Origin of the sequence: Ruminococcus turbiniformis (assembly GCF_020687545.1) — a bacterium.
Taxonomy (GTDB): domain Bacteria; phylum Bacillota; class Clostridia; order Lachnospirales; family Lachnospiraceae; genus Mediterraneibacter; species Mediterraneibacter turbiniformis.
This window is the reverse complement of record NZ_JAJEQX010000028.1, coordinates 1-55463: the sequence shown is the minus strand read 5'-3', so window position 1 is coordinate 55463 and position 55463 is coordinate 1. Positions and strand designations below refer to the sequence as shown.

Here is a 55463-nt window from a genome sequence, read left to right as displayed (position 1 = left end):
AGAGGGCAACGAAGCACTACATTGTTGTCATTCAGCCTATCGAAAAGCCTTAATAAGGGTGGCCGTTGTGCTCCGCCGAGTGGCCGCTGGCAAACGCACCAGTGGCCGCTGCTCGGCGCAAATTGCAGCGTAATGATTATATGGAATATGAAATAAGATCCAAAGCCTTCATCATTGAAAGTAATCGAATTCTTCGAGAAGTAACCATAGTTCGTAAGAACTCAGATTTTTATATTGTTCGGTTTGACAACAATGGCAGTATCCAGTTACGCAAAAGCCGGATCTTCCCTACCAGGGAAGCTGCAAAACAGCATCTTTCAAAGAATAATTGCACATCTCAGACATCTGGGAGTCAATCACCATATCAGCCTTGGCATTAAAAGGTGAAACATTTTGATATTGGTGATTGACAACTCCCGGTATTTTTTGTATACTCATGTTAGCATAAAAGCGAACAAGCATAAATGCTAACATAAGAACGAAGAAGAGTAAAAATAAGACTACAAGAACGAAAGAGATGAAAAGGTGAACGATTATGACGTATGCGAATTTTGGAGATTTTATAAGCAGGAAGAGGATCGAGAAAAAGATAACCATCAGAAAAATGGCGGATATGCTCGGAGTCTCTGCACCGTTTCTTACGGATGTTGAAAAAGATAGGCGAAATCCTTTCGACATTGAGAAGCTGAATCAACTCGCTCATATTCTGGAACTGACAAAAGAAGAAAAAAATGAGATGCTTAATCTAGCTGGAAAGAAGAGAAAAGCTGTTGCCCCAGATTTGCCGGAATATATTATGCAACGAGATTATGTGAGCGCGGCACTGCGTACAGCCAGGGATTTGGACGCTGGCGAAGAGGAATGGAAGCATTTTGTTGAAGAACTGAAGAAGCGAAAGGGGTAAGTGCCTATCTATGTATGTAGCAGAAATTGTTCGAAAGAGATCAGGGGTTCCGGTATTAAGCCGGAAGGAGATCGATATTATTGGAGAAAATTTAGTATCAGATTTTAACCCGGACGCCATGCAAACACCGCAAGAGATAGATATAGATCTTTTTGTCCAGGATTATCTGGGGGCAGATCAGGATTTCCAATATTTATCTCATTGCGGTGTCTATCTGGGAATGACGGTGTTTAATAATACGGACAAAGTTCCTGTATATGATCCTATTCAAAATCGGGCTGAGTATATTAGTGCCAGGGCCAATACGATTATTATTGACCGGACTCTTTTAGAAGAAAATCAGGAACATAGGTATCGTTTTACAATGGGACATGAAGCAAGCCATGTTTTTTTACATACCCCATACTTTGCTTATGACCCTAATCAGATAACTTTAATGGATCTGTTGAGTGAAAGAAAAGAAGCTGCAATGATACAGTGCAGGGTTGATACGAAAAAGATGAATTGTGAACAGCAGGCGGTCTGGACAGACAAAGAGTGGATGGAGTGGCAGGCCAATGCATTATCTTCCGCAATTTTAATGCCTAAGGCAATGGTCCATAAACTTGTGAGGGCTCTCCGGCAAAAGCCAGGATTTTCTCAGAAAAAAGAAATTCAAAGATGCTATATTGAAGCGGATACAGTTTCACAAATTTTTAACGTGTCCTTTCAGGCAGCTACGATCCGGTTAAAAGAGTTGGGGATTATTCGGCAAGAAATTTGTATGACACAGCAAGTCCTTTGTTTTATGAGGGAGTAGTTCACCTATAAGGATATGGCGGGTTTCTTAAGAAGCCCGCAAAATTTTTAGTCTTTATGTTCGCTAGTTAGCGAACAAGTAAATGAAGAAGGGGGATTGATACAGTGGAAGAATTTCAAATGGATATCCATTTAAGCTGTCCGTGGTGTGGTGGTAGCGAAATATTGGTAGATCACCGTACCAAGGCTACGATTTCTGTTCAGTGTGCAAAATGCAGAAAGATTTACAAAGCCTATCTGGACTTATTAAAAACAGAAAAATCTAAAGCCCAGAAACGTATGGGATGAAGAAGATAGAAAAGCTGACTGACCGTAGGGACAATTCAATAGTCACCAATAAGGGTCGGAGCTGACTGTAAATGTTTACAGTTATGCTCTGATCCTTTTTTTATTTCTATCAGCTACTTTTTACACTTTTTTATATGTAAACGGAGAATAAACGAGTAGATAAAATTTTTGCGAAAAAGTTTTTTAAAGCGGTCAAAAGGTGTCCGGTTTAACCAATAAATTAAAGCCACGGAGCAAGGGAAAGGAGGTGTGACACGATGAGACCCAATGAACGAAGGACGGCGATCTTCGATGCACTGTGCATCAGACGCCAGGATACAGTAGAAAATCTGGCGTCTGAGTTTGGCGTGAGTGAGAAAACCATCCGGCGTGATATTGAGGAACTATCGTGTTCATACCCAATTGAGACAGTTCGTGGCAGATATGGTGGCGGTGTGAAGGTGGCAGATTGGTACCATCAAAACCGGAAAACGCTCTCACCGGAACAGGCAGAACTTCTAAAAAGGCTGGCCCCCTCTTTGGAAGGAAATGACCTTGCTGTTATGAACAGTATCATTTCCCAATTTTCTCCCTATTAAATCCAGATTACGGGAACACCCCCGAATGATTATGAAAGGTACAGGTGAATGACGATGAAGAAAGTTTTTATTTGTTCGCCCTATCGTGGTGATGTTGAGAGGAATGTAGCGCTTGCGAAAGCTCATGCTCGGTTTGCGGCTCGTTGCGGATATTGCCCTGTGGTTCCGCATCTGATGTATCCGCAGTTTCTGAAGGATTCTGATCCGGATGAGCGGATTCTCGGTATTACGCTCGGTGTAGAACTGATGAAGATCTGCGATGAGGTGTGGATTTTTGGAAGCACAATCAGTAATGGTATGGCGTTTGAATTGGAGCATGCCAGCAAGCTGGGAATTCCGGTACGCCTCTACTCTGATGATGGCAGCCGGATTTATCCGGAAACCATGATGATTGATGACCGCATCACGGATGCGTTCCGTCAGGCAGTATACAAACTGAGATTTGCTTAAGAAAGGATGTCACATATGAATGAAATTTATAAGACTCTCGCTGAAGGGTATGAAAAGCTGGCCGCTGGTTACCGTGCTTTGGCAAAAGATCAGAAGGATGAAAAAGTAGAGATGGCTGTTCCAGCTGAACCAGAGAAGAAAGAAATTTCCATTGAGGAAGTACGGGCAGTTCTGGCAGCCAAGACACAGGCCGGAAAGCGCCGGGAAGTGAAAGAGCTGCTTTTAAAATACGATTCCGGGAAACTCTCTGGCGTGAAGCCGGAAAACTATGCAGCCCTTATGGCTGATGCGGAGGCGCTCTGATGGGCGCTCATGCAAGGTTCTCTCCATCGGCGGCAAACCGCCTCATCCATTGCCCACCCTCTCTGGTGCTGGGCGAGGTATTTCAGGATGAGGAGAGTCCTTATGCGGCAGAAGGTTCCGCTGGCCATGCACTGGCAGAACATCTGATCAAAAAGCATCTGAAGCAGCAAACTCGCCGTCCGGTCTCTGATTACTATTCCGATGACCTGTTGGAAGCGGTAGATGATTATGTCAGTTTCGTAGTCGGTGAGATCGAATCTGCCCGGAAGGAATGCCCTGATCCGATTTTCTCTGTAGAACAGAGGGTGGACGTTTCTGATTATGTGCCGGATTGCTTTGGCACAGCGGATATGGTGATCGTGACGGACAAGCTGGTACACATCATTGATCTGAAGCTGGGAAAAGGCGTTCCGGTGTATGCGGAGAAAAATCCACAGCTGATGATCTATGGGCTTGGCATTCTCGATATGGCCGAGATGCTCTTCCCGGTAGAAACTGTCCGTCTGACCATTTTTCAGCCGAGACTTTCTAATTCCAGTACATGGGAGATTGCTCCAGAGGATCTGAAAGCGTGGGGAGATGAGGTGCTGCGACCTGCTGGGGAACTGGCCCTGAAAGGTGAGGGAGACCTTAATGCCGGAAACTGGTGTCGGTTCTGCAAAGCAAGATTTATCTGCAGACAAAGAGCCAAGGAAAATCTGAAGCTGGCGCAAATGGAGTTTAAGGAGCCTGCGCTTCTTACAGACAATGAGATTTCTGAAGTGCTGAAGCAAGCGGACGAACTTTCCAAATGGGCGGCTGATGTATACGCCTACGCACAAGATCAGGCCATCGTCCATCATAAGCAGTGGAACGGCTTCAAGCTGGTGATGGGCAAGAGTAACCGGAAATACACCTCGGAAGAAGAGGTCGCTGCAGCAGCAAAAGCCGCAGGCTATACCGATATTTATAAACACACCCTGCTTGGCATCACTGACATGGAGCGCCTGATGGGCAAAAAGGAGTTTGCCCGTATCCTCGGCGCTTTGGTGTATAAGCCCGCTGGGAAGATAACGCTTGTACCAGAGTCGGACAAGCGGGAAGCCATTCAAACATCAACCGCAGAAGCGGATTTTCAGAAGGAGGACTAACCTATGTCTAAAAATATGAACCCTACAAAAGTAATCGTACCCTGCCGTTTTTCCTATCTGCACTGTTGGGAGCCGGATTCCGTCAATGGCGGCGATCCCAAGTATAGTGTCTCGGCTATTATTCCGAAGAGCGACACGAAAACCATCAACGCTATCAAAGCTGCCGTAGAGCAGGCCAAGAAGGACTCCATTTCCAAATGGGGTGGGAAGATCCCGACCAATCTGAAGCTGCCTCTTCGGGATGGTGATATCGATCGGCCGGATGATGAAGCTTATGCGAACAGCTATTTCTTCAATGCGAACAGCCGTCAGGCCCCTCAGGTGGTGGATTCCCATGTACAGCCGATTCTGGATCAGAGCGAAGTGTATTCCGGCTGTTATGGAAAGATCAGTGTGACCTTCTACGGATATAACTCCAACGGGAACCGTGGGATCGCAGCTGGACTCGGCAATATCCAGAAACTTCGTGATGGGGAGAGCCTTGGTGGACGCACCACAGCAGCAGAAGATTTTGAAACGGAAGAAGACGAGGATTTCCTTTCTTGATTATATTGGCGGGTGGTTTTCCACCCGTCTCTACATAAAAATATCCATTTGTTTGAAACAATTTTGCAAATAAAGGAGGGAAACTTTATGCCTATCCTGTCAATAGATATTGAAACTTATTCGGACGTGGATCTGACCAAATGCGGCGTGTATGCCTATTCGGACAGTCCTAACTTTGAAATTTTACTCTTTGCCTATGCATTTGATGAGAAGCCGACTCAGATTGTGGATCTTGCCTGTGGAGAACAGCTTCCAGAGAGGGTACTGGCTGCTTTGGAAGATCCGGCAGTTACAAAAGCAGCGTTTAATGCTCAGTTTGAGCGTACCTGTATCTCTAAGTATCTGGGACGGAAACTCTCCCCGGAAGGATGGCAGTGTACGGCAGTCCAGTCTGCCATGCTGGCCCTTCCCCTGTCCTTGGATAATGTGGGGGAGGTGCTGAATATACAAAGGAAAAAACTGAAGGAAGGTGCCGACCTTGTCCGGTTTTTCTCCATGCCCTGCAAGCCCACGAAGGCCAACGGCGGCCGGATACGGAACCGGCCGGAGGATGCGCCGGAGAAATGGGAACGGTTCAAAACTTACTGTATCCGGGATGTGGATGCGGAGCGAGAGATCCGGCAGAAACTGTGGAAATTTCCCATCCCAGAATCGGAAATGGAGTTGTACCGGATGGATCAGGAAATCAATGACCGTGGGATTCTGGTGGATCAGCAGCTGGTGGAGAATGCAGTTCTCTGTGATAACCAGTACCGCCAGATGGTCACGGCCAGAGCCTATGAACTGACCGGGCTTTCTAATCCCAACTCTCCGGCGCAGATTAAGGGCTGGCTTGCGGAGCATGGCGTGGAAGCGGAGAAGCTGGATAAAAAGACGGTCAAAGGGCTGATTTCGGAAACGGATGGAGAAGTATTGGAAGTATTAAAACTCCGGCTTTTGATGGCAAAGACCAGTGTGAAAAAATATGAAGCCATTGAGCGCTCCGTCTGCTCGGACGGCCGGGTGCATGGCCTGCTCCAATTTTATGGAGCGAACCGCACGGGGCGCTGGGCCGGACGCTTGGTGCAGGTACAAAACCTCCCCCAGAACCACATCCCGGATCTGGAGCTTGCCCGTACCCTTGTGAAAGAACAGCGCTTTGAAGATCTGGATCTGCTATACGATTCCACCCCGGAGGTGCTGTCGGAACTGATCCGGACAGCCTTTGTGCCAAAGCCCGGATGCCGGTTTATCGTAGCAGACTTTTCCGCAATCGAGGCAAGGGTGCTGGCATGGTTCGCCGGGGAGCAGTGGCGTCTGGATACTTTCGCAGAGGGAGGAGATATTTATTGCGCTTCCGCATCGAAGATGTTCGGTGTCCCGGTGGTGAAGCATGGTGTGAACGGGCATCTGCGGCAAAAGGGGAAAATCGCAGAGCTGGCACTTGGATATGGTGGTGCTGTGGGTGCGCTCACCTCAATGGGCGCTCTGGATATGGGCATTCAGGAGGAAGAACTGCAGCCGCTTGTGAGCCAGTGGAGAAACTCCAATCCTCATATCACAAAGTTCTGGTGGGAGGTGGACGCAGCGGCAGTAAAGGCCGTGAAGGAGCGGACGGAGGTGGTGCTAGGAAACCTGTGCTTTACTTACCGATCCGGCATCTTGTTTGTTACCCTCCCCTCTGGCCGGAAGCTGTCCTACATCAAGCCCCGGATGACTCAGAACCGGTTCGGCCGGGAGAGCCTTTCTTACGAAGGTGTCGGGGAAAGCAAAAAGTGGATGCGGATTGAAACCTACGGCCCGAAGCTGGTGGAGAACATCGTGCAGGCTACGGCCCGCGATCTTTTGGCTCAGGCCATGCTCCGGCTCAGGAATGAAGGATTTGAAATCGTGATGCATATCCACGATGAGGCTGTATTGGAAGTTCCGGACGGTGTGTCGGATGTAGACGAAATCTGTCGTATCATGTCGGAAGCGCCGGACTGGGCTGCTGGCCTGCCTCTTCGTGCGGATGGGTATGCGTGTGCGTTTTATAAAAAAAATTAGAGGAGGATGCGCTATGGGGATCAGTTATAAGAATGGATCAGGATGTCCCGATCCGACAGCCTATTATGCCGTACAGCATATGGAATCGGAAGAAAAGAGACTATACATCCGGTATCCGACCGGACAGATGGTTTTGGAAATCGAGCGGTTCTTCCCTTGTACGGTTGTGAAGGCAAGGAAATTATCTCCGTTGATCCGGCGGTATTGTGAGAAGGCTGAGAAGGAAAAGCTGCGGCAATTTCTGGTTAAACAGGAGATCAATTATCATACCCGGATAAAGGCACTTCAGAACCGGGAGAAAAAGTCTGAAGACGAATCGGAAAAGCAGGAACTGCAGCGCTGTATCCGGGTGTGTGAAAGGATGCTGCAGAGGATACGGAGAAACATAGAAATCTTTATAGAGGAGGGAACCGTATGATCCGACTGAGTATTGGTAACTCCAGAATGGAGAAACACTGGAACCTTGTGGAAATGGAACTGTCCGAGTTTAGAGACCGGATCTCCCACACCCGGCGGACAGCAGAGACAGTGGAACAGTACCGGAAGCTGGGGAAAGCGAAGCAGGATGAGATTAAGGATGTGGGTGGTTTTGTCCTCGGCACATTAAAGGGTGGCCGCCGGAAGAAGGACTGTGTCCTTACCCGTTCTGGTCTGTCGTTGGATATGGACTATGCGACAGAAGATATCATCGATCAAATCGAGATGTTCTTTTCCTTTCAGTGTTATGTGTATTCCACTCATAAGCATACACCGGAAAAGCCGAGGCTCCGTCTCATCATCCCTTTGTCCCGTGAGGTGACACCGGATGAGTACTGTGCCGTCTCCAGAAAAGTTGCAGAAGAGATCGGGATTGAACTTTTCGATGATACCACCTATGAGCCAAGCAGGCTGATGTATTGGCCGTCCACTTCTTCTGATGGAGAATTCGTGTTCCGGGAGATCACAGGCGACCTGCTCGATCCGGATACGGTTCTGGCTAAATATACGGACTGGCATAATACAGCGGAATGGCCGGTGTCCAAACGGCAGCAGACGATTGTACGCCGGGACATGAAAAAGCAGGCTGATCCGTTGGAAAAACCGGGAGTGGTAGGTGCATTCTGCCGTGCTTACAGCATTACGGAAGCAATTGACACCTTTCTGACGGATGTGTATAAACACAGCACCATGCCCGGCCGCTACGATTATATCCCGGCCGACTCACAGGCCGGTGTCGTGATCTATGAAGACCGTTTCGCATACAGCCACCATGCCACTGATCCGGCCTGTGGGAAACTGATGAATGCGTTTGATGTTGTCCGCATCCATAAATTTGGGGCTTTGGATGCAAAGACAAGTGAGGATACCGATCCGGCAAAGCTGCCATCCTTTAAGGCCATGCAGGAATTTGCCATCCAAGATCGGCGGGTAAAAGAGCAGCTGGCCAAGGAGCGGGCGGAGGCAGCACAGGAGGAGTTTACGGAGGAAGACGGCGAAAGCTGGCAGACCCTTCTGGAACTGGACAAGCAGGGAAAAGTGAAGGATACCCTGACGAACATTGCACTCATCCTTCGGTATGACCCGCAGCTGAAAAATATCGTATTCAATGAGTTTAAGTGCATGGTGGATGTGATCGGCCCTCTGCCGTGGCGGCAGGTGAAACCCGGCTGGGGTGATACAGATATTTCCTGTGCCAAGCTGTATTTTGAACGGGTTTATGGGATCTGGTCACCGACCAAGTTCAAGGACGCCCTGTTGGCGGTGGTATCTGCGGAGCGGCTCTATCACCCCATTAAAAAATATTTTTCTACTTTGCAGTGGGACGGGACGGAGCGTTTGGATACCCTCCTGATCGACTATCTGGGTGCAGAAGATACACCCTACGTCCGTGCGGTTACCCGGAAAACCTTTACCGCTGCGGTAGCCAGAGTGTATGAACCTGGGATTAAGTTCGACTCCATCCTTGTGCTGAACGGCCCGCAGGGAATCGGAAAGTCTACCCTGTTTGCTCTGCTGGGAAAAGAATGGTATTCAGACAGCCTCTCCATTTCCGATATGAAAGACAAGACCGCCGCTGAGAAGCTGCAGGGATATTGGATTCTGGAACTGGGAGAGCTGGCCGGGATCAAAAAGGTGGATGTGGAGACCGTGAAATCTTTTGTTACCAGAACGGATGATAAGTTCCGGCAGTCCTATGGCGTGGCTGTGGAGAGTCATCCCAGATCCTGCATCATTGTGGGAAGTACCAACTCCGAGGGAGGCTTTCTGCGGGACATTACCGGGAACCGGCGCTTCTGGCCGGTACATGTTTCCGGGCATGGCCGGTTCCACCCGTGGGAACTGCAGGAGGTGGATCAGGTCTGGGCAGAGGCATTGGAGCGTTATCACAATGGAGAGGAATTGTATCTGAAAGGCCGGGTGGCGGCAGATGCTTATGTCATGCAGCAGGATGCGATGGAGTCCGATGACCGGGAAGGCGTGATCGCAGAGTATCTGGAGACGCTGCTCCCTGCGAACTGGGATCGGATGGATCTATACCAGCGGAGAAGTTTCCTTGGCGGCAGCGAGTTCGACGGTGCGCCCACGGCGGGAACCGTGCGCCGGGAGAAGGTCTGCATCATGGAAATCTGGTGTGAGTGCTTTGGAAAGGAGCGCCAGAACCTGAAACGGACGGATTCCTATGAGGTGGAATCCATCCTGATGAAGATTGGTGGCTGGGAGCCGATACAGGGACTCAAAAGCGGAAAAACCCGTTTTCCCCTTTATGGCCCACAGAAGACATTCGTGCGATGCAAGGAACAGCCGGATTAAGTTGGGAACGTTCCGTTGTATCTTTGGAGACTCAGGGAACACAGGTCTGGAACAGGCAAAACCCCTTTGAAATCAAGCGGTTGGCGATAGCCTGTTCCTATGTTCCTAAGAAAAACCATATTGAGGATAAAAGATAGAAAAATATATAGAAATAGGCACACGTATATACGTGTACGCGCGTATAGGATTTTTGGTACTGGGAACAGCACTAAGGAACAGGAGGTTTTTTCGTGAGGGAAAGTGTCGTAGAAAAGAAGTTCGCTGCGGAGGTAAAAAAGCGTGGTGGGCTGGCTGTCAAATTCGTCTCCCCCGGATTCAATGGGGTGCCTGACCGCTTGGTTCTCTTCCCCGGTGGAAGATTGGCCTTTGTGGAATTGAAGGCTCCGGGAAAAACCATGCGGCCGCTGCAGCAGTACCGGGCAAGGCAGCTGACCGCACTGGGCTTTCGTGTTTATACCGTGGATCATACAGAAATGATTGGAGGAATTTTGGATGAAATACAGACCACATAACTATCAGCAGTATGCAGCAGATTTTATTTTGGATCATCCGGTCTGCTGTTTGATGCTAGATATGGGACTTGGGAAAACCGTAATCACACTTTCTGCTTTGTGGGAACTGGCACTTGACCGTTTCGATATTGGGAAGATTTTAGTGATCGCTCCGAAGCGTGTAGCCACGGATACATGGCCAAAGGAATTACAGAAATGGGAGCATCTGACAGGACTGACCGCTTCACTGGTGACTGGAAGCCAGAAACAACGGGAAGACGCTCTCGCCCGTCCGGCCTTTTTATACATTATCAACCGGGAGAATGTCAGCTGGCTGGTGCAGAACCATCGGTGGGATTTTGATACAGTGGTCATTGATGAACTTTCTAGTTTCAAATCGAATAAGGCTGAACGGTTTAAAGCCATGAAAAAGGTGCGGCCACTGGTGAACCGGGTAATCGGGCTGACCGGTACACCGGCCCCCAACTCCCTTCTGGATCTTTGGCCCCAGATGTATCTTCTGGATATGGGGCAGCGTCTGGGACGATTTATCACCGGGTACCGGGAACGGTTCTTCAAACCGGACAAACGGAACCGGGAAATAATCTATAGTTACAAACCCCGTGAGGGAGCGGAAAAAGCAATCTACTCTCTGATCTCGGATATCTGTATTTCCATGAAAGCTGTAGACTATCTGGATATGCCGGAATGTATCTACAATCGAGTGGAGGTGGAGATGAACCGGAAAGAGAGAAAAATCTATGATGATTTCTGCCGGGACATGGTGGTACAGATCGGAGAGGAAGAACTGGATGCGGTCAGTGCTGGCGCTCTGTCCAATAAACTTTTGCAGATGGCTAACGGTGCTGTGTATAACAGTGACCGGAAAGTCATCCCGATCCATGACCGGAAGCTGGATGCTCTGGAGGATCTGGTGGAAGCAGCCAATGGAAAACCGCTTCTGGTGGCTTACTGGTACAAACATGATCTTTCTCGTATCCGGGAGAGGTTCCCACAGGCTCGGTGCATCGATACTTCCAAAGATATCACGGATTGGAATGCTGGAAAGATCCCGCTGGCTCTGATTCATCCTGCTTCTGCCGGACATGGACTAAACTTACAGGAGGGCGGCTGCACCATCGTCTGGTTTGGCCTGACATGGTCATTGGAACTGTACCAGCAGCTGAATGCCAGACTCTGGAGACAAGGACAGAAACACACGGTGGTGATCCATCATATCATCACCAAGGATACCCATGACGAAGATGTGATGAAGGCTCTGGAGAATAAGGATATGCGGCAGTCCAGTCTGATAGAAGCTGTCCGAGCAAGGATTGGAGGGTAAGCGATGAGTGAAAGGATCGAGAAAATCATAAAAGAATATCACCGGATGAAAAAGGAGAGGAACTGTCTGGAGCATCAGATCCGGAATTTTAAGGGGATTTCTGAGAAAGAGATGATTGACTCCATGAACTTCCACTCTCCGGAAGGTGAACGGGTGCAGACCAGCAACATTTCCAACAAGCCTGCATCTATTGCGCTGAATTACCACGAACGGATGGAGCGGATCAATCAGGAGTGGTATGAGCATCTGGAAAAGCAGTATCTGATGCTGGATGAGGAGATCCGTTTCTTTGAGGCAGCTTTGTCTTCTTTAAGTGGCTATCTGCCGGAGTTTATGACCGATATGGTAATCAACGGCTGTACTTGGGACTATCTGTGTCAGCATTACCATATCTCCCGGACAATGGTGGCCAAGAACCGGAGGAAAGCGATCCGGGAACTGGAGGAACTGTATGAGCAGCGGGATGCTGAGATGGTGTCCTACATGCTGAGTTAAGGAGGCGGATGATATGGAATGCAGACGAGGCGATATTTATTTTGTGGACTTCGGCAGAGATACAGAGAGTAGCCTACAGTGCGGCATCCGTCCGGCTCTGGTGGTCAGCAATAACCGGGCAAATGAGAATTCCCCGGTGATCACAGTAATCCCGCTGACGGCTCGAACATATAAAAGGCCCCATTTCCCAACCCATGTGTTGATCCCGAAGACTTCTGGTACTGGGCTTGCCAGAAACAGCATGGCTCTGGCCGAGCAGGTCAGTACCATTGACAAGTCCTGCCTTATGGAGAAAAAAGGTGCTGTCACAGATATGGGAATTATGGCTGCTGTTACAAAGGCGCTGCAGATACAGATTGGAGCTGTAGAAAGGTACAATTGACAGTTTACATTTAATATACCCAAAACTATAATAATATTCGTGGATTTGACATCTGAGAAAGAAGGAATTATTGATGAAATTCAAACAATTTGTAAACAGCAGAAAATTTTCATGGACAATTGTAGGAATGGGAGTGCTTTTAAGTATCGTGATTTTTGGGTTCTTACCTACATTGATACCAATGCATTTTAATTCTAGTGGTGCAATTGACGATTATTCGAATAGAATTCAGATTTTTTTATTTCCTCTAATACAGTTTGTAATAATGTTTCTTACGGGCAGAAAAAAGATAAAATACGTTCTTATGCATTCGAAAATGCCTTTAATGGAGCCACAATATAATTGGATCGTTAGCGGACTTTGCTTTTTTATATTTTTGGTAGAATTAAGAATTATCTATATCGCATTGGCATAAAATAGAAATCATTTTGTAACAAACCATTTAGTAGAGGGGTAAGTTATGCAAAACTGGTTTACTAAAGGTGTACTGTTTTATCCGATCAACTGTGCTATGATTATAATTGCCAAAATAAGACGGGGCTTGGAGTGAAAACTTCAGGCCCTTTTTTCGTGGCCGGGCGGGGCTTTATCCTTTCACCCGTCTGTACATAGAAGGGAGTGGAAGCGTATGGATACAGAGAAGATGCGGGCAGCATTGTCATACCTGAAGGAGAAGAAGCCGGAGCTGACCGTGCAGCAGTACCGCACGATCAAGGGGCAGATTCTGGCCGGGGATGAGGCCGGTGCGATCCGTGGCATTGACCGGGTGGTGGAACGGAACAGGAGAGGACGTGGGTATCATGCCACGTAGGCCAAATACCCCGTGTAAGCATCCGGGCTGTGGCAGGCTGGTTCCCTACGGCATCATGTACTGTGAGGAACACAAGCCTCTGCACCAACACGACAGGAAGACCACCAGTGAGAAAGGATACGGGAGTCGTTGGCAGAAGGCGAGGGCTGTGTACCTGCAGTCCCATCCCCTTTGTGCTCGTTGCCTTGCCAAAGGACGTTATGTGAAGGCAACGGTTGTGGATCATATCATCCCCCACCGAGGGGATCGGAAATTGTTCTGGGATCGGGACAATTGGCAGGCTCTTTGTAAATCCTGCCACGATTCTAAAACGATGACAGAGGACAGATATGAGGAATTCCGCTATCCGGAGGGGCGGTCAAAATCTCTGTGACTTTGCTGCCAAAAGACCGGCGCCCCCTCAAACGTGAATTTCTGCGAAATTAAAGAGGGGGGATACCTGCCGGGGCGAAGAAAATACGAAAAATTTTTGACAGGCGGCGAGAAAAGATGCGGATTTCCTGCATCTGAGCTGCTTGCCAAACAGAATATCATTTGCCAAAAAGTTAAATTTTAGGCTGGGAAACTTATCCGCAAAGGTGGGTTTTCCAGCTTTTTCTTTTGAAACCATTTAGCGAAAGGATGTGAAGCAATGACCGATTTTCAGGCAAAACAGATACGGGAATTACGGCTTCGGGGCGCTGGATATAAATCCATTGCTTCCGCTGTCGGACTTTCCAGAGATACTGTCCGGAATTATTGTAAGAGTCACGGACTGGACGGATACGCCTCTGCCCTTGTTTTGAATATGAAAGAACAGATGGAAAGCGGAACGGCGTGTCTTTGCTGCGGCAAAGAACTGATCCAGCCTTCCACCGGAAGGAAACGGAAGTTCTGCTCAGACAAATGCAGGCGGGAATGGTGGTCAGCCCATCCGGAAGCTATCAAGCGGAAAGAGACCGCTTTTTATGAAGCAACCTGCGCTTATTGTGAGAAAACATTCCGGTCATATGGAAATAAGAACCGCCGGTACTGCTCCCATGAATGTTATGTGAGGGATCGGTTCTGGAGGAAAGAAGAAGGACGGGAGCCTTATGTCGGCCCCGATGATCGTAAGGAGGTACAGGCATGAGTGCGATGGAATGGAAAACCTTGCCCGTGGACGCTTTGCGTCCGGCGGCATACAATCCCCGTAAAAAACTGAAAGCCGGGGATAAGGAATATGAGAAGATTAAAAACTCTATTTTGGAATTTGGCTATGTGGAGCCGATCATTGTCAATTATGATATGACCGTGATCGGCGGACACCAGCGTCTGACGGTGCTGAAAGACTTGGGATATACAGAAGTCCAGTGCGTTGTGGTTCATATTGAAGATGAGCATAAGGTAAAAGCGTTGAATATCGCCCTGAATAAGATTACGGGTGCTTGGAATGAGGAACTGCTGGCAGACTTGCTGGTGGATCTGCAAAGCGTGGACTTCAATACTGACCTGACGGGCTTTGAGGCTCCGGAGATCGAGCAGCTGTTTTCTAAAGTTCATAACAAGGACATTAAGGAAGATGACTTCGATGTAGAAGAAGAATTAAAAAATCCGCCGATCTCTCGGAAAGGTGATATCTGGTTCCTAGGCAGGCACCGTGTGATCTGTGGAGATTCTACGCTTCCAGAGACATACACGAAACTCATGGAAGGGCGGAGAGCCAATCTGGTTCTTACCGATCCGCCCTACAATGTAAATGTAGAAGAAACCGCTGGAAAGATCCAGAATGACAACATGCCGGATGAGGATTTCTATAAATTCCTGTTTGCAGCATTTGTAAATATGGAACAGAACATGGAAAATGATGCATCCATCTATATGTTCCATGCGGATTCCAAAGGACTGATCTTCCGGCAAGCGTTCCATGATGCCGGATTTTATCTGTCCGGCTGCTGTATCTGGAAGAAGAATGCTCTGGTATTGGGACGTTCCCCATACCAGTGGCAGCACGAGCCGTGCCTGTTTGGCTGGAAGGTCGGTGGGAAGCATCAGTGGTACTCCGACCGGAAGCAGACCACCATCTGGGAATATGACCGTCCGAAGTCCAGCAAGGAGCATCCGACCATGAAGCCAGTGGCACTGATGGCTTATCCGATCCAGAATTCCTGTATGAGCAATTGCATCGTTTTAGATCCATTTCTGGGATCTGGCTCTACCCTGATCGCCTGCGAAGAAACTGGGAGGATATGCTATGGGGTAGAGCTGGATGAAAAGTTTTGTGATGTGATTGTGAAGAGATATGTAGAGAAAACAGAGTCTGGTGATCAGGTATCTGTTCTCCGAGATGGTGAGAAGATCCCCTATTCACAGCTTTCTAAAGACGAGGAAGAAATCCCTCTGTTTTAATATCTTCGTAAAATGGAAAATAGGACTTGCTATTTTTGCCTTTTAGAGTGATTAATGTACTACCAAAACGAAGGAGGCAAAATCAATGAGGATTGAAACCAAAACAGACAACCGGAGAAAGATGGTGCAGGACATCGCAGAATTTACAGGAGAAGAACTGCACTATGTGGGGCCTCCCACCTTTTCCTACACAGTGGGCCGCCTTACCATTGACCGGGACGGCGTGATCACAAGCGAGACAGAGGAAGGAGAAGATTTTCTGACACAGTTTTTGCAGGAGAAAGGCTATCTGGAAGACCCTGTGGATGAAGTGAAAATTGAGATCCCGGCAGATACCGGAGAGGGGAAATTTTTGCAAAACTTACTTTTTATGATCCATGCACGGGCTTATTTGCTCAACCGGATCACAAGGTATGAGACCTTTGCGGTTAGCGATTCCCTGTTGGAAAAGCTGGAGCAGCTTTCGGAGGAGAATGCCGGGGAGAATTTACAGACCATTCTGTCAACGGATACGGCGGCCCTGAAGGGGCTTTCGGTGGAAGAAGGCAAAGTGATCTTTACTTTCCCCCTTTCGCCTGACAGTGCGAAAAATAAAGCATATTCCGAATTGGCGGCAAAGATTGTCACAAAAGCGAAGGAAGCCAAGAGAGTCAGCGCCACTCCGGTGGTGGAAGAGAATGAAAAATATTATCTTCGTATCTGGCTGGTACAGCTTGGCCTGGCTGGTACGGCGAATAAGGAGTCAAGGAAGGCTCTGCTGGCTGGTTTGAAAGGACACACGGCTTTCCGGACAAAAGAGGAGGCGGAAAAATTCAGCATTATCCAGAAGGAAAGGCGTGCCGCTGTGAAAGCAGCGCAAATGAACAATCAGGAAAGTGAAACGCTCGGAGGGAATGCATGATGGAAGATACCTTATCGAAAACGGCACAGGCAAAAAAACTTCTGCTTGAATTTTGGAGTGATTTTCAACCGCATTCCGTCCATGAGTTCCGGGATTATTTGAAGAAAAATAATATTACAATAGTTGACCGTACTCATATCAGCAGCGCTGTTTATACGGCAACCCAGCAAGACATCTTGGTACGTGTGGATCGGGGAAACTACCAGGCGGGAATAAACTTTCATGAAGATATAGAAATTCCTATGAAAAAGATGGCTGGTATCCAGTCTGTTCTCCTGCAGACAAAACGTGTGTTGTCCATTCCTATCAATATTGTGGAGCTTACCCCTAAAGAACGGGAACTGATACCAAGGCTACAGAAGTTATATCAGGAATGCGAAAGAATGTTGGAGGAACTGGAGAAAGATGAAGACGAAAATGAAGTTTCCAAAGGAAGAGATTGTTGATTGCATCCGTAAGCAACTGTAAAAACACACAAATTTTTTCGCTGAAGATTGTGCAATATATGCCTCAGAATTGACTTGCTATTATCGGCCTTCAGAGCGAATATGTGTACTACCAAAAGGGAAAACACACAAAACGAAATGGAGGATTTTATAATGAATGAGAAAGTTGCAAGACAGATTGAGGAAATGAAGAAACAGACCATCGGAGTTGAGGTGGAAATGAACAACATTACCAGAGAGAAAGCTGCAAGAGTGGCAGCCAGATACTTTGGAACCCATCGTTATGAGAACACTGCAAGCCGCAACGGATACAGCACATGGTCAGCATGGGATGCACAGGGCCGGGAATGGAAATTTCAGAAGGACGTCAGCATTGCAGGACTGGATAGCGAAAAATGCGAAATGGTTACTCCGATTTTGACCTACTCGGATATAGAAACTTTACAGGAACTGATCCGGCAGCTGCGCCACGCAGGAGCAAAGAGCGATGCCACCAGAGGATGCGGTGTTCACATCCATATCGGAGCCAAAGGCCATACACCGCAGACGCTCCGCAACCTGGCAAACATCATGGCCAGCCACGAAAGCCTGATTGCAGATGCTTTGAATCTTGATCATGGCAGGATGAGACGCTACTGCCGGACGGTTGATCCACGGTTTCTGGAACAGGTCAACCGCAGAAAGCCAACTACGATGACACAGCTTGCCGATATTTGGTACAGTAGCCACGATGCAAACTGCAGCAGGAGCCACCACTACAATGACAGCCGTTACCATATGCTAAACTACCATGCAACATTTACAAAAGGGACGGTCGAATTCCGGCTTTTCCAGTTCGATGAGCCCACAGGAGAACGCAGGGGCGGGCTTCACGCAGGACAGCTTAAGAGTTACATTCAGCTTTGCCTTGCACTGAGCCAGATGGCTAAGACTTTAAAAACAGCCAGCCCGAAACCACAGCAGAATGAAAATCCAAAATACGCCATGCGGACTTGGCTCCTCCGGCTGGGATTTATCGGGGATGAATTCAAAACTGCCAGGGAAATCCTGACGAAGAGACTGGCAGGAGATACAGCCTTTAGACACGGACGGGAAGCTGCTTGAAGGAATTAGCCTCCTGCCACCTTATGAACCGCTTCGGCGGTCTTAAGGTGGTAGAAGGGTAATCCCTTCGGAAAGGATGGATACTAAAATGAAAAAAAGATACTACATTGCTTATGGCAGCAACTTAAACATCCGGCAGATGAGGATGCGCTGCCCTTCTGCACGGATCATCGGGACTTCTGAGATCCCGGATTATGAATTGATTTTTAAAGGAAGTAAGACCGGATCTTATCTGACGATTGAGCCAAAGAAAGGCAGCTGGGTTCCGGTTGCAGCGTGGGAAGTAAGTGCCGAGGATGAGCAGGCGCTGGATCGCTATGAGGGATTTCCTACTTTTTATTACAAGAAAGAAATGCTCCTTCCGATCAAGGGAATCCGAAGCGGAAAAATCCGGCCGCGGAATACATTCGTGTACATCATGCATGAGGATAGAGTATTAGGCGTGCCGAGTAATTTTTATATGCAAACATGCTTAAGTGGCTATAAAAGTTTTGGGTTTGATCCTAAATTTTTGCATGAGGCCTATGACAGGAGCAGGGAGGTGGAAAGATGATCGGTTCAAAAAGATGGGCAAAGCAAAGCTGGCGCAGAGGCAGGGGGCCTTACAGTTTAAGGGGAGAATTAAAGTTTTCAATAAAAAAGAATAAGAGATATTTCAATCGGCAGGTTTGCCGTTGTACTACAGATCTGCCAAATGGAAATACATATCGGAAACTGGCAGGAGAAAAAGTGTGGGATTATGTAGTGTGATATAAGGAGTTCGTCATGAAAGAAATAAGTATTACCCAGATTAAAATCTGCCCACGATGCGGACAGGCATACTACGAGGCTCCTGCTCTTTCCAGAATAGATAATCAAACGCCGATCTGTCCGGATTGTGGAACAAGAGAAGCGTTGGAAAGTATGGATGTTGATCAGGAGGAGCAGGAAGTAATTCTTGCGATTATCCATCGCCAAAGAAGAAATTTATGATAAGAAATTTTTTATAAAAAATTATGGAGTACGGAAGCCGAGAGGCTTCTGTCTCTTGTTATATATTTTGATGAGGTCGCTACATGGCGGCTTTTTTTATTGCCTATCGGACCAGAGAGGAGGTGGGAGCGATGGCGCAGAGAGGCAGGAAACCGAAGCCGACTGCACTAAAGATGCTGGAGGGGAATCCGGGCGGTCGGCCTTTAAATACAAAAGAACCAAGGCCAGAGAAGAAGGCTCCACGCTGCCCTTCCTGGCTGGAAGATGAGGCAAAAAAAGAGTGGAAGCGTATGGCGAAAGTGTTGGAACAGATGGGACTTCTGACAGAAATGGACATGGCGGCCTTTGCCGGATACTGTCAGGCATATGCCCGTTGGAAGGAAGCGGAGGAATTCCTGACGCAGCACGGCTCTATGGTGCGGACGCCAAATGGCTATCTGCAGCAGGTGCCGCAGGTATCCATCGCCCAGACCAATATGAAGATTATGCTGAAATTTTGTGAGCAGTTCGGTCTGACGCCATCGGCCCGGAGCAGGATCGTTGGCGGAGAGAACAGCGATGAGGAAGATGAAATGGAGAAATTGCTGGAAGGAGGCGGATGTTGATGGATTTTCAATACACACCTTCTCCCTTCATGCTCCCAACTTCCCATTACGATGCGAAGCGGGCGGATCATGCGGTTGCTTTTATCCAGAACCTGAAACACACAAAAGGAAAATGGGATGGGAAACCATTTCTTCTGCTCCCATGGCAGGAGCAGATTGTCCGGGATCTTTTTGGAATCGTAAAAGCCGATGGAAAGCGTCAATTCCGGAGTGCCTATATAGAGATACCAAAGAAGAACGGGAAGTCAGAACTGGCAGCGGCCATCGCACTGTATCTTCTCTATGGGGATGGGGAGGCAAGTGCGGAGGTATATGGCTGCGCCAATGACCGGAGTCAGGCATCTATCGTTTTTGATGTGGCTAAAAGAATGGTAGAGAAATGCCCGGCACTGTTAAAACGGTCAAAGATTGCTGCCGCTACAAAGCGGATCGTCAACTACCGGAATGCCGGGTTTTATCAGGTGCTTTCCGCTGAAACAGGAACAAAACATGGCCTGAATATTTCCGGGCTGGTTTTTGATGAGATCCATGCCCAGCCGAACCGGAAACTCTATGACGTCATGACCAAAGGTTCAGGTGATGCCCGTGAGCAGCCACTGTTTTTTATCATTACTACGGCTGGTACGGATAAGGAGAGCATCTGCTATGAACTGCATACCAAGGCGCTGGATATCATGAATGGCCGGAAATCGGATCCTTCTTTTTACCCGGTGATCTACGGCCTGAGTGATGAGGATGACTGGAACGATGAGAAAAACTGGTATAAAGCGAATCCGTCTCTGGGATACACCATCAGTATCGACCGTGTCCGGGACGCCTACCGGGAGGCTTTGGATAATCCGGCAGAGGAGAATGTATTTAAACAGCTGCGCCTGAATATCTGGACAAACTCAGCGGTGGCGTGGATACCGGAGCATATTTATGACAGGGGAAATCAGAAGATTGATTATACTTCCCTTCTGGGCCGGGACTGCTATGCCGGACTTGACCTTTCTTCTACCTCAGATATTACAGCGTTGGTGCTAGTGTTTCCTCCGAGGACGGATGGGGAGAAATACATCGTTCTCCCTTTTTTCTGGCTGCCGGAGGAAACACTGGAACTTCGCTGCCGTAGGGATCATGTTCTTTACGATGTATGGGAGCGGCAAGGTTATATCCTTACTACAGAAGGAAATGTGATTCATTACGGTTTTATTGAGCGGTTCATCGAGCAGCTGGGAGAAAAGTATCACATCATTGAAATTGCTTATGACCGCTGGAATGCCACACAGATGGTGCAGAATTTAGAGGATATGGGCTTTACCATGGTTCCCTTTGGACAGGGATTTAAAGATATGTCCCCACCATCGAAAGAACTGTACAAGCTGCTGATGGAAGGAAATATCATCCACGGCGGTAATCCGGTTCTCAAATGGATGGCCCAGAATGTGGTGATGCGGCAGGATCCTGCGGGCAATATTAAGCCGGATAAAGAAAAATCTGTGGAAAAAATCGATGGGATTGTGGCGTTAATTATGGGGCTGGATCGCTGTATTCGTAGTTCGCCGCCAAGCAGCGTTTATGATACAAGAGGCATTCTCTTTATTTAGAAAGGGGTATGAGTGTTATGGGAATCTTATCAAGCTTATTCCGGTCAAGGGATAAGCCATCTGACCGGACATCCGGCAGCAGTTATAGTTTCTTTATGGGAGGAAGTACCTCCGGAAAGCGGGTGAATGAGCGGACGGCCATGCAGATGACAGCGGTGTATTCCTGTGTAAGGATCCTGTCGGAGGCAGTGGCCAGCCTGCCCCTGCAGTTTTACCGGTATACGGATGACGGCGGGAAAGAGAAGGCGGTAAACCATCCCCTCTATTTCCTGCTTCATGACGAGCCGAACCCGGAGATGACTTCTTTCGTATTCCGGGAGACGCTGATGACGCACCTGCTTTTGTGGGGCAATGCTTATGCCCAGATCATCCGGAACGGGAGGGGCGAGGTGATCGCCCTGTACCCGCTGATGGCAGACCGGATGTATGTGGATCGGGATGAGAAAGGGCAGCTGTATTATGAGTACACGTTGAGTTCTGATGACGCGCCGACCATGAAAGGTTCTGTTGTGCGGCTTTCTCCTTACGAGGTGCTGCATATTCCGGGGCTGGGGTTTGACGGGCTTGTGGGATATTCGCCTATCGCTATGGCAAAGAATGCGATTGGCATGGCCATGGCCTGTGAGGAATATGGGGCGAAATTTTTTGCCAATGGCGCAGCACCGTCTGGGGTGTTGGAACATCCTGGAACCATTAAGGATCCAAGCCGGGTGCGGGAAAGCTGGCAGAGGACATTTGGGGGCTCCGGTAACGCCAATAAGGTGGCGGTACTGGAAGAAGGAATGAAATATACCCCGATTTCCATTTCGCCGGAGCAGGCACAGTTTTTGGAAACAAGAAAGTTTCAGATGGATGAAATTGCCCGGATCTTCCGGGTGCCGCCTCACATGATTGGGGATCTGGAAAAATCCTCATTTAATAATATCGAGCAGCAGTCTATGGAATTTGTGAAATATACACTGGATCCCTGGGTGTCCCGATGGGAACAGTCCATGGTGCGCTCTTTACTGTCCAGGGAGGAGAAAAAGCAGTATTTCATCAAGTTCAACGTGGACGGCCTGCTTCGCGGGGACTACCAGAGCCGGATGAATGGATATGCCACGGCAAGACAGAATGGATGGATGAGTGCCAATGACATCCGGGAATTGGAAAATCTGGACCGGATTCCGGCGGAGCAAGGAGGAGATTTGTATTTGATTAATGGAAATATGACAAAGTTGGAGGATGCTGGATTGTTTGGGACATCCCGGCAGGAGGCTGCCATAGGGGGAGACGATTTCGCAGCAATGCGGAAAGGAGAAGAAATCCGATGAAAAAATTTTGGAACTGGAAAAGTAGGAAGATCCGGGATCAGGATTCCGGCGAAGAAAGGGTTGAGAGAGTGCTGTTCCTGAATGGGACGATTGCGGAGGAGAGCTGGTATGACGATGAAGTCACACCGGCTCTTTTTAAAGAGGAATTAATGGCAGGAAATGGAGATATTACGGTCTGGATCAACAGCCCCGGTGGTGACTGTGTGGCCGCAGCGCAGATCTATAACATGCTGATGGATTATCCCGGAAATGTGACCGTTAAAATCGATGGGATCGCGGCCAGTGCCGCTTCGGTGATCGCCATGGCAGGCACAAAGGTGCTGATCTCGCCGGTAGGCATGCTGATGATCCATAACCCGGCAACGATCGCCTGGGGGGATTCCGGAGAAATGCAGAAGGCCATTGAGATGCTGGAAAGCGTGAAGAATTCCATCATCAACGCCTATGAGATCAAGACCGGCCTGTCCCGGACAAAGTTATCCCACATGATGGACGCGGAAACCTGGATGGATGCCGGGAAAGCAGTGGAACTGGGGTTTGCCGATGGGATTCTTGCCAGGGCAGAACTGACGGAGGATGTGGAACCGATGGCAATGTCCATGCTGTATTCCAAAGCCGCTGTAGTCAATTCCCTGATGGACAAGATCGCGGCGAAATGCATGACAAAACTGAAAACCGAACCTGCAGGCCGCAGCGTAGACAGTCTCTACGAGCGGCTTAATTTATTGAAAAATTAGGAGGACATGACGATGACGATTTTAGAATTGAGAGAAAAGAGGGCGAAGGCATGGGAGGCAGCGAAGGCTTTCCTGGATTCCCACAGGAATGAAAAAGGTGTGCTGTCTGCTGAGGATGACGCTGCCTACACCCGTATGGAACAGGAAATTACGGATCTGGGGAAAGAAATCGCCAGGCTGGAGCGGCAGGAAGCCTTTGAACGGGAACTGTCCCAGCCGGTGAATCAGCCCCTGACCGGACGTCCGGCATCCGGCGGCGCGGGAAAGGAAAAGACCGGGCGTGCTTCGGAGGAGTATAAGGCCAACTTCTGGAATGCCATGCGTTCAAAAGTGCCGCTTCCCAGTGTGGTCAACGCTCTGGAGGAAGGGACGGATTCCGAGGGTGGTAACCTGGTGCCGGATGAGTATGAGCGTACCCTGGTGGAAGCTCTGGAAGAGGAAAACGTGTTCCGCCAGCTGGCAAACGTGATCCGCACTTCCAGCGGGGATCGGAAGATCCCGGTGGTGGCAACAAAGGGAACAGCGTCCTGGATCGATGAGGAAGGGGCCTATACGGAGAGCGATGATTCCTTCGGCCAGGTATCCATCGGAGCTTATAAGGTGGGTACCATGATTAAGGTGTCCGAGGAACTTCTCAATGACAGCGTCTTTGACCTGGAATCTTATATCGCAAAGGAATTTGCCCGCCGGATCGGGGCGAAAGAGGAAGAAGCGTTTTTTACCGGAGACGGTTCCGGGAAGCCTTTGGGTGTCCTTGCGGCTACCGGTGGTGCAGAGACCGGGGTGACCGCTGCATCTTCCACGGCGGCGACAGCAGATGAACTGATGGATCTGTTCTATTCCCTGAAATCTCCGTACCGGAAGAAGGCAGTGTGGGTGCTGAACGATTCTACGATCAAGGCCGTTCGGAAACTGAAGGATTCTACCGGACAGTATCTGTGGCAGCCTTCCCTTGTGGCCGGTACGCCGGATACCCTCCTTGGCAGGCCGGTGAAGACCTCCGCCTACATGCCGGTGATTGCGGCGGGGGCAAAGACCATTGCCTTCGGTGATTTCAGCTATTACTGGATCGCAGACCGGCAGGGGCGTTCCTTTAAGCGGCTGAATGAACTGTATGCCGCCAACGGCCAGGTGGGATTCCTTGGTTCTCAGAGGGTGGACGGCAAGCTGGTGCTTTCCGAGGCAGTGAAGGTACTGGCGCAGAAGGCCAGCGCCTGATGGATTGATGTGAGAAAAAGGCGGTGCCTTTAGTTACAGAGGCACTGCCGATAGTGAAGGAGGGCAATGGGATGCTGGTGACACTGGAAGAAATGAAGAATTACCTCCGGGTGGATGATGATGAAGACGATGGGCTGATCATCACGCTTTTGGCGTCAGCGGAGCGGATGTGCATGGATATCCTGCGCATAGACGAGGAAAGCGGTCTGCAGGAAGTGGAAAATGGAAAACCGGCAGTGATGTATACCGTGGCTTATCTGTATGAACACCGGGAGGAAGCTGACCACCATGCCCTGACCCTGACGCTGCGCTCCCTGCTCTTTGGAGGCCGGAAGGAGGAGTTCTGATGGAGATTTCCCTTCTGAATGTAAAAGTGACCTTCCAGAAAAACTCCGTAGTTGCGGACGATATCGGAAACCGCAGGAATGTCTGGGAGGATTATTATACCTGCCACGCCACAGTCAGTGGTGAGGGCGGGAATGAAAAGGCCGCCGCCGGATTGACGGTTGTGGATTCTGACATTGCGTTTACCATCCGCTTTTGCAAACGGGCGGCGGAGGTGACGGCGGACGGTTTCCGTATCCTGTTTGGCGGGGAGATCTACAACATCGTGGCCGTGGATCACATGAACTATAGAAAGAAAGCGCTGAAGTTCCGGTGTGAGAAAGCGAGGCGGTAAACATGGGACAAAATGTACAGATCGTGGAGCTGGCAGACGCTATTATGGAGACTTTGGAGGAATATGCGGATCTGGCTGCAGATAATGTGAAACAGGCAGTAAAAGACGCCGGGGAGACAGTAAAGAAAGAGATTCGTGCCAATGCCCCGAAGGATACCGGGGATTATGCGAAAAGCTGGGCGGTGAAGAAATCGAAAGAGACTTCCAACAGTATAACGATGACGGTGTATTCCCGGAATCGTTACTACCTGGCCCATTTGCTGGAATTTGGCCATGCCAAACGAAATGGAGGCCGGGTCGCTGGAAAGAGCCATATTGCTCCGGCAGAAGAAAAGGGAATCCAGCAGTTGGAGGAAGAGATTGAAAGGAGTCTTAGGGATGGATAGGTTGCTATCAATTTTAAACAATATAGGAGTTCCTTATGCTTATGATCACTTTGCAGAAGGGGAAGCGCCGGATCCGCCTTTCCTCTGTTATCTGCTTCCGGGGAGCGATAACTTTTCCGCAGACGGGAAGGTATATCACAAGTTTACGGAAGTCCGGCTGGAACTATATACGGATTTTAAAGACCCTGAAGCGGAGCAGAACGTGGAAGATGTTCTGGACGCAGCGGGGATTTTTTATAACAAGTCGGAAACCTGGATTGACAGCGAGAAGCTGTATGAAGTTCTGTACGCTTTTGAAATGCCGACAGAGGGAGATAGTGCTGGGAAAACCGGGAATGAAATGAAGGAGGCTGGAAATGTCTACGAAGAAAAATAAAGTCAAATTTAATATTTGCAACGTGCATTACGCACTGATTACGGTGGACGATGACGGAGAGGTGACCTTTGGGACGCCGGTGGCTATGCCGGGCGCAGTATCCCTGTCCCTGGAGCCAAACGGCGAGCCGTCCAACTTTTATGCGGATGGGTATGCCTATTATACGATCTCCAATAACATGGGTTATGAGGGGGATCTGGAACTGGCCATGGTGCCGGAGAGTTTCCGGACAGATGTGCTGAAAGAATCCCTGGATGACAACAGTGTGCTGGTGGAGAGCGCCAATGTGGAGACGGCGAACTTTGCCCTGCTCTTTGAGTTTGACGGGGATGTGAAGAAGATCCGCCATGTGCTGTATAACTGTTCGGCGGCCAGGCCAAACATCGAGTCCACAACCAATGAGGAGGAGATTGAGGTACAGACGGAAACGCTGGCTATCACGGCAGCGCCTCTGGCTAATGGGTACGTGAAGGCCCGTACCGGGGACAGCACCACGGATACGGTTTATACGGGTTGGTATACAGCGGTGTATCTGCCGGAGGTGACGCCGGATACCTCCGGGACGCAGCAGTCCGGCCAGCAGGGGACAGATGATGAGACAGGAGGGCAGACCTTATGAGCATGAAACAGAATATCACGATTGACGGGCAAGAGGTCCCTTTTAAGGCCTCTGCCGCTATCCCTCGGATCTACCGGATGCGGTTCCACCGGGATATTTATAAAGACCTGCGGGATCTGGAAAAAGGGATCGATAAGAATGACCCGGAGAATTCCAACCTGGATCTGTTCTCTTTGGAAATGTTTGAGAACATTGCCTATGTGATGGCGAAGCACGCCGACCCGTCCATCCCGGATACACCGGAGGAATGGCTGGATGGGTTCAACACCTTTTCCATCTATCAGGTACTGCCCCAGATCATTGAACTGTGGGGGCTGAACACCCAGACGGATGTGCAGGCTAAAAAAAACTTCGCCCGACTGACCGGGAAATGACAACGCCTCTGTTCCTCCTGCGGTGCGTGCAGCTGGGACTGTCCATCAGGGATCTGGATCTTCTGACTATCGGGATGGTGAATGATATGTATGTAGAAAGCCGGAACGATGAGCATAAATATGCGGTGGTTGCCACGCAGGAGGATTTTGACAGGTTTTGAGTGCTTTTACTGGATCGTGAGGCCGTTTTAAATGCGGTAGCGGGTAATATCTTTCCAGTTTGCAGGGAATCCCATTATATCCAAAAGGGAAGATTCGCTGATCTGCCCGCTGTTTTTTATGTACTTATTGATAATACTGATTAATGCGTGTTTAAATTCCAGAAAGTCCTGTTTGGGGAGCAGGTAACGGAAAGCGATGACCAGACCGAACAGATCCCGTTTTCCGGAAAGATACTGATTCCCTTTTTTTGGTATATTCAGTTTCTGATGAAGAATTGTATCTGGAAAATCAATCTGGGTCCGGAAAGAATAAAGCCGCTCGTTATGTGCGCATACGTTCCGGAACAGGGTAAGGATTTTCAGGTAACGTTCCAGGTTCTTTTCATTTACGCCTGGAAAATCTTTGCTGATACCGCTTTGCAGTTGGAAGGGGAGCAAGGCGTAAAACCTGGAAATCTGTCCGTAAGTCAGGGTGTTGGTCAGCACCCATAGAGGAACGTTATGGTAAACCTTCCGTTGGTGGACAACATAATTATGTTCCGTATTTTTATTTGCCTGGTAGGATAAGATCTGGACCAGGCGGGTGATATCAGCAGCATTCTTTTTTGTATGATTATAATTCCCAGGAGTGAGGTATGCGGTCTGCTGTTCGCCATGGAGACTGCAAAAATGGTAGGAAACAAGCTGCCGGATTTTACATTCTATTTCACACAAATATTTGAAAACAAGTTCACGCAGGGAAAGATCAAACTGGTACAGGGCATAGATATCCTCAAAAGAAGTATTGTTCTGGTAAATACGGGTCATGGGATTGATGAACGGTGTTTTGTATCCTCCGATCAAGGAAAAATATCCGATATTTTTTAGGATTTCTTTTGCAGCTGCCCGGTCATGAATTTGAAGTTTTTTTTCGTTCTGCAGTTTATCAAGCTGCTGGTCGTATGTAAGAAACGGTTTTGACAAAGATTTCCCCTCTTCCTGTTATCAGAATAAAAAAAGGAGGGCCCGCAGGTCCTCCCCCGGTCTCAGTCCTCACGAGTATCTGAAACCTGATCACTAAGACAGAGTCTAGCACGGATCCACTCAAAAGTCAATGGCTTTTAGCAAATCCGGCGGCTTTGTCCTTTGATTATTGTATTCGAAGACAAAAGAAAATATGCAAAGATTCCGCCCGGAGTGATCCGGGTATTTTCTATATTCATTTTCAGGAGGTGGATGACACATGGCAAGCCGGATCAAGGGTATTACAGTGGAGATCGGCGGCGATACCAGCGGACTGGAAAAGTCGCTGAGTGCAGTGAACAATTCCATAAAGAAGACCCAGAGCCAGCTTCGGGATGTGAATAATCTTCTGAAACTGGATCCGTCCAATACTATCCTTTTGGCGCAGAAGCAGGAACTTCTGCAGTCGGCCATCGGGGATACGGAAAAGAAGCTGGAAGCCCTAGAACAGGCCCAGGAAGATGTGACGAAAGCCTTTGAACGTGGTGATCTGGGGAAAGACCAGTACATGGCTTTCCAGCGGGAGGTGGAGGAAACTAGAGGTGCGCTGAACCGATATAAGGCGGATCTGTCTGGTTTGCAGTCGGAGCAGGAGCGGCTGGCTTCTAATACGGAGCGGTTGAATAAGCTGTTTGCGGCTACGGGTTCCAGTGTGGAAGATTATGCCGATGTGCTGGGGAGCCGCCTGTTGACAGCAATCCGGAACGGGACAGCTTCTTCCGATCAGCTGAAAACAGCTGTGGAGAAGATCGGGAAGGCGGTCACTGGCGGGAAGGCAGACATTAAGCAGCTGACAGACGCCCTGGATACGGTAGATGACGGGCAGGCTGTCCGAAACCTGATTAACGATCTGAAGGATGTGGGGGACGCAGCCCAGGGCGCTGCGGATGACATCGGGGAGATTGCCCAGGCCACCAAGGGTGCGGCCCTGATGGAGGCTGCTGACCAGCTGTCTGTGGTCGGGGATAAGATCCAGGATGTGGGCGATAAGGCGGTATCCGCTTATGCGGAGACAGAGACTGCTGTCTCTAAGGTGAACGCTTACTTTGGGGAGACCGGAGAGGCGGCGGAAGCTAGCGCTGAAATTGTGAAAAACGTATACGGCTCCGGTGTAGGCCAGAGCATGGATGCGGTGGCGGAAGCGGTCATTATGGTCAAGAAGAACCTGGGTGATCTGGGAGATACCGACCTGACAAACCTGACGAAACAAGCGCTGACTTTAGAAGAACTGTACGGGATTGACATGAATGAGACCCTCCGGGGTGTCAATTCCCTGATGAAGCAGTATGGCCTGACCGCCCAGGAGGCCATGGATTATATTGTCCGGGGTACCCAGAACGGCCTGGATAAGACCAATGAACTGGGGGATAACTTGTCTGAATATGCCGGGAAATTTGAGCAGGCAGGGTATTCGGCTTCCGAGTATTTCCAGCTTCTGCAGAATGGCCTGCAGGGCGGTGCTTACAACCTGGACAAGGTTAATGACGCGATCAATGAGGTGACCACCCGTCTGGCGGATGGAACCATCGGGGATTCCATTGACCTGTATTCCCAGAAGACCCAATCTTTATTCCTTGCATGGCAGAACGGGGAGGCCACCCAGAAGCAGGTAATCGATTCCATTGTGGCAGATATCGGAAACTGCACCAGCCAGCAGGAAGCCCTGAACATGGCGGCCAAGGCATTTGGAACTATGGCGGAGGATGGAAACCTGAAATTTATTACTTCCCTGACCTCTGTGGGAGAGACTTATGATAACGTAGCCGGATCCGCAGAAAATCTGTTCAGCCAGACACAGACGCCCATGCAGGAGATGGAAGCTAATACAAGAAAGCTGCAGCAGGCGCTGGTGCCTCTGGGAGAAAAGATTGTGGAGCTGGCCAACGTGGTGCTGCCGCCATTGGTGGCCATTATTACGGCAGTGAGCGAGGTATTCGGCATGCTGCCGGAACCTGCGCAGAATTTTGTGGTAATCCTTGGGGCTTTGCTGGTGGCGTTTACTGCATTGACGCCAGTAATCGCGGCTTTGGCGGTGTCCTTCGGGGCGCTGAACATCTCCCTGCTTCCCGTGATCGGCATTATTGCCGGAGTGGCGGCGGCCATTGCCGGGATCATCGCTATCGTCAAAAACTGGGGAGCGATTACGGAATGGTTCGGGAACCTGTGGCAAACAGTATCCCAAAAACTGATGGAATTATGGAACGGGCTGGTGGTCTTTTTTACGGAGACCATCCCGGCAGCGTTCCAGACCTTCATCAGCTTTTTTTCTGCCATCCCGGACTGGTGGAGCGGCTTGTGGTCACAGGTATCCTCCTTTTTTTCAGATACCTGGAATACGATTTTGCAAAACCCGGTTGTCCAGTTGATAGTGGATACGGTTACCTCTTTGTGGGAAAACGCGAAAAATACCCTGCAAGGGATCTGGTCAGGGATCTGCGACATTGCCGCCGGTGCCTGGAAGCTGCTAAAAAATGTGATTCTTGCACCGGTACTTCTGCTGATCGACCTGGTGACAGGGAATTTCTCACAGCTTGCGTCTGATGCGGTCAATATCTGGAATAATATCAGAAATGCCGCCTCCCAGATCTGGTCAGGAATCCGGCAGGTGGTGACTTCTGCTGCTTCAGGACTGAAGCAGGGCGTGGAGACGGTGCTTTCGGCTCTGTCCCAGTTCGCCTCTCAGATCTGGTCCGCCATGAAGCAGACAGCGTCTTCTGTCTGGAATAGCATTAAGACCACGGTGGTGAATATCGCATCCACGCTGCGTGAAGCGGCAGTATCCGCCTTCCAGCGGATGGTTTCCGGGATCGGCTCTGCCCTTTCCGGGCTGTATTCCGTGGTTTCCAATGGATTTTCTTCCGCCATCCGGTTTATCACCGGACTGCCGGGGCAGGCATTCCAGTGGGGAAAAGATTTCATCCAGGGGCTGATCAACGGGATTTCCAGCATGATCCAGAGTGTGATCAATACTGTTTCCGGTCTGGCTGACCGGATCCGTTCTTTCCTGCATTTCTCGGCTCCGGATGAGGGGCCGCTGGCGGATTATGAAACCTGGATGCCGGACTTTATGAAGGGGCTGGCGAGCGGCATTGAGAAGAACCGGAACCTGGTGGAGAAAGCTGTCCGGGATGTGGCTTCGGAGATGGTGATCTCACCGAAAGTGAATGGGATGGAGTATGGCTATACCGATGGCGCTTTATCCGGTGGGAATATGTCCGACCTGATCTCCGGGATCTCTTCCGCAGTATCGGAAGCCCTGGCGGGATTTTCCGGTCCGCAGGGGAATATTGTGATCCCGGTGTATGTAGGCGGGACGCTTCTGGATGAACTGGTAGTGACGGCACAGGCAAGACAGAATTTGCGGTCGGGAGGGAGGTAAGTTATGGCATTTATACAGTATCTGACCTTTGACGGGACTGCTCTCCCCCTGCCGGATTCCTATGAGGTGCAGATGGATGATGTGGAGGCGGATTCCGGCGGGGAGACGGAGGCGGGGACGATGCAGCGGGATGTGGTGCGCGCAGGCGTGGTGAGCATCCCGGTGACGTTCTTGGTATCGGCAAAGTGGCTGAAGATCCTGACGGAGTTTAAGCAGCAGGAAAAGATTACAGTAGGATATTTCGATACGGAGACGCTGGCGGTAAAAACGGCGGAGATGTATGTGGAAGGATATAAGGCGGCCTTGGTGAAGGATACTTCTCGGAAAGGGCTGTGGACGGTGAGTTTTACGCTGAGAGAATTTTGACAAGGTATCCTTTTTTTGATAGAATTATAATGTATTCAAAAAAAATAAATCGAAGTCAAACATCCCCTTATACAAACGAAATTAAGAAATTCTCCTAGCGTATGCTTTAACAATAAAGTTGAATTGAATATAAAATATATTTTGTATTTCCACTAATATTAAGGAGTAATATTATGACATCTTATCCCGCAGGCGGAATGGTTCCCAATCATCCCCAGAATTCTGAATTTTATAGTCATTCACAAGCTAAGGTTCTGGCCGAGACTTATTACAAATTAGGACATGATTTGTATACAACAATACTTCCTTTGTTAAATGCACCTGAGTGTAGAAATGAAGATATATGGAAATTATGGCCTGCCTTTGTTAATTTATCATTTTCTTGTGAAATAATTTTGAAACTTTTCTATGAAAATGATAATGGTAAGATGGCTCGTGGTCATAGATTATACAATGATTTGTTTATTAAGCTTTCAGATGATTCAAAAAAAATTATATCTGATATAACAATTAATGCTATGATAATAAATGGTTCTAAAAATTATACGTATATTGATTTTTGTGACGATATAATTAAAAGTGAAAATACATTTGCCTATGAAAGATATGTATTTGAAGTAGTTCCAGGGAGAAGTCATAGTTTGCAATGTGGATTTTTACTTTCATTTGCCAGATCTTTAAATATATTATCTAAAGGATTGGTATAATGATTAGAAATAAGGAAAAATACCATTTTATCTCTGAACAATTTATTAATCAAAAAGCATCAGTCAGAAATGATTGGTGCTTTTTTGATGCTTGGAAACGGAAGGAGGGGTGTCCGATGTACCCGGTAAGCGAGGCGTTCCTGCAGGCGGTGCAGGGGAACACCCGGAAATATTACTGGACGGGGAAGATCACCACAGCAGGCGGCGTGGAGTATCCCTTTGACCAGGAGGATATTGTAAAAGGCAGCGGCTATATCACAGCCCAGTGCTGCGGTAATTCGGAGATCGAACTTGGGGCAGTGTATGCGGCGGAGATGGGGATCAGCCTGTTTCTGGATATTGACCGGTATACGCTGGAGGATGCGGAGGTGGAACTGTCCTATCATCTCCGGCTTGCCAGCGGCGCTTATGAGACTGTCCCCATGGGCATCTTTGAAGTGAGTGAAGCCAACCGGTCAGTCCATGTGCTGGAACTGAAGGCTTATGACCGGATGCTCCGCTTTGACCGGGCTTTCAATGGTTTTGAAACCATTGGTACCGCTTACGGGATGATGGCGCTGTGCAGTACCGCCTGCGGGGTGGAACTGGCGCAGACCCAGGCGGAGATTGAGGCGCTCCCGAATGGATCAGAGCTGCTCTCCATTTACCCGGAAAATGACATTGAGACATACCGGGATGTGCTGTATTTTACTGCTCAGGTGCTGGGAGGGTTCTTCTGCATCAACCGGGCCGGGAAACTGGAATTCCGGCAGTACGGGGAGACGCCGGTGATGGAGATTTTGCAGAAGCATCGGTTTTCCAGCAGCTTTTCTGATTTTGTGACCCGGTACACAGCGGTCAGTTCCACCAACCTGCGGACGCAGACTTCCGAGTATTACGCTTTGGAAGAAGATGACGGACTGACTATGAACCTGGGAGTCAATCCCCTCCTGCAGTTCGGACTGGAAGAGACCAGGGCGGAGCTGTGCAGGAATATTTTGACAGCTCTGTCTGCAGTCAATTACGTGCCCTTTGATTCGGATACCATCGGGAATCCGGCGTTGGATCTGGGGGATGTGCTGACCTTCTCCGGCGGGCAGGCGGACGCCCAGCAGATCACCTGCGTGACATCTTTTACAGTCAAGATTGGCGGCAGGCAGAGCCTGAAATGCGTGGGAAAGAATCCCAGGCTTTCCCAGGCGAAGTCCAAGAATGATAAAAATATTTCCGGTCTGCTGAACCAAATTGAAGCTGGGAAGATCGGCATCCACACCTTTGCAAATGCCTCTGAGTATTCCATCGGGGAGACGGATGTGCGGATCATCAGCATTGAGTTCGCTTCCAAAGAGGAAAACCACGTCCAGTTCTTCGGGCAGGTAGTGGTGGACGTGGAAGCGCAGGCGGTGGAGAAATCCACCCAGGCCAGCGGCACCGTCGTGATTCCGTTCCCTTCGCCCGGAAGCGGAGCGGCAGGAAATGCTGGAACGGAGGACGGCTCGTCCGGGATGGAAGCGGAAGCTGGGGATGCTGAGGATGGCGCTGCCGGGGAAGAAACTACAGATATTTCCGTAGATGTAAGCCTGCCGGTGACCTGGACGGAGGACGGGAAGGCAGTCTGCTATGTCACCTTTGAACTGAATAATGCGGAGATCCTGCTCCATCATCCGGTGGAGACCTGGCACAGCGGAAAGCACATCCTGTCTTTGTATTACCCGATTGAAAATATCGTGCCGAATATTACAAATACCTTCAATGTATACCTACGGATGGAGGACGGTTCCGGCTCTGTGGGAATCGGGGACTGCATTGCTTCCATTAGCGGCCAGGCCATGGCGGCGGCTGCGGCGTGGGACGGCAGGATTGATATTGAGGAAACAGTGGGGTTGTTTTCTGTGGGCGGCGGCCTGCAGGGGAAGAGTGTGACGGATGTGATAGCAGTGGAAACGATGGAACTGGTGCAGAAAAGCTATTCGGATACACTGACGGCAAAGCCGAAGATCGGGGCGTTCTGCCGGCCGGTGACGCTGCCGGTATCTGGTGATTCAGAATGATGGGAGGAAAATGGACATGATTTTAAAAGGCGTGATGACAATCGAACTGACGGACGCGAATACCGGGGCGGTGGAAACGGTCACGGAGGAAAACATGATCACAGAGTCCGTCAATAACATTTTGGGGTTAAACCCTATGGGCATTTTTTACGCGGCAACCGGGGAGTATGACGATGCGGTCCTATGGAACGGGAATCTTCTTCCCATCTGCCCCAACATGATCGGCGGCATCCTGCTCTTTTCTGAAGCGCTGGCGGAGGATGAGGAACTGCTGTATGAAAGCTCCGACAACCTGCCGGTGGCCTACGCTTCCAACAATGTCAATTCTACGGCGAACCTGGCCAGGGGGAGCTTGAACCTGACAGAGAGCATGGTTCTTTCCAACGGCTATAAGTTTGTGTGGGAATTTACGCCCAATCAGGGCAACGGGACGATTGCGGCGGTGGCGCTGACCAGCGCCCTTGGCGGACAGAATGGGTTTGGAAGCCTTGTGGGGGATGCCAGTACATTTCTGCAGTTAAAGGCGGTGGATATTGGGGCTATCCCGGACGCCAACAAGATGGTGCTGTTTGAGGCAGTGGAGATGGATTTTGAGAACAGCCTGCTTTATTCCATTACCTTTGAGAACGCAGCTGTTCGGATCCGGAAGCTGCGGATCCCGGTGTTTTCCATCGGGCTGAATGAGAAGCTGGACGATTCCACTTATACCGTCCTGGATGATGAGGTGCTGACGCCGGAGACTTTTGAATTTTTGGGAAGTTATACCAAGTATGGGGAATTCATGGATGGGCAGGACGGATACTGGTATGGGTTTTCCAATGAGGGAAATTCTTCCGGGGACGCTGCGATGCTCTGGATCAAGATTTCCAAAACGGATTATTCCTTTACCGAGGGGCAGTGGACGCTGTCTAACGCCAAGCTGATGGATGTGGGAAACCGGGAGAACAGCACCTTTGCGGAACGGGTGGTAAAATGCTGCGTCCGGGGCGGGTACCTGTATGTGCCAGCCTATGACAAGAAGGGGATCTATAAGATCAGCCTTTCCAATTCCACAGATGTGACGCTGATCAATTTCGGTTTTACCTCCAAGTGGAAGCCCCTTTGCGAGACCGGTTCCTGCGAACTGTATTTGACGCTGGTCGGGGATCTGATCATCGGCGGGGATTTTCAGATTACGGCGGAGGACACAGTGATCCAGACCCAGGGAAGTTTCCGGCTCAATAACGCCGCAACGCCCCTGTTCCAGTACAAGAATTTCCTGTTTGGATGGGGCGGCAGCTATGGTAATGAGTACCGGACGGCTTATCTGCTGACGCCGTACCTGGCATCCATCAATAACCTTTCCTCAGCGGTGGTGAAGACGGTGGATAAAACCATGAAGATTACCTATACGCTGACGGAGGAGTAAGGGGGATCAGCGGCGGTACTTTGTGGAGTCCCTGGAGATGAGAATGTATTCCTGCTGTGGCTCTGCTACACGCTGGAGTTCCTGGTTTTCTTTTTCCAGCCGGAATTGGAGGCTTCGGATTTCAGCGGCTTTGCTGTCCAACTCCTTCTGGGCCTCCCTGCGCTGTTTTTCAGCCAGTTCCGTTTCGGTCATTGGGCGGATACACAGGGAACCTTCCCCATATTCGACCACGATGGTATTTCCGATGGAAAAGCCAAGTTCTTCCAGCCAGCGCCCCTCCATCTGAATTTTCGGGACCTGTGTATAGGAACCACCGGAAAGGCGGCTGGTGTATGCGACTTTGATATGTTTCTTGTTCATGAGCGTACCTCCTGTCCGTCTGTTTTGTAGTGTTTCCTGGGGCGCTTCCGATGAGCCCTTTCCCTGGCAAGCCAATAGGCGTCATGGGACCGGATCTGCCGGAGACAGCAGGGAAGCGTAGCTCCATGTCCGTGTTCATGGTAAGGGGTTCCTCTGTGATGGGTGTGACAGATCCGGCAGCTTCTGAAACGTGGGTATTCCTCCAGAAGGATATGCCAGCAGTGGCCGGTGTTGTTTGACTGGAGCGTCACGGCGCTTCCGTGTAATGCGATGATTGAGAAATAGACGGGGTAAATGGCTTTCAATTCCTTTGGCGTAAACATTTTTCCTCCTTCCTGCCAATGGCTTTTGGTGATTGTATTTATCACTCTACCTGGCAGGAATAGCAACCTGATTCTGTGCCATAAACCGCACAAATCTCCACAATGGAGATTGTGCAGCTTAGACACTTCACATAGCAACCTGCAGGCGGGCGCTCAGAGATGGGCGTCTTTTTTTATGGAATGAAAGCGAGGTATTTGTAATGAAAGAATTTTGGAACATGGTCCAGATGGTATTTGCCGCTGTAGGCGGATGGCTGGGATATTTCCTTGGTGGGAATGACGGGCTGCTGATCGCCCTGGTGCTTTTTGTAGTGGTGGATTATCTGACCGGTGTGATGTGCGCCATTTCTGATAAGACGCTGTCCAGCAACGTAGGCTTTAGGGGCATCTGCAGGAAGGTGCTGATCTTCCTTTTGGTAGGAATCGCCAACATCCTGGATGGCCATGTTATTGGCACTGGATCGGTGCTGCGGACGGCGGTGATCTTTTTCTACATTTCTAATGAGGGCGTAAGCCTGATGGAGAATGCGGCACATCTGGGGCTTCCGGTGCCGGAAAAGATCAAGGCTGTCCTGGAACAGCTTCATGACCGGGCAGAAAAAACAGAAACGGAGGAGAAATGAGATGAAGTTCGTACAGAGTATTTTAACGAAAAATCCCTGCTATACGGCAGGAAGAAAGATCACAGTCAAGGGGCTGATGCTCCATTCAGTGGGATGTCCTCAGCCGAAGGCGTCTGTGTTTATCAATAACTGGAATAGCCCGTCCTATGACAGCGCCTGTGTCCATGGGTTTATTGATGGAAATGACGGGACGGTATACCAAACCCTTCCCTGGAACCACCGGGGCTGGCACTGCGGTTCCGGCAGCAGAGGCAGCGGAAACAATACCCATATCGGAGTGGAGATGTGCGAGCCTGCGTGTATCCGGTACACGTCAGGCTCAAACTTTACCTGTTCCGACTTGTCCACGGCAAGGGCTGTGGCAAAACGCACCTATGAGGCGGCGGTGGAACTGTTCGCCATGCTGTGCAAGCAGTATAATCTGAATCCGACCGCAGACGGTGTGATCGTCAGCCATCGGGAGGGCCACAGCCGAGGGATTGCGTCCAACCATGGCGATCCGGAGCATCTTTGGAACGGTCTCGGCATGGGATATACCATGGACGGATTCCGTAAGGCAGTGAAGGCTGCCATGGGTGGAAGCACGGCCGGAGGCGGTTCTTCTTCTGGCAGCGGCAGCTCTGGAACTTCCGGTTTTCCAGCGGTTCCTTTTACAGTAAAGGTACTCATTTCGGATCTGAATTATCGGTCTGCTCCGTCCATGAGCGGAAGCGTAAAGGGACAGACAGGAAAAGGGATCTTTACCATTGTGGAAGTGAAAAATGGCTGGGGTCGTTTAAAAAGTGGAGCCGGATGGATCTATCTGGAGAATCCATCCTACTGTACGGTGCAGTCCTCCGGTTCCGGAGGCAGTTCTTCCAGTGGCTCTTTTCTGGTACAGGTATCCGCCACAGACCTGAACATCCGGAAAGGTCCGGGAACCAACTATGGAACTACTGGAAAGTACACGGGAAAAGGAACCTTCACGATTGTGGAGACCAGATCGGGACAGGGTTCCAATGCAGGCTGGGGCAAACTGAAATCCGGAGCCGGATGGATCAGTCTGGATTATGCTAAACGAGTGTAAAAGAAAGTGAAAATGCCGGGCAGGAGAGAAACAATCCCCTGTCCGGCAAAATTTTTGCAAAGGATAAGTTTGGCGAGAGTGGCAGCAAAAAACGGTGGAAATGGTGAAACTGCTTGACTTTTAAGGGCTTCAGAGTGATAGATAGACTACCAAAAAAGAAAGGAGAACTTGTAAGAATGGTAATAGCAGGAAGAGTAAACCGGGTGGCTTTTTACTGCCGTATGAATCATAGGGATCATGATTATACCCAGTTTTTGGATGATGTAAAAAAACGGTTGGAAAGAGCCTATGGAAAACAGAAATGGGAACTGAAAATCTATTTTGAAGAAGCCTCTGGCGCTGATCCGGACAGGAAGGAGTTCAACCGTCTGAAACAGGAAATTTCACAAGATCAGATTGATGTAGTGGTTTCTGTCCGGGCGGCGATGATCGCCAGGGATTGGGGACAGTTTATGGAGTTTATGGAAATCTGTGAAAAGGCGCAGGTAGAAGTCCTCTGTTTGGATGAAGTGGAAGATGCAGGGCGTATTTTTCAAAGGATTCAGAAATTTATTACGGCTTATTTTGGGGGAAGTGAAGAAGTATGCGGATAAGGATTATCACTGCGGTTCCTACGGCGGAAAAGAAAAAAAGAGTTTGCGCTTATGCCAGGGTTTCCACTGACAGCAGAAGGCAGGAGGAATCTCTGGAAAACCAGACGGCAACCTACGAAAGGCTGATCCGGTCGAATCCGGAATATGCGTTTGCTGGTGTCTATGCAGATCAGGGAATCTCCGGTTATTGTGAAAACCGGCCGCAGTTCCAGAAGATGCTGGAGAGAGCAAGAGCAGGGGAGATCGATCTGATCATAACAAAGTCCATATCAAGGTTTGCACGAAATACCGTCACCGTTCTGAAAGTTGCGAGAGAACTGAAAGAACTGGGTGTCGGTATTTTTTTTGAAGAACAGAATATTAACACTCTTTCAGGGGACGGAGAGATGATGCTTGCTGTCCTCGCTTCTTTTGCCCAGGAAGAGAGCAGGAGCATGAGTGAAAACAATAAATGGAGCATTAAGAAGAAATTTGAGCGGGGAGAGGTGATGATTACCACTTCCCGTTTTTGTGGATATGACAAAAACGAATATGGGGATCTGGTGGTGAATGGCAAAGAGGCAGAAATTGTACGGTTGTCTTTTGACCTTTATCTGATGGCCGTAGGAAGCACCAGAATTGCGAGCCTGCTGGATTATCTTGGAGTTCCTACAGTGACAGGGGGAACCTGGGAAGGCGGGACTATTGGCGGAATGATTGCCAATGAAAAGTATAAAGGGGATTTCCTTTTACAGAAATATTATACGCCGCCAGACAAGCGGAATGTTACACGGAAAAATCGTGGGGAAGTACAAAGCTATTACATTTCTGAAAACCATGAACCGATTGTTACCCCGGAAGTCTGGCAGCAGGCGCAGGAGATGCGGGATTACCGGAAAAAGATCAGAAATATCGGGCAGGACGGAACGAGGAAATTTCAGAACCGGTATCCCCTAAGTGGAATGCTGATCTGCCCGTATTGCGGAAAGACACTTCGCCGGAGGCAGGTTTATAAGAAAAAGATCCAATGGCTGTGCAGTACTTACATCGAGCAGGGAAAACAGGCATGTAAGGGAATCCGGATTGATGATGCGGAACTCGCAGGACTGCACGTCACGGGACAAACGGTAGTAGAGGAGGTTTTGAAGGATGGCAAGAAGCATTACCGTTATACCAGCAAGGCAGAATTCGATTTCACAGGAGAATTCCAGCCAGAACGTCCGGAGGATACGGATGGTAGCATACTGCCGGGTGTCAACCGACCAAGAAGAACAGTTATTAAGCTATGAGAACCAAGTGAATTATTATACGAAATTCATCAAAGACAATCCGCTGTATACGTTTGCCGGGGTCTATGCAGATGAAGGAATTTCCGCAACGAATACTAAAAAGAGAGAAGAATTCAACCGCATGATCACAGACTGCAGGGATGGAAAAATTGATATGATCATTACGAAATCCATCTCCCGGTTTACCAGAAATACATTGGACTGTCTGAATTATGTACGGGAGTTGAAAGAACTTGGCATCGGGATTCTTTTTGAAAAAGAGAATATCAATACCCTGGATGCAAAGGGAGAGGTCCTGCTTACAATTCTTTCTTCCCTGGCACAGGATGAAAGCCGGTCGATTTCTGAAAACTCCACATGGGGTATCCGTAGGCGCTTTGAAACGGGAAAGCATAAGATGAGTACCAAGCGGTTCCTGGGATATGACAGCGATGAAACAGGAAAACTGATCGTCAATTCCAGACAGGCAAAGATTGTTGTCCGGCTGTTTCAGGAATTCCTGGATGGAAAGACTACGGATTATATCAAGAGGATTTTTGAACGGGAAGGGATGGTAAATTGGGATGGAAGTACCAAGTGGCATGCCACTACAATGAACAGCATGCTCCAGAATGAAAAGTATAAAGGAGACGCCCTGCTGCAGAAGAGTTACACTGTGGATTTCTTAACAAAGAAGCGGGCGAAGAATGCCGGAGAAGTCCAGATGTACTATGTGGAGGATGATCATGAAGCGATTATAGATCCACGTATTTGGGAATGTGTCCAGTTGGAATTTAAGCGGAGAGAAAAATACCTACAGGAGCATGGAACCCATTCTTATTCCCGAAATCCGGAAACAAATCCATTTGCCTCACGGATTGTCTGCGGAACTTGCAATAAAGTTTTTTCCAGAAAGGGATGGCGCAGCAGTGCCGGATATGACAGAAAAGTGTGGCAATGCAGCGAAAGGTACCGGGTGAAAGGTGTTCAGGGATGCGATAACCGCCATGTGGAAGAAGAAACGCTGGTGAAGGCATACCTTATGACATGGAATGCGCTGGTGGAAAATCGTGAGAGTTTCCTGGAACAGTGGAAACAGCAAATGCAGGGAGAAGACCTTCTGGCCGGATACCGGGCGGAGAAATTTGTGGAATATACGAAAGATGCAGAGCCGCTGAAGGAAATGGACACGGATTTTATGCTGAAAACACTGGACCATATCAAGGTGTTTGAGGATGGGACATTGCTGGCGGTGTTTCTGGACGGATCGGAGATTGAGTGTAGATAAAGCAAAAGTAAGATAGGTAATCTGGAAAAAGTAACTAGTGTTCTCTTTGTAGGCATGTTATAATTGTTGTTAACAACGTTGTTTAGAACGATGAAGATATGGAGGTAATAATTGTGTCTGATGTAAATAAATTATTAGAACAGGCAATTAGTGAAATAAATTTTGTTGAAGTGGGAGAAATATTTCTAGTTAAAGATCTATTTAAAGGATATGAATGGAAACGTATTCCACGTAGCGATAGGCACTTGCTGGGAACTTTATTTTTAAATTATATAAATGCTGTTTCTAAGGTTGTAGTTCCTATTGAAAAAACATCTTCTAATCAGCAACAATATAAAAAAATAGTAGATAGGACTGGAAAATAACATGCCGAATATAGTAATATTTTCTTTCTTTTCAGGTGTAGGAATTTTAGACTTAGCATTTGAAAACAATGGTTATGAGATAGTATTTGTTAATGAGTGTAAAAAATGTTTTATTGAGGCCTATAAGTTTTCAAGAAAAAATTTATTGATACAAGAGCCGCGTTTAGGATATTCAAATAAGAACGCTATGGTTTACACTCAAGGAAAAAATAAAAAGAGACTAATAAGAATGATACAGGAAGAAAAAGAAAAAGGCAATGTGGTCGGATTTATCGGTGGACCTCCTTGCCCAGATTTTTCAGTTGGAGGAAAAAATAAAGGGATTACTGGTGAAAATGGGAGGTTAACAAAAACATATTTTGATTTGATTGTAAGATGTAAGCCTGATTTTTTCTTATTTGAGAACGTAAAAGGACTTGTGAAAACTGAAAAGCACAAATTATTTTATAACGAAATGAAAATGAAAGTGACACATAGCGGTTATGTAATATCAGACAGGGTAGTGAATGCATTAAGTTATGGTGTTCCCCAATTTAGAGAGAGAATTTTAATGATTGGATTTGACGAAGAGAAATTTAAGAGAGAAGCTATCTACAATGTTGATGAGAAAAATTACTTCAATTTTCCATGGGGGAAATATAAACGATTTGAAATAGATAAGATTTTAAAGTTGAATTGGCCTGATGCTGAAGAATTTGAAGAAAATAGTAATCGAGATTTTGTGTATGATGTGCCAAAATCATTAACAGTTGAATATTGGTTTAGAAAAAATCATGTCACGAAACATCCAAACCAAAATAGAATATTTGCTGTAAAGAGTGGCCTAGATAAAATGCAAAGAATACTAGAAGGTGACACAAAAAGGAAATCATTCAAAAGGCTTCACCGATGGAAATATTCTCCAACAGCAGCGTATGGAAATAATGAAGTGCATTTGCATCCGTATAAAATACGCCGATTGTCTGTTGCAGAAGCAATGGCAATACAATCTTTACCAGAAAATTTTATTTTACCTAATGATATTTCTTTAACTGCTATGTTTAAGATGATAGGAAATGGTGTTCCCTATCTTATGGCAGAATGTATTGCTAAGACGCTAAAAGAACTTGTTATTCAAATATATGATGTATAGGAGGAAGAAAGAATGGAACATAAACAAATAAAGATTAGTCCAAGAGTAATTAAACACTTGGGAAAGGATTTGATAACTACTTCCGAAGTTGCTATTATTGAATTAATAAAGAATTCAATTGACGCTAAAGCATCAAATGTAAAGTTGTTGTTATTTGAAAATGGTCATATGTTAGAAAAAAGTGCAGAGAATTTTTCAGTTCCTGTATGTATGGAGGAAATAACTGAATTAGTACCGAGTTCCTTTTTTGGAGAGCCATTGTTAATTGTTGAAGATGATGGGAAAGGGATGAATGATTTTCAATTAGAAAAGGGATTTTTAGAAATTGGTACAGATCTAAAAAATAACAATAATGAGACAACATTGGGAGAAAAAGGGATCGGTAGATTAGCGGCTCAACGATTAGGCAAGTATTTATTGGTTGAAACGGCATCTGAAAGAGAAGAGTTTGCTACATTAACCTTTATTAATTGGGATAGTGTTAGCAGTGTAAATAATAGTAATTATTTTGTTCCGTATAAGAAAATAAGAAAGCTGGAGCCGAGTTATACAAGATTATGGATTCTAGGGATAAATATCAGTGATTTTTTGGAGACCCCAGCTCAAATGATGTTACATTTTGATAATACCAATCTAGTAGTCAATAGAGAATTAAAATCAGCTATTAATTTCTTGATATCGCCTTTTAATGAAGTTAACAAAAAAACTTTAATTCGAATGTTTTATAATAATATTGAATTAGATATTAATTTTCCCAATAGAATGCTTCAGCTTTCTGAGAGTATTCATAAGTTTAATATTTTTGAAGATAGAGGAGAATTAGTATTAAAATATGAACTTAGTTTGAAGCCTTGGTATATTGAACGTATTCACAGGGTGTTAGCTAAGCCGGAGGCATTTAAAAGATTAAAAAAGGAACATCGTTTTTATAGAGAATTGTTAAAGACAAATAAGGACAGAATTGAGAAAGTTCTTATGCAAGAAGTACGATATAATGAATTACTCGATTTAGTTTCACAGACATTTTACGATATGTTTGAATTAGGTATAACAGATAAAAATATTAGGAAGAAATTTGCTGCTCAGAAAGCAGATGAGTGTATGGAGGCACTATTGAAAATAGTGCCGATATCAGGAGAAATTTATTCGTTTAAACAAAATGCAGCTATTGGAGAAAAGATTATAATAGAGTCTTTGAAAGAAATTGAAAATAGTCAAGAGTTTAGTTTAAAAGAACTAAAAGAATTTCTAAAAGATTATAACGGTATAAAATTATATCGTGATGTATACAGAATTGGTTTTTTGGGGGACAAAGAAAATGACTGGATTAAACTTCAGCAATTTAGGACAAAAGGACAACAATGGTATAGATTTGATTTAGGAAATACTGTAGGATATGTTTCTATAAAAGATCCAGAGCAGAAAAACATTCAAGAGATAAGTTCTAGATTAGATATAAATCAGAATAAAGTATCAGATGCGTTCAAAATGTTGATTGGTATTGTTTTTAATAATTTATTTTATGAATTAAATAGAAAAGCAAATGATATCATTAAAGTATTGCTGACGGAAAACGGATTATTAGAAGATAATATTACTAAACGAGTGAAAAAAAATTCAAATGATATTGAAAAATTTGCAAAACGTAATAGGCATATGATGTCTGAGATGAAGAAAATTACCAAAGAATTTAGTGGTAAAATTGAAATTGAAGGGGAAAAAGTATCAATGCCAATTAGTCTATACCAAAAAATGGAAAAGGTTTTTCAAAATGTAACAGAACATTTTGGAGAAAATGAAGAAGTACAAAAACGAGCAGCTAATTTATTAGTAGAAGCTGATGAACAATTAAAAGCTATAGAAGTAGAGTCTTATAATAATTACAAATTAATGGCGAATGGATTGATAACTGAAACGATAACACATGAACTGCATTCTATTAGTAAAACAGGTATAGATGAAAACATCCAAGAACATTTTGGATTTTTGAAAGAGTATTTTGTAACGCAAAAAAAAGTTAAAGTTTATAACACTCATGTTTATCCGATTCAAACAAGTTATTCAATAGTTGCGGGGAAAATCAATGATATTGCAAATTTATATTCATTTCTCGAAAATACTTTTATTAAAAAAGGAACTTATGATGAATTTGTGCTTCAGCGAATACAAACTGTTATAAAAGATATAGAAGAAAATTTAGTGAAAACAATTAAAGATAATAATATTGTAATAGTTTGTAAAACGGAAGAGTTATCGTGGTTTGTTCCCAAAGGCGTTTTGATACACGTATTTTATAATTTGTTTAATAACTCAATATACTGGATTGATAAAAGGAAGAAATTTGCTGAAGTAGATAGCGTTTATGAGTATTTGGGACAGGATCAAATAACAGTAGAGTCATATGGGAGCGACATTGTGGTTTATGATACTGGGACAGGTGTACTTAGAACTATGGAAGACATTTTGTTTGAACCACTAGAATCAGGCAAACCAAATCATGAAGGCAGAGGAATGGGATTATATATTGTAAAGAAAATATTGAATTCGTTCAATGCTAACATTGAGTTATTAGCTGAGAGAAATTCATTTGGTAACCGTTATAAATTTCTTATAACTATGGTGGATGAGGAGGGTTAAAATGTCGATATCTATAACTTATGATAAATTTTTTCGAATTACCAATTGTGATGCAATCATATTTTTAGAAGATGATTTTATATTTGAAGATAATAAAGAGAACTTTTTTTATGGTTTGACGAGATTAAATCGTTCTATTCGGGAAAGAATGTATGCTGAATTAAAAGAGGCGGGGGCAGATTTTGTAGATAAATTACAGGATTATAGCGTTACTGTGGAAGGGTATATTGAATCCATTGATTGGGAAAATGAAATACCTAGAGATGATGTTAAAACATTATTCACAGTTATTGATAAAGAAAGTGGAGTTATAGGGGCAAAACTGCAAGAAATATATGCAAGTATAGAAGTCAAAGATTTATTAAAATTTAAGTCAATACTAAATCAATATGGGGTAGGCGTAAAGATTCCTGGCTATTTTGAGCCAATATTCAATGATTATATTTATAGCAAAGGTGAGTGGGAAAAGTATAAAATCTATACAGATTTTAATGCAAAAACGAAAAGCTCCTTTTTGAAAGACTTGAACGAATATAGCCAATCTGGCAAGACAATAATTTGTATTATTGACAATCAGTTGGAAGAAGAACAAAGAGCTAGTGAAATTTTACAAGAACTTGAAAAACTGAATGAAGGTGAAAGAAAAAATATCGTTGCAGCTATTTTAAGTTCGAAAGAAAAGAAAGAAAAAATTAGTGATAAAGTTTTCGCAGAGTATGTTTCAAAAGAAACACCGGACGGTTTACAAATTGCATTAGCCAAAAGTGCATACAGTTTGTTATTATTTAAACTTAAAAGTATATATCAGAAAATATTAGAACAGTCATTTGATGATGCCATAATAAACAAGGATATCGCATATTACTTTGCTAAAATGGCATCTTTTGAAGGCGTTACGAACTATAAAATAGTTACGGATTGGATCAATTTATTATTCCAGTATAAATTAAATGTAAATGATGAAATATACGATATAATAAGGCTTACTCAAATGATGGATATATTGAATGATGAAGACATCCAATATTCTAGTGAAATGCAGAAGTTAAATACCTTTGAAGCGTTTGATTTGAATATTAATCAATACTTTCAACCACCTGCTGCCGGTGATATTTTTAAAGATAATAAAGGAAAGTATTATGTTCTTGTAGGACAAGATTGCGATTTAATGATTAGTCAATCACGTAGTGGGAAAAATGCTGTTTCGGAATTAGTTAGAGCTTCTGTTGTTAGTCAAAAGGATATTGAGAAATATGATAAAAATTTGGAATATATGTATATAAATAATTTTAGAGAGTGCGATTCAGAGCAACCAAAAGGATTAGAAATTAGATACTCGTCGAGAGAATATCTTGATAATGCAGTTATCCGATTGTGTTGTTTTAATAAAGATGGTAGATGTGAAATAAAGTTAGATGAAAAACTTGATCTTGCAATACAAGATATGATTCCACCATATTTATGTGATACATATGAAAAACTTCAACAATTCTTTAACAATATAAATGAACTAAAACAAACGGTTGGTAATAAAATTAATACAATTTTAGAGTCGGAATTTTCTCCGAGATTAACGTCTATTTTGGAGTATGAAAATACTGAAGATAATTATATAGTGTTTCCATATAGAAGAGTCGGTAGACTGAACAGAAACTATATGCTTTATTTATATAAATTGTTTTTGGAGTATAGAGGTAGGCATCCCTTTGATTGTATTAATTTGACGCGCCATGCAAGTTTATCAGTTCCGGTAGTAGGAAGCAACACGGAGATTCAGATAGAAGTAATCTTGTCTACAAATCGGGAAGAAAATAGAAAGCATTATTGTAAGAAACTAAACTGGTATGTTTATCCGAATTATTTGGAACAGGTAGTAAAAGATATATTTAAGCAAGATATTCATATTAAAGACTCAAAATTGCTAGTATTAACAGAGAATGAAAATACGATAGAATGTATTGGAGGTAAGAAAATAATCCTTACTAAAACTAAAAGGGGAGCCAAATTAGAATTAAAATGATTCGAGATGCATGCTAATTAAAAAATAGTGAGACATGGGCTAATTTATCTCACTATAAAATATAATTTAGCAAAAGGCAATTATTTTGCTATTTAATATAAGAAATAGCTTTCACCGCATGTGGAGACGGTTGTACTTTTGTCCCACAAATCACCAGATAGCGTTATCAACGTAAAGGTAGAATTTGGAGAAGGCGACGATAAGATATCGCTGGATGCGATTGCAGAACGGGCGAAGAAATATCAGCCGAAACCGAAAATCACATATAAGATGATACAGGAATATGTAGAGAAGAAGTATGGATTTAAGGTACATACTGCTTATATTGCAGAAGTGAAAAGGGCATTGGGATTAACAATGTGCGATGCGCCTAATGCAGCAGAGGAATTGAAGCAGCCGAGGAAACATCCGCCGAAAGAAAAGGCAGAAGCGATCATGGAGGCGCTAAAGCATTTTGAGGTAATCTAAATGGATGAAAATATTTACCAGATTGCAGAGCAGATAGTCCAATTACATCAGAAAGCCTATGAGGTTTATTTACCATTGGTTGAAGAGGTGTGCAGCAGAACTGTGTCGGAAGATGAATTGTCACATTTGTTAGATTATTTACTGGACTTTGCGTGTGATGAAAAAATGTTGAGATTGTACAAAAGGGTATGTAGAAGGTATTTGGATGTATATCCCGGTTGCATTAAGGATTATATTGAAGCATATCGGGAAATGTGGGAAGAGGAGGGTACTTATGGCGAAAATTGTTAAGGAGACTATCCATGCAAAAGGTATTGACATAGGAATCTATACTACAAATTTTGAAAATGAATTTATTTCATTAACGGATATTGCAAAATATCGAAATGAGGACGACCCGCGATTTGTGATTCAAAACTGGATGCGAAATAGAAATACGATTGAGTTTCTAGGCGTTTGGGAAGAACTGCATAATCCAGATTTTAACCGTGTGCAATTCGAGGCGGTTAAAAATGAGGCTGGATTAAATCGTTTTGTTATGACACCAACAAAGTGGATTACGCAGATGAATGCTATCGGTATTGTTTCAAAAGCAGGACGTTATGGCGGAACATATGCCCATAGCGATATTGCTATGTCTTTCGCGACTTGGATTTCTCCTGAGTTTCAGTTATATATTATGAAAGACTATAGGCGTTTAAAGACAGATGAAAACAGTCGGTTGTCTTTGAATTGGAATTTGAACAGAGAAATTTCTAAGTTGAATTACAGGATACATACAGATGCAATTAAAGAGAATCTGATTCCCCCGGAATTAACTCCCGCACAGGTGGCGTATACCTATGCTAATGAAGCAGATATGATGAATGTTGTTTTGTTTGGAAAAACCGCAAAACAGTGGAAGGACAAAAATCCAAATGTTAAAGGAAATATGAGGGATGTGGCGACATTAAATCAGTTGTTGGTACTGGCAAATTTGGAAAGTTATAATGCTGTATTGATTAGTCAAGGAAAGAATCAAAAAGAGCGGATGGAATTACTTCGGCAGTTGGCGGTACAACAGTTACGGACATTGGAGAAGATAAACTTAAATAATTTGCCGAAATTGGAAAATGAAACAATAGACTAATAATACAAGTGGAAAAGGGAGATGTACATGGAAAGAAAATATCAAGTATTCATAAGTTCTACATATGAAGACTTGAAAACGGAGAGACAAGCAGCAATAAGTTGCTTACTTGATATGAATTGTATTCCAGTAGGAATGGAACAATTTCCGGCAAGTTCATTGAGCCAATGGGAATACATTAAGAAGATGATTGATATGAGTGATTATTATCTTTTGATTGTTGCAGGAAAATATGGTTCTATTGATCCTGAGGAGAATATAAGTTATACGGAAAAAGAGTATAGGTATGCTATCCATAAAAAAATGCCTATATTAGCATTTTTGCATAAAAATATTGATTCGCTTCCTGCGATTAAAGTGGGAGCAACAGATGAAGAAAGAGAAAGAGTAAAGAATTTTCATAATACTGTTAAAGAGGCAGGAAGATTAGTGGATTTCTATTCTAACGAAGACGAATTAAAATATAAAATTGCTATGGCAATGCCTAAAATTATAAATGATGCCCCTATGCCTGGCTGGGTAAGAGCTGATCAAGCAGAAAAAGCAATTGCGACAGCAGGAGATACCGATGGAATTCGAGATTTACAAAGACAATTAGAGAAGATACAAAATACAATTTTGGAGAAGGTTGAGCAGACACAAATGAAATGGGAACCTATTTCTAAAGAAGAAATAGATGCAATGTTTAGTTCAGAAAAGAAAGAATTAAAGATACCAATTTTATCAGATGAAGCAAAATGTCTTTTAACAGAAGCGGCAAAAGACGCTGTCGGTCAAATTCTGGTAATAAACTCACTTGAAGGAGTAGATATACAAACTAATAATAAGATAATGAATACTGATAAAATAGGAAAATCTGCAGCTATATGGAAAGAAGCAGTAAGCGAACTTCAGAATAATCAATTGATAATGGCCGTAGGAAATAAAAATGAAATATTTCAACTTACTAGATTGGGCTATGAAGTATCAGAAAAAATTTAGAGAGCTAGGTAGAGGTTTGTGGGAATCTGGTAATACCGCTGAGACAGTTGTCTTACTTTCCAAGGGAGAAATCGACTCGAGGAAGGTGCGTGTGGAGTTCTCATTGGAGGATATGGATATGTCCGGGTTCCAGAAAGGTGCGACTTATGAGCAAATCAAGGCGTATGTGCTGGAGCATACTGGCTTGAAGGTGTCTTCCCTCTACATCTCGCAAATTAAGCGCAAGTGCGGGCTGGATGTGGGGCAAAATTATAACCTGTCAAAGAAGGAAGATGCTAAAGGGCCACAGTGTCCGCCGGAAAAGGAAGCGGCGATTATGGAGGCGTTGAAGCATTTTCAAATGATATAACCATTGCATTAAGAAGCGGGTAGTTTAGCTTTGTCTTTTTTCGTAGCTGTGCAATTCACTGTTTCGTGAATTTGTGAACAAAATGTTGTAAAAAAGTAAAATTAAAGTGCTGTAATATAGGTTAGGTGATGTGGTCAATTAATGACCATTTTATGAGGGAGGAAAAGATGGGAAATGCAATCATAAAAAAGGATATTTTGCTTGACCTTAGTGTTGGAAATGCTGGATTTGAGTTTTCTACATCGATAGCTGATGCAATGACAAAAGCAGAAGCAGAACTTGTGGTTTTAAATGAAACCGTAGATTCTATCAAAGGCCTTAAGTCGGATTGTGATAAACTGGATTACATTCTGGCGGCAAGTTCCGGTGCGTTGTGTGGTTTTATTGACATCTTTTTAGTGGGTAAGCCCGGTGAATCTCCGCTTGGCGATATTACGGATAAATGGTTTGCGGCCAGAACAATGGACTTCGCAAAACTATGTCATCCAGAGAAAAAGAACTTTGAAAGTCTTGATTCTGCATTAAGATTTTTGGAAAAAGAATTTAAAGTTCCTTATGACCAGACCGGACTCGGCGATGCTGGAAGGGCCGTTTTTGATTTGACTGCTAAAAACCATCATTTCAAATCGCTGGCGCACAATCCAAGCTTATTAGGGCTGTTCTTCTCTATTCTCGATCAGTTCAGCAATACATCCCATTTTATTACAGACGGTCAACTTATTTCCTTACAGCAAGCTGATGAAAAATGGGAGCTACAGGGCAGCAATATTCCAAGTAAATTGTTTTGTGGTTTTGCAAATTGGATAGGCCACCTTATTTCCGATGTATCTGGCTCATCGTCCAGTGCGGCTAAAGGAAATCGTGGTACAGGCCTTCCGTCTCCGTTATGGACATGGACTAATGATATTATTGCCATAAAGTCTAAATTGGGCCTTAGAGTGACTGAAACGGACAAGGCTATGAATGAACTGGCATTGAATATCTTTGACAAAGGTTATGATACCCGTTTTCAGACAGCACAGGCAATACCTGTATTTTTGAATGAGCTATTTGTTAGACTTATCTATGCCATTCGTCGTTTGTTTAGATATTTTTCTATTACGCCAAAGCCAGAGCGCTCTTTTGCACTTATGTGGAAGACATGTGAGCCGTTTTCAAATGCTACAGTTAAGCGAATGCTGACTGTTGCGCACGGTACATTCTGCTTGGTAGATGTCGGCGATGCAGTAGGTAGATCGTTTGTGGCTGGTGGAGGAGCATTCAATGCTGTAGAGTTCGTCCTGCGACTCAACGTTGTAGGTGTAGGTCGATTTGCTATATCCCTCTATGGTGAGACAAGGAGAGCAATCACATACAATCACGCTAAGAAGGAATCGGATTTTGCATCAAGGGAAATCGTTATAGTTACCAATTACATAGAAGGTCTGAAAATACTGGCTCGCCAGTACAATGACAGTCACCTGCTGATGTTTGTCAGTGATTTTGAAAAAAGCGATGCGTATGTAGAAGCTTTTGGAAAATCTGCAAAATTAGCTGAATTACGTAACGTTCCATCAAATAAAATTTTGAAAACCAAGTCGGATATCGACAATTACTTTGGAGGAAAAAGAAATGGCTAAGAAGTTATCAAAGCTTCAAATGGCGCAGCAAAAAGCTGAAGCTGCTGCGAAGAAAACAAATCAAAGAATCAACGAGCTTGGTGGACATACCAGTGCACTGTACACATCACTGACTACGATACAGTCTTTGTTTGACCGTATTCGTAATGTGCCTGAAGAAAATATGCTAAAGTATGAGAAACTGAAAGCCATCAGAGTGAACTGGAAACAACAGGCTGAGAAAATCGAGCTGGAATATCAAAAGGCAGAGGTAAAGGCTGCTGGTCAAGGAGCAGCAGGTGTTGGTGCGGGTGTTACAGTTGTAGCACTCGGTCCTACAGCTGCTATGGGTATTGCGACCACATTTGGTGTGGCTTCTACCGGCACAGCAATATCGTAAGTAGGTAATCATCCGTACCTTCAAATCCCTTCCTGCATTTGATAAGATAATCTCAAATGATGGAGGTATTACCAATGGATATGAATAATAATGTAGTCTCAAAAACTGATCTTTGGGCAGAGCGGATCCATGCTTTCCAGGAAAGCGGTTTATCCCGAAAAGACTGGTGTCAACAGAATGAGATCCCGCCGTCTACTTTGGGCTATTGGATCCGAAAGATTCAGTCAGAATCCCCGGGAACAGAACCTGCCTCCGATCCGGTGTTCGCAAAGCTGCCTTCGGAACAGGAGCTGCAGTTTAACGCCGGGACAGGAAATCATTCTGTTACGATCCTTCTTCCGGAAAACATCCGGATTGAGATTGGTGCTGACTGTCCGGCCAGACTGATGACTACGCTTTTTCAGGCTTTGAAGAACTATGCTTGATTTTTCAGGAAGCGCAACGGTCTATCTGGCGTGCGGAGTTACAGATCTCCGCAAGAGCTATACCGGTTTAGCCGCAATCATCAAACTGAAATTCCATCTCGACCCGTACTCCCGCTGTATGTTCGCGTTCTGCAATCGCAGACGCACATTGATCAAGATCCTCCAGTGGGACGGATCCGGATTCTGGATTCTGATGAAACGTCTGGATCGGAATTCCTTCCATTGGCCGGACACACCGGATGAACTGCGGAAAGTGACTCTCAAAGAGATCCACTGGCTGTGCGATGGATTATCCCTGAACCCCAGCGGCGCTTTTGAAGAACGCCACCCGAAGATCGTAGTCTGATCCCGATTCCTGTCAATTCGCAAAAAGCCGAAAATTCCTTGATTTTACGCGGATTTTCCTCTACTCCTGAAGGCGGTTTTCAATAGAAACCAGATCCTTTTTATGGTAAACTGTCCATAGAGATTTCAGAAAGATGAGGCTGTGCGATGGATCCGGTTTTTACAGAAGAACAACTGAACAGGATGAGCAGGGAGGACATGCTCTCTTTACTGAAGATCATGCAGGAGCATCGTCAAAAGCAGGAAGAAACGCTGCAGAAGCAGGAATCAAGGATCCAGATCCTGGAAGAGAAAACAAAGGAACTGGAATTCCTGAACGCAATGCTCTCTGACCGCCTTACCCTTGCTCAGAGGAAACGCTTTGGCGCGTCCAGTGAAAAATATGCGGACGGGTATACCCAGCTGAATCTTTTTAACGAGGCAGAGCAGAAAGCGGACCCGAATGCCCCGGAACCGGACCTGGAAGAGGTCCATCCGTCTTCTTACAAGAGGAAGAAACGTTCCGGCAAAAAGGAAGAAGACCTTTCCTCCTTTGAGACAACCGAAGTCATTGAGTACAAACTGACAGGGGCAGACCGTCACTGCCCGGACTGCAATACGAAATACAAGGTTGTCACAAAGGAAACCGTAAAGCGCCTGAAATTCATTCCCGCGCGGTTTGAAGTCGTGGAGGAAGTCACCTTTGTGTACAGCTGCCCGAAATGCGGGGCCATGAAACGGCCGGAAAAAGCGCCGTCCCTTCTGAAAGGCAGTGTGGCAACTCCATCCCTGGTGGCAGGCATCATGAATGCCAAGTATGTAAACGGGATGCCGCTTGCGCGCCAGGAACGGGAATTCGCCCGGTATGACCTGAATCTTTCTACAAAGACCATGGCGAACTGGATCATCCAATGCGCAGACCGGTATCTGCAGCCGCTCTATGATCTGATGAAAGAAGAGTTGCTCCGGAGTAAATATTTACACGGAGACGAAACCAGAATTCAGGTGATCGATGAGCCGGACCAGAAGGGTTCCACCCAGAACTGGATGTGGGTCTATCTCACGGATGAATACAGCGGCTCTCCGCGGATGGTCCTCTTCCAATACGAAAGGGCCCGTGCCGGATACCATCCGGCGGAATTCCTTGGAGATCAGTTTGAGGGATCTTTCACCTGCGATGGTTACCAGGCATACCACAGTCTCCCGGAAAGGATCACTGTAACGGGATGCATGGCCCATGCGAGACGCAGATTTAATGAAGCCCTGACGGTCCTGAAAAAGGATTTCACCAAAGAGCAGCTGAAAGAGACAACCGCATATCAGGCAATGGCACGGATCGGGATGCTCTATAAGATTGAGGAGATGATCCGTGACAAGTCACCGAAAGAACGGTATGAAGAGCGTCAAAAGCAGGCGAAACCGCTTTTAGAGGCTTTCTTTGAGTGGCTTCATACACTGGAGGATTCCGTAGACCGGTCTTCGTTGATCGGTGAAGCTGTCCTGTACACCTTGAACCAGGAAGTTTATCTGAAGAGATATCTGGAGGACGGACACTTAAGCATTGACAATCTGGCGGCGGAACGTGCACTGAAAAACTTTGCGACAGGGAGACGGAACTGGCTTTTTGCAAAGAGTATCCGTGGAGCGCAGGCCAGCGCGACTGTATACAGTATTACGGAAACAGCCATGCTGAACAGGCTGAAACCCTACAATTATCTCACCTATGTGATGGAGCAGATGAAAGATCTAGGTCCGTTCCCGGAAAAGGAAGCCATGCTGGAACTTCTTCCGTGGTCCACCAGCCTGCCAGCTGATTGCCACAGCAAACCGAAAAAATAAGAGACAGATCTTCCCTTGGTAAGCGCCAGGGGATTTCTTATTTTGTTGAATATTCTGCGGTGGCGGAGCCACCCAATCTCCTGGAATAGAGCCATGGAATCCGTTATCGAGAGCCACTCGTCCGATGGTGGGAGCCATGACCCGTGTCGTGGCTCCCAGTAGGATGATTTAGTTTTTGATCATCCTTTTCCTTTGCCGCATTGAAACATCCCCGTCAATCC

The 55463-nt window shown here is 46.2% G+C and carries 63 protein-coding genes and 2 pseudogenes; 62 read left to right on the top strand and 3 right to left on the bottom strand.

Annotation, left to right across the window (positions count from 1 at the left end):
• The first annotated feature begins 535 nt into the window (after positions 1 to 535).
• The 38 genes and pseudogenes from LKD70_RS14025 to LKD70_RS13840 all read left to right on the top strand — a co-directional run bounded on the left by LKD70_RS14025 (position 536) and on the right by LKD70_RS13840 (position 27183).
• Complete coding sequence (locus LKD70_RS14025; protein ID WP_087166709.1) at positions 536 to 904, top strand: helix-turn-helix domain-containing protein; 369 nt, start codon at positions 536 to 538, stop codon at positions 902 to 904.
• 10 nt (positions 905 to 914) lie between these two features.
• Positions 915 to 1703, top strand: coding sequence for an ImmA/IrrE family metallo-endopeptidase (locus LKD70_RS14020; protein ID WP_227708562.1), 789 nt, complete (start codon positions 915 to 917; stop codon positions 1701 to 1703).
• A 104-nt stretch (positions 1704 to 1807) separates the two neighbouring features.
• Complete coding sequence (locus LKD70_RS14015) at positions 1808 to 1990, top strand: hypothetical protein (protein WP_087166711.1); 183 nt, start codon at positions 1808 to 1810, stop codon at positions 1988 to 1990.
• A gap of 257 nt (positions 1991 to 2247) precedes the next feature.
• A complete protein-coding gene (locus LKD70_RS14010; RefSeq protein ID WP_227708561.1) occupies positions 2248 to 2568 on the top strand; it encodes a helix-turn-helix transcriptional regulator in 321 nt (106 codons plus the stop codon).
• A 54-nt stretch (positions 2569 to 2622) separates the two neighbouring features.
• Positions 2623 to 3018, top strand: coding sequence for a DUF7768 domain-containing protein (locus LKD70_RS14005; RefSeq protein ID WP_087252596.1), 396 nt, complete (start codon positions 2623 to 2625; stop codon positions 3016 to 3018).
• Between the two features lie 15 nt (positions 3019 to 3033).
• On the top strand, positions 3034 to 3321 hold the full coding sequence (locus LKD70_RS14000) for a hypothetical protein (RefSeq protein ID WP_227708560.1): 288 nt from the start codon (positions 3034 to 3036) through the stop codon (positions 3319 to 3321).
• The gene (locus LKD70_RS13995) at positions 3321 to 4451 is read left to right on the top strand and encodes a DUF2800 domain-containing protein (RefSeq protein WP_227708559.1); all 1131 of its coding nucleotides are present in this window, start codon (positions 3321 to 3323) and stop codon (positions 4449 to 4451) included. Before LKD70_RS14000 ends, LKD70_RS13995 begins: the two co-directional genes overlap by 1 nt.
• 3 nt (positions 4452 to 4454) lie before the next feature.
• Positions 4455 to 4997: a DUF2815 family protein gene (locus LKD70_RS13990; protein ID WP_227708558.1), complete on the top strand. Its 543-nt coding sequence runs from the start codon at positions 4455 to 4457 to the stop codon at positions 4995 to 4997.
• Between the two features lie 87 nt (positions 4998 to 5084).
• Entirely contained in the window at positions 5085 to 7022 is a 1938-nt protein-coding gene (locus tag LKD70_RS13985; protein ID WP_227708557.1) for a DNA polymerase, read from the top strand.
• 13 nt (positions 7023 to 7035) lie between these two features.
• Positions 7036 to 7440 carry a hypothetical protein gene (locus tag LKD70_RS13980; RefSeq protein WP_227708556.1) on the top strand — a complete coding sequence of 135 codons (405 nt, stop codon included), beginning with the start codon at positions 7036 to 7038 and terminating at the stop codon, positions 7438 to 7440.
• Positions 7440 to 9812, top strand: coding sequence for a VapE domain-containing protein (locus LKD70_RS13975; protein ID WP_407690977.1), 2373 nt, complete (start codon positions 7440 to 7442; stop codon positions 9810 to 9812). Before LKD70_RS13980 ends, LKD70_RS13975 begins: the two co-directional genes overlap by 1 nt.
• Before the next feature lie 230 nt (positions 9813 to 10042).
• Positions 10043 to 10324 carry a VRR-NUC domain-containing protein gene (locus tag LKD70_RS13970; protein WP_227708554.1) on the top strand — a complete coding sequence of 94 codons (282 nt, stop codon included), beginning with the start codon at positions 10043 to 10045 and terminating at the stop codon, positions 10322 to 10324.
• Complete coding sequence (locus LKD70_RS13965) at positions 10305 to 11648, top strand: DEAD/DEAH box helicase (RefSeq protein ID WP_227708553.1); 1344 nt, start codon at positions 10305 to 10307, stop codon at positions 11646 to 11648. Before LKD70_RS13970 ends, LKD70_RS13965 begins: the two co-directional genes overlap by 20 nt.
• 3 nt (positions 11649 to 11651) lie before the next feature.
• Positions 11652 to 12143, top strand: a complete 492-nt coding sequence (locus tag LKD70_RS13960; RefSeq protein WP_227708552.1) for a hypothetical protein — start codon at positions 11652 to 11654, stop codon at positions 12141 to 12143.
• A 13-nt stretch (positions 12144 to 12156) separates the two neighbouring features.
• Positions 12157 to 12525, top strand: coding sequence for a type II toxin-antitoxin system PemK/MazF family toxin (locus LKD70_RS13955; protein WP_227708551.1), 369 nt, complete (start codon positions 12157 to 12159; stop codon positions 12523 to 12525).
• A gap of 73 nt (positions 12526 to 12598) precedes the next feature.
• Entirely contained in the window at positions 12599 to 12940 is a 342-nt protein-coding gene (locus LKD70_RS13950; protein WP_227708550.1) for a DUF1648 domain-containing protein, read from the top strand.
• A 213-nt stretch (positions 12941 to 13153) separates the two neighbouring features.
• Positions 13154 to 13336 carry a hypothetical protein gene (locus tag LKD70_RS13945; protein ID WP_227708549.1) on the top strand — a complete coding sequence of 61 codons (183 nt, stop codon included), beginning with the start codon at positions 13154 to 13156 and terminating at the stop codon, positions 13334 to 13336.
• Positions 13260 to 13709, top strand: a complete 450-nt coding sequence (locus LKD70_RS13940) for an HNH endonuclease (RefSeq protein ID WP_320442607.1) — start codon at positions 13260 to 13262, stop codon at positions 13707 to 13709. Before LKD70_RS13945 ends, LKD70_RS13940 begins: the two co-directional genes overlap by 77 nt.
• Positions 13710 to 13967: 258 nt before the next feature.
• Positions 13968 to 14447: an RNA polymerase subunit sigma-70 gene (locus LKD70_RS13935; protein WP_227708547.1), complete on the top strand. Its 480-nt coding sequence runs from the start codon at positions 13968 to 13970 to the stop codon at positions 14445 to 14447.
• A gap of 5 nt (positions 14448 to 14452) precedes the next feature.
• Positions 14453 to 15703: a site-specific DNA-methyltransferase gene (locus tag LKD70_RS13930; protein ID WP_087166926.1), complete on the top strand. Its 1251-nt coding sequence runs from the start codon at positions 14453 to 14455 to the stop codon at positions 15701 to 15703.
• An 85-nt stretch (positions 15704 to 15788) separates the two neighbouring features.
• The gene (locus LKD70_RS13925) at positions 15789 to 16604 is read left to right on the top strand and encodes a phage terminase small subunit P27 family (protein WP_204247042.1); all 816 of its coding nucleotides are present in this window, start codon (positions 15789 to 15791) and stop codon (positions 16602 to 16604) included.
• Positions 16601 to 17050 carry a hypothetical protein gene (locus LKD70_RS13920; protein ID WP_227708546.1) on the top strand — a complete coding sequence of 150 codons (450 nt, stop codon included), beginning with the start codon at positions 16601 to 16603 and terminating at the stop codon, positions 17048 to 17050. The genes LKD70_RS13925 and LKD70_RS13920 overlap by 4 nt, the downstream gene beginning before the upstream one ends.
• Before the next feature lie 153 nt (positions 17051 to 17203).
• Entirely contained in the window at positions 17204 to 18154 is a 951-nt protein-coding gene (locus LKD70_RS13915) for an amidoligase family protein (RefSeq protein ID WP_087166729.1), read from the top strand.
• 88 nt (positions 18155 to 18242) lie between these two features.
• A complete protein-coding gene (locus tag LKD70_RS13910) occupies positions 18243 to 18707 on the top strand; it encodes a gamma-glutamylcyclotransferase family protein (RefSeq protein WP_227708545.1) in 465 nt (154 codons plus the stop codon).
• Positions 18704 to 18904 carry a hypothetical protein gene (locus LKD70_RS13905; RefSeq protein ID WP_087166731.1) on the top strand — a complete coding sequence of 67 codons (201 nt, stop codon included), beginning with the start codon at positions 18704 to 18706 and terminating at the stop codon, positions 18902 to 18904. The genes LKD70_RS13910 and LKD70_RS13905 overlap by 4 nt, the downstream gene beginning before the upstream one ends.
• A gap of 15 nt (positions 18905 to 18919) precedes the next feature.
• Positions 18920 to 19126, top strand: coding sequence for a hypothetical protein (locus LKD70_RS13900; protein WP_227708544.1), 207 nt, complete (start codon positions 18920 to 18922; stop codon positions 19124 to 19126).
• Positions 19127 to 19257: 131 nt separating this feature from the next.
• On the top strand, positions 19258 to 19731 hold the full coding sequence (locus LKD70_RS13895) for a phage terminase small subunit P27 family (RefSeq protein ID WP_087166927.1): 474 nt from the start codon (positions 19258 to 19260) through the stop codon (positions 19729 to 19731).
• Complete coding sequence (locus LKD70_RS13890; RefSeq protein ID WP_087166733.1) at positions 19731 to 21320, top strand: terminase large subunit; 1590 nt, start codon at positions 19731 to 19733, stop codon at positions 21318 to 21320. Before LKD70_RS13895 ends, LKD70_RS13890 begins: the two co-directional genes overlap by 1 nt.
• A 17-nt stretch (positions 21321 to 21337) precedes the next feature.
• Positions 21338 to 22658: pseudogene (locus LKD70_RS13885) on the top strand (phage portal protein).
• A complete protein-coding gene (locus LKD70_RS13880) occupies positions 22630 to 23370 on the top strand; it encodes a head maturation protease, ClpP-related (RefSeq protein WP_227708543.1) in 741 nt (246 codons plus the stop codon). The pseudogene LKD70_RS13885 and the gene LKD70_RS13880 overlap by 29 nt, the downstream one beginning before the upstream one ends.
• 12 nt (positions 23371 to 23382) lie before the next feature.
• A complete protein-coding gene (locus LKD70_RS13875; RefSeq protein WP_227708542.1) occupies positions 23383 to 24588 on the top strand; it encodes a phage major capsid protein in 1206 nt (401 codons plus the stop codon).
• Between the two features lie 71 nt (positions 24589 to 24659).
• On the top strand, positions 24660 to 24935 hold the full coding sequence (locus LKD70_RS13870) for a head-tail connector protein (RefSeq protein ID WP_227708541.1): 276 nt from the start codon (positions 24660 to 24662) through the stop codon (positions 24933 to 24935).
• Positions 24935 to 25267, top strand: a complete 333-nt coding sequence (locus LKD70_RS13865; protein ID WP_027643583.1) for a phage head closure protein — start codon at positions 24935 to 24937, stop codon at positions 25265 to 25267. Before LKD70_RS13870 ends, LKD70_RS13865 begins: the two co-directional genes overlap by 1 nt.
• 2 nt (positions 25268 to 25269) lie before the next feature.
• Positions 25270 to 25653, top strand: coding sequence for an HK97 gp10 family phage protein (locus LKD70_RS13860; protein ID WP_227708540.1), 384 nt, complete (start codon positions 25270 to 25272; stop codon positions 25651 to 25653).
• A complete protein-coding gene (locus tag LKD70_RS13855) occupies positions 25646 to 26029 on the top strand; it encodes a hypothetical protein (RefSeq protein ID WP_227708539.1) in 384 nt (127 codons plus the stop codon). The genes LKD70_RS13860 and LKD70_RS13855 overlap by 8 nt, the downstream gene beginning before the upstream one ends.
• Positions 26010 to 26648, top strand: a complete 639-nt coding sequence (locus LKD70_RS13850; protein ID WP_227708538.1) for a major tail protein — start codon at positions 26010 to 26012, stop codon at positions 26646 to 26648. Before LKD70_RS13855 ends, LKD70_RS13850 begins: the two co-directional genes overlap by 20 nt.
• Complete coding sequence (locus tag LKD70_RS13845; RefSeq protein ID WP_227708537.1) at positions 26645 to 27022, top strand: hypothetical protein; 378 nt, start codon at positions 26645 to 26647, stop codon at positions 27020 to 27022. Before LKD70_RS13850 ends, LKD70_RS13845 begins: the two co-directional genes overlap by 4 nt.
• Positions 27019 to 27183, top strand: a complete 165-nt coding sequence (locus tag LKD70_RS13840) for a hypothetical protein (RefSeq protein ID WP_166430228.1) — start codon at positions 27019 to 27021, stop codon at positions 27181 to 27183. Before LKD70_RS13845 ends, LKD70_RS13840 begins: the two co-directional genes overlap by 4 nt.
• Positions 27184 to 27210: 27 nt before the next feature.
• On the opposite strand, the gene LKD70_RS13835 is transcribed toward LKD70_RS13840, so the two are convergent.
• Positions 27211 to 28146, bottom strand: coding sequence for an Abi family protein (locus tag LKD70_RS13835; protein ID WP_227708536.1), 936 nt, complete (start codon positions 28144 to 28146; stop codon positions 27211 to 27213).
• Between the two features lie 259 nt (positions 28147 to 28405).
• Between LKD70_RS13835 and LKD70_RS13830 the strand changes: the two genes are divergently transcribed.
• The 5 genes from LKD70_RS13830 to LKD70_RS13810 all read left to right on the top strand — a co-directional run bounded on the left by LKD70_RS13830 (position 28406) and on the right by LKD70_RS13810 (position 36075).
• Complete coding sequence (locus tag LKD70_RS13830; protein ID WP_227708535.1) at positions 28406 to 31564, top strand: phage tail tape measure protein; 3159 nt, start codon at positions 28406 to 28408, stop codon at positions 31562 to 31564.
• A gap of 3 nt (positions 31565 to 31567) precedes the next feature.
• Complete coding sequence (locus tag LKD70_RS13825; RefSeq protein WP_227708534.1) at positions 31568 to 31930, top strand: DUF6711 family protein; 363 nt, start codon at positions 31568 to 31570, stop codon at positions 31928 to 31930.
• Positions 31931 to 32103: 173 nt separating this feature from the next.
• The gene (locus tag LKD70_RS13820) at positions 32104 to 32637 is read left to right on the top strand and encodes a hypothetical protein (protein ID WP_227708533.1); all 534 of its coding nucleotides are present in this window, start codon (positions 32104 to 32106) and stop codon (positions 32635 to 32637) included.
• A gap of 116 nt (positions 32638 to 32753) precedes the next feature.
• On the top strand, positions 32754 to 34667 hold the full coding sequence (locus LKD70_RS13815; RefSeq protein WP_227708532.1) for a hypothetical protein: 1914 nt from the start codon (positions 32754 to 32756) through the stop codon (positions 34665 to 34667).
• Positions 34668 to 34683: 16 nt separating this feature from the next.
• Entirely contained in the window at positions 34684 to 36075 is a 1392-nt protein-coding gene (locus tag LKD70_RS13810; protein WP_227708531.1) for a hypothetical protein, read from the top strand.
• Positions 36076 to 36081: 6 nt separating this feature from the next.
• Here the strand turns inward: LKD70_RS13810 and LKD70_RS13805 are convergent, their stop codons facing one another.
• Entirely contained in the window at positions 36082 to 36435 is a 354-nt protein-coding gene (locus tag LKD70_RS13805) for a SymE family type I addiction module toxin (RefSeq protein WP_227708530.1), read from the bottom strand.
• Positions 36432 to 36758 carry a hypothetical protein gene (locus tag LKD70_RS13800; protein WP_227708529.1) on the bottom strand — a complete coding sequence of 109 codons (327 nt, stop codon included), beginning with the start codon at positions 36756 to 36758 and terminating at the stop codon, positions 36432 to 36434. The genes LKD70_RS13805 and LKD70_RS13800 overlap by 4 nt, the downstream gene beginning before the upstream one ends.
• 200 nt (positions 36759 to 36958) lie before the next feature.
• On the opposite strand from LKD70_RS13800, the gene LKD70_RS13795 reads away from it, so the two are divergent.
• From LKD70_RS13795 to tnpC, 19 genes and pseudogenes are all read left to right on the top strand, one after another.
• Complete coding sequence (locus LKD70_RS13795; RefSeq protein ID WP_227708528.1) at positions 36959 to 37381, top strand: phage holin family protein; 423 nt, start codon at positions 36959 to 36961, stop codon at positions 37379 to 37381.
• A 1-nt stretch (position 37382) separates the two neighbouring features.
• A complete protein-coding gene (locus tag LKD70_RS18825) occupies positions 37383 to 38447 on the top strand; it encodes an N-acetylmuramoyl-L-alanine amidase (RefSeq protein ID WP_407690975.1) in 1065 nt (354 codons plus the stop codon).
• A 176-nt stretch (positions 38448 to 38623) separates the two neighbouring features.
• The gene (locus LKD70_RS13785; RefSeq protein ID WP_227708527.1) at positions 38624 to 39040 is read left to right on the top strand and encodes a recombinase family protein; all 417 of its coding nucleotides are present in this window, start codon (positions 38624 to 38626) and stop codon (positions 39038 to 39040) included.
• Positions 39031 to 40308 (top strand): recombinase family protein, encoded by a 1278-nt coding sequence (locus tag LKD70_RS13780; protein WP_227708526.1) that lies wholly within the window; start codon positions 39031 to 39033, stop codon positions 40306 to 40308. The genes LKD70_RS13785 and LKD70_RS13780 overlap by 10 nt, the downstream gene beginning before the upstream one ends.
• Positions 40253 to 41575 carry a recombinase family protein gene (locus LKD70_RS13775; RefSeq protein ID WP_227708525.1) on the top strand — a complete coding sequence of 441 codons (1323 nt, stop codon included), beginning with the start codon at positions 40253 to 40255 and terminating at the stop codon, positions 41573 to 41575. The genes LKD70_RS13780 and LKD70_RS13775 overlap by 56 nt, the downstream gene beginning before the upstream one ends.
• A 113-nt stretch (positions 41576 to 41688) precedes the next feature.
• Complete coding sequence (locus tag LKD70_RS13770; RefSeq protein ID WP_227708524.1) at positions 41689 to 41940, top strand: single-stranded DNA-binding protein; 252 nt, start codon at positions 41689 to 41691, stop codon at positions 41938 to 41940.
• Between the two features lies 1 nt (position 41941).
• A complete protein-coding gene (locus tag LKD70_RS13765) occupies positions 41942 to 43072 on the top strand; it encodes a DNA cytosine methyltransferase (RefSeq protein ID WP_227708523.1) in 1131 nt (376 codons plus the stop codon).
• Positions 43073 to 43084: 12 nt separating this feature from the next.
• Positions 43085 to 45709 (top strand): ATP-binding protein, encoded by a 2625-nt coding sequence (locus LKD70_RS13760; RefSeq protein ID WP_227708522.1) that lies wholly within the window; start codon positions 43085 to 43087, stop codon positions 45707 to 45709.
• Between the two features lies 1 nt (position 45710).
• Positions 45711 to 47729 (top strand): hypothetical protein, encoded by a 2019-nt coding sequence (locus LKD70_RS13755; RefSeq protein ID WP_227708521.1) that lies wholly within the window; start codon positions 45711 to 45713, stop codon positions 47727 to 47729.
• 138 nt (positions 47730 to 47867) lie between these two features.
• Positions 47868 to 48197 carry a hypothetical protein gene (locus LKD70_RS13750; RefSeq protein WP_227708520.1) on the top strand — a complete coding sequence of 110 codons (330 nt, stop codon included), beginning with the start codon at positions 47868 to 47870 and terminating at the stop codon, positions 48195 to 48197.
• A complete protein-coding gene (locus LKD70_RS13745) occupies positions 48198 to 48488 on the top strand; it encodes a hypothetical protein (RefSeq protein WP_227708519.1) in 291 nt (96 codons plus the stop codon).
• Positions 48472 to 49326: a KilA-N domain-containing protein gene (locus tag LKD70_RS13740; protein WP_227708518.1), complete on the top strand. Its 855-nt coding sequence runs from the start codon at positions 48472 to 48474 to the stop codon at positions 49324 to 49326. Before LKD70_RS13745 ends, LKD70_RS13740 begins: the two co-directional genes overlap by 17 nt.
• Positions 49327 to 49353: 27 nt before the next feature.
• Positions 49354 to 50307: a DUF4062 domain-containing protein gene (locus tag LKD70_RS13735; protein ID WP_227708517.1), complete on the top strand. Its 954-nt coding sequence runs from the start codon at positions 49354 to 49356 to the stop codon at positions 50305 to 50307.
• 40 nt (positions 50308 to 50347) lie between these two features.
• Positions 50348 to 50656, top strand: a pseudogene (locus LKD70_RS13730) (23S rRNA (uracil(1939)-C(5))-methyltransferase RlmD); the annotation flags it as partial.
• 167 nt (positions 50657 to 50823) lie between these two features.
• Positions 50824 to 52275 (top strand): hypothetical protein, encoded by a 1452-nt coding sequence (locus LKD70_RS13725; RefSeq protein WP_087416577.1) that lies wholly within the window; start codon positions 50824 to 50826, stop codon positions 52273 to 52275.
• A complete protein-coding gene (locus LKD70_RS13720) occupies positions 52268 to 52654 on the top strand; it encodes a hypothetical protein (protein WP_227708516.1) in 387 nt (128 codons plus the stop codon). Before LKD70_RS13725 ends, LKD70_RS13720 begins: the two co-directional genes overlap by 8 nt.
• Positions 52655 to 52728: 74 nt before the next feature.
• Positions 52729 to 53079 (top strand): IS66 family insertion sequence element accessory protein TnpA, encoded by a 351-nt coding sequence (gene tnpA / locus LKD70_RS13715; protein ID WP_227708515.1) that lies wholly within the window; start codon positions 52729 to 52731, stop codon positions 53077 to 53079.
• Positions 53072 to 53425, top strand: coding sequence for an IS66 family insertion sequence element accessory protein TnpB (gene tnpB / locus LKD70_RS13710; protein WP_076776436.1), 354 nt, complete (start codon positions 53072 to 53074; stop codon positions 53423 to 53425). Before tnpA ends, tnpB begins: the two co-directional genes overlap by 8 nt.
• Before the next feature lie 146 nt (positions 53426 to 53571).
• Positions 53572 to 55242: an IS66 family transposase gene (gene tnpC, locus LKD70_RS13705; RefSeq protein WP_227708514.1), complete on the top strand. Its 1671-nt coding sequence runs from the start codon at positions 53572 to 53574 to the stop codon at positions 55240 to 55242.
• Positions 55243 to 55463 lie beyond the last annotated feature (221 nt).

Excerpts from the sequence above, each read along its gene's own strand:
- LKD70_RS13760 (WP_227708522.1), top strand. The coding sequence starts at position 43,085 with ATGGAACATAAACAAATAAAGATTAGTCCAAGAGTAATTAAACACTTG.
- tnpB (WP_076776436.1), top strand. The coding sequence starts at position 53,072 with ATGCTTGATTTTTCAGGAAGCGCAACGGTCTATCTGGCGTGCGGAGTT.
- LKD70_RS13740 (WP_227708518.1), top strand. The coding sequence starts at position 48,472 with ATGGCGAAAATTGTTAAGGAGACTATCCATGCAAAAGGTATTGACATA.
- LKD70_RS13830 (WP_227708535.1), top strand. The coding sequence starts at position 28,406 with ATGGCAAGCCGGATCAAGGGTATTACAGTGGAGATCGGCGGCGATACC.
- LKD70_RS13755 (WP_227708521.1), top strand. The coding sequence starts at position 45,711 with ATGTCGATATCTATAACTTATGATAAATTTTTTCGAATTACCAATTGT.
- LKD70_RS13990 (WP_227708558.1), top strand. The coding sequence starts at position 4,455 with ATGTCTAAAAATATGAACCCTACAAAAGTAATCGTACCCTGCCGTTTT.
- LKD70_RS13945 (WP_227708549.1), top strand. The coding sequence starts at position 13,154 with ATGGATACAGAGAAGATGCGGGCAGCATTGTCATACCTGAAGGAGAAG.
- LKD70_RS13785 (WP_227708527.1), top strand. The coding sequence starts at position 38,624 with ATGGTAATAGCAGGAAGAGTAAACCGGGTGGCTTTTTACTGCCGTATG.
- LKD70_RS13875 (WP_227708542.1), top strand. The coding sequence starts at position 23,383 with ATGACGATTTTAGAATTGAGAGAAAAGAGGGCGAAGGCATGGGAGGCA.
- LKD70_RS13780 (WP_227708526.1), top strand. The coding sequence starts at position 39,031 with ATGCGGATAAGGATTATCACTGCGGTTCCTACGGCGGAAAAGAAAAAA.
- LKD70_RS13960 (WP_227708552.1), top strand. The coding sequence starts at position 11,652 with ATGAGTGAAAGGATCGAGAAAATCATAAAAGAATATCACCGGATGAAA.
- LKD70_RS13860 (WP_227708540.1), top strand. The coding sequence starts at position 25,270 with ATGGGACAAAATGTACAGATCGTGGAGCTGGCAGACGCTATTATGGAG.
- tnpA (WP_227708515.1), top strand. The coding sequence starts at position 52,729 with ATGGATATGAATAATAATGTAGTCTCAAAAACTGATCTTTGGGCAGAG.
- LKD70_RS14010 (WP_227708561.1), top strand. The coding sequence starts at position 2,248 with ATGAGACCCAATGAACGAAGGACGGCGATCTTCGATGCACTGTGCATC.
- LKD70_RS13800 (WP_227708529.1), bottom strand. The coding sequence starts at position 36,758 with ATGTTTACGCCAAAGGAATTGAAAGCCATTTACCCCGTCTATTTCTCA.
- LKD70_RS14000 (WP_227708560.1), top strand. The coding sequence starts at position 3,034 with ATGAATGAAATTTATAAGACTCTCGCTGAAGGGTATGAAAAGCTGGCC.
- LKD70_RS13775 (WP_227708525.1), top strand. The coding sequence starts at position 40,253 with ATGGTAGCATACTGCCGGGTGTCAACCGACCAAGAAGAACAGTTATTA.
- LKD70_RS13910 (WP_227708545.1), top strand. The coding sequence starts at position 18,243 with ATGAAAAAAAGATACTACATTGCTTATGGCAGCAACTTAAACATCCGG.
- LKD70_RS13810 (WP_227708531.1), top strand. The coding sequence starts at position 34,684 with ATGATTTTAAAAGGCGTGATGACAATCGAACTGACGGACGCGAATACC.
- LKD70_RS14025 (WP_087166709.1), top strand. The coding sequence starts at position 536 with ATGACGTATGCGAATTTTGGAGATTTTATAAGCAGGAAGAGGATCGAG.
- LKD70_RS13900 (WP_227708544.1), top strand. The coding sequence starts at position 18,920 with ATGAAAGAAATAAGTATTACCCAGATTAAAATCTGCCCACGATGCGGA.
- LKD70_RS13720 (WP_227708516.1), top strand. The coding sequence starts at position 52,268 with ATGGCTAAGAAGTTATCAAAGCTTCAAATGGCGCAGCAAAAAGCTGAA.
- LKD70_RS13980 (WP_227708556.1), top strand. The coding sequence starts at position 7,036 with ATGGGGATCAGTTATAAGAATGGATCAGGATGTCCCGATCCGACAGCC.
- LKD70_RS14005 (WP_087252596.1), top strand. The coding sequence starts at position 2,623 with ATGAAGAAAGTTTTTATTTGTTCGCCCTATCGTGGTGATGTTGAGAGG.
- LKD70_RS18825 (WP_407690975.1), top strand. The coding sequence starts at position 37,383 with ATGAAGTTCGTACAGAGTATTTTAACGAAAAATCCCTGCTATACGGCA.
- LKD70_RS13840 (WP_166430228.1), top strand. The coding sequence starts at position 27,019 with ATGACAACGCCTCTGTTCCTCCTGCGGTGCGTGCAGCTGGGACTGTCC.
- tnpC (WP_227708514.1), top strand. The coding sequence starts at position 53,572 with ATGGATCCGGTTTTTACAGAAGAACAACTGAACAGGATGAGCAGGGAG.
- LKD70_RS13985 (WP_227708557.1), top strand. The coding sequence starts at position 5,085 with ATGCCTATCCTGTCAATAGATATTGAAACTTATTCGGACGTGGATCTG.
- LKD70_RS13915 (WP_087166729.1), top strand. The coding sequence starts at position 17,204 with ATGAATGAGAAAGTTGCAAGACAGATTGAGGAAATGAAGAAACAGACC.
- LKD70_RS13880 (WP_227708543.1), top strand. The coding sequence starts at position 22,630 with ATGAAAAAATTTTGGAACTGGAAAAGTAGGAAGATCCGGGATCAGGAT.
- LKD70_RS13950 (WP_227708550.1), top strand. The coding sequence starts at position 12,599 with ATGAAATTCAAACAATTTGTAAACAGCAGAAAATTTTCATGGACAATT.
- LKD70_RS13855 (WP_227708539.1), top strand. The coding sequence starts at position 25,646 with ATGGATAGGTTGCTATCAATTTTAAACAATATAGGAGTTCCTTATGCT.
- LKD70_RS13925 (WP_204247042.1), top strand. The coding sequence starts at position 15,789 with ATGAGGATTGAAACCAAAACAGACAACCGGAGAAAGATGGTGCAGGAC.
- LKD70_RS13820 (WP_227708533.1), top strand. The coding sequence starts at position 32,104 with ATGACATCTTATCCCGCAGGCGGAATGGTTCCCAATCATCCCCAGAAT.
- LKD70_RS13895 (WP_087166927.1), top strand. The coding sequence starts at position 19,258 with ATGGCGCAGAGAGGCAGGAAACCGAAGCCGACTGCACTAAAGATGCTG.
- LKD70_RS14020 (WP_227708562.1), top strand. The coding sequence starts at position 915 with ATGTATGTAGCAGAAATTGTTCGAAAGAGATCAGGGGTTCCGGTATTA.
- LKD70_RS13815 (WP_227708532.1), top strand. The coding sequence starts at position 32,754 with ATGTACCCGGTAAGCGAGGCGTTCCTGCAGGCGGTGCAGGGGAACACC.
- LKD70_RS13845 (WP_227708537.1), top strand. The coding sequence starts at position 26,645 with ATGAGCATGAAACAGAATATCACGATTGACGGGCAAGAGGTCCCTTTT.
- LKD70_RS13995 (WP_227708559.1), top strand. The coding sequence starts at position 3,321 with ATGGGCGCTCATGCAAGGTTCTCTCCATCGGCGGCAAACCGCCTCATC.
- LKD70_RS13905 (WP_087166731.1), top strand. The coding sequence starts at position 18,704 with ATGATCGGTTCAAAAAGATGGGCAAAGCAAAGCTGGCGCAGAGGCAGG.
- LKD70_RS13920 (WP_227708546.1), top strand. The coding sequence starts at position 16,601 with ATGATGGAAGATACCTTATCGAAAACGGCACAGGCAAAAAAACTTCTG.
- LKD70_RS13935 (WP_227708547.1), top strand. The coding sequence starts at position 13,968 with ATGACCGATTTTCAGGCAAAACAGATACGGGAATTACGGCTTCGGGGC.
- LKD70_RS13765 (WP_227708523.1), top strand. The coding sequence starts at position 41,942 with ATGCCGAATATAGTAATATTTTCTTTCTTTTCAGGTGTAGGAATTTTA.
- LKD70_RS13965 (WP_227708553.1), top strand. The coding sequence starts at position 10,305 with ATGAAATACAGACCACATAACTATCAGCAGTATGCAGCAGATTTTATT.
- LKD70_RS13805 (WP_227708530.1), bottom strand. The coding sequence starts at position 36,435 with ATGAACAAGAAACATATCAAAGTCGCATACACCAGCCGCCTTTCCGGT.
- LKD70_RS13735 (WP_227708517.1), top strand. The coding sequence starts at position 49,354 with ATGGAAAGAAAATATCAAGTATTCATAAGTTCTACATATGAAGACTTG.
- LKD70_RS13865 (WP_027643583.1), top strand. The coding sequence starts at position 24,935 with ATGGAGATTTCCCTTCTGAATGTAAAAGTGACCTTCCAGAAAAACTCC.
- LKD70_RS13745 (WP_227708519.1), top strand. The coding sequence starts at position 48,198 with ATGGATGAAAATATTTACCAGATTGCAGAGCAGATAGTCCAATTACAT.
- LKD70_RS13825 (WP_227708534.1), top strand. The coding sequence starts at position 31,568 with ATGGCATTTATACAGTATCTGACCTTTGACGGGACTGCTCTCCCCCTG.
- LKD70_RS13725 (WP_087416577.1), top strand. The coding sequence starts at position 50,824 with ATGGGAAATGCAATCATAAAAAAGGATATTTTGCTTGACCTTAGTGTT.
- LKD70_RS13890 (WP_087166733.1), top strand. The coding sequence starts at position 19,731 with ATGGATTTTCAATACACACCTTCTCCCTTCATGCTCCCAACTTCCCAT.
- LKD70_RS13870 (WP_227708541.1), top strand. The coding sequence starts at position 24,660 with ATGCTGGTGACACTGGAAGAAATGAAGAATTACCTCCGGGTGGATGAT.
- LKD70_RS13850 (WP_227708538.1), top strand. The coding sequence starts at position 26,010 with ATGTCTACGAAGAAAAATAAAGTCAAATTTAATATTTGCAACGTGCAT.
- LKD70_RS13795 (WP_227708528.1), top strand. The coding sequence starts at position 36,959 with ATGAAAGAATTTTGGAACATGGTCCAGATGGTATTTGCCGCTGTAGGC.
- LKD70_RS13940 (WP_320442607.1), top strand. The coding sequence starts at position 13,260 with ATGAGGCCGGTGCGATCCGTGGCATTGACCGGGTGGTGGAACGGAACA.
- LKD70_RS13930 (WP_087166926.1), top strand. The coding sequence starts at position 14,453 with ATGGAATGGAAAACCTTGCCCGTGGACGCTTTGCGTCCGGCGGCATAC.
- LKD70_RS13955 (WP_227708551.1), top strand. The coding sequence starts at position 12,157 with ATGGAATGCAGACGAGGCGATATTTATTTTGTGGACTTCGGCAGAGAT.